General features: G+C 40.6%; 57 protein-coding genes (2 of these 57 cut by a window edge). 42 read left to right on the top strand and 15 right to left on the bottom strand.

Annotated elements, in window-relative coordinates; genetic code table 11:
* Positions 1 to 126, bottom strand: partial view of a LysE family transporter gene (locus tag AC4G3O_RS13490; protein WP_066109461.1) — the beginning only. The gene continues 498 nt to the left of window position 1, outside the view; the window shows 126 of its 624 coding nt (coding positions 1-126); its start codon is at positions 124 to 126; its stop codon lies off the left edge, out of view.
* A gap of 116 nt (positions 127 to 242) precedes the next feature.
* Complete coding sequence (locus tag AC4G3O_RS13485; RefSeq protein WP_140461909.1) at positions 243 to 1,235, bottom strand: YeiH family protein; 993 nt, start codon at positions 1,233 to 1,235, stop codon at positions 243 to 245.
* Positions 1,236 to 1,701: 466 nt separating this feature from the next.
* Here AC4G3O_RS13485 and AC4G3O_RS13480 point away from each other — a divergent pair, with 466 nt between their 5' ends.
* Positions 1,702 to 2,382, top strand: a complete 681-nt coding sequence (locus AC4G3O_RS13480; protein ID WP_491136342.1) for a DNA alkylation repair protein — start codon at positions 1,702 to 1,704, stop codon at positions 2,380 to 2,382.
* The gene (locus AC4G3O_RS13475; protein WP_491136341.1) at positions 2,379 to 3,239 is read left to right on the top strand and encodes a Cof-type HAD-IIB family hydrolase; all 861 of its coding nucleotides are present in this window, start codon (positions 2,379 to 2,381) and stop codon (positions 3,237 to 3,239) included. The genes AC4G3O_RS13480 and AC4G3O_RS13475 overlap by 4 nt, the downstream gene beginning before the upstream one ends.
* Before the next feature lie 181 nt (positions 3,240 to 3,420).
* Here the strand turns inward: AC4G3O_RS13475 and bshB2 are convergent, their stop codons facing one another.
* The 4 genes from bshB2 to AC4G3O_RS13455 form a co-directional block, all read right to left on the bottom strand.
* Entirely contained in the window at positions 3,421 to 4,098 is a 678-nt protein-coding gene (gene bshB2 / locus AC4G3O_RS13470) for a bacillithiol biosynthesis deacetylase BshB2 (RefSeq protein WP_066109449.1), read from the bottom strand.
* A 16-nt stretch (positions 4,099 to 4,114) separates the two neighbouring features.
* Positions 4,115 to 4,465 (bottom strand): YojF family protein, encoded by a 351-nt coding sequence (locus AC4G3O_RS13465; RefSeq protein ID WP_066109446.1) that lies wholly within the window; start codon positions 4,463 to 4,465, stop codon positions 4,115 to 4,117.
* Positions 4,466 to 4,616: 151 nt separating this feature from the next.
* Positions 4,617 to 5,426 carry a pyridoxine/pyridoxal/pyridoxamine kinase gene (gene pdxK, locus AC4G3O_RS13460; protein WP_066109443.1) on the bottom strand — a complete coding sequence of 270 codons (810 nt, stop codon included), beginning with the start codon at positions 5,424 to 5,426 and terminating at the stop codon, positions 4,617 to 4,619.
* A gap of 453 nt (positions 5,427 to 5,879) precedes the next feature.
* Positions 5,880 to 6,233: a YflT domain-containing protein gene (locus AC4G3O_RS13455; protein WP_066109441.1), complete on the bottom strand. Its 354-nt coding sequence runs from the start codon at positions 6,231 to 6,233 to the stop codon at positions 5,880 to 5,882.
* A gap of 168 nt (positions 6,234 to 6,401) precedes the next feature.
* Here AC4G3O_RS13455 and AC4G3O_RS13450 point away from each other — a divergent pair, with 168 nt between their 5' ends.
* The 3 genes from AC4G3O_RS13450 (at position 6,402) to AC4G3O_RS13440 (ending at position 7,824) form a co-directional block, all read left to right on the top strand.
* Positions 6,402 to 7,082 (top strand): uracil-DNA glycosylase, encoded by a 681-nt coding sequence (locus AC4G3O_RS13450; protein ID WP_066109438.1) that lies wholly within the window; start codon positions 6,402 to 6,404, stop codon positions 7,080 to 7,082.
* A 77-nt stretch (positions 7,083 to 7,159) separates the two neighbouring features.
* The gene (locus AC4G3O_RS13445; RefSeq protein ID WP_066109433.1) at positions 7,160 to 7,432 is read left to right on the top strand and encodes a DUF5327 family protein; all 273 of its coding nucleotides are present in this window, start codon (positions 7,160 to 7,162) and stop codon (positions 7,430 to 7,432) included.
* Between the two features lie 20 nt (positions 7,433 to 7,452).
* Complete coding sequence (locus AC4G3O_RS13440; protein WP_066109432.1) at positions 7,453 to 7,824, top strand: DUF423 domain-containing protein; 372 nt, start codon at positions 7,453 to 7,455, stop codon at positions 7,822 to 7,824.
* Between the two features lie 113 nt (positions 7,825 to 7,937).
* Here AC4G3O_RS13440 and gerQ read toward each other — a convergent pair whose 3' ends face one another.
* From gerQ to hemQ, 3 genes are all read right to left on the bottom strand, one after another.
* Positions 7,938 to 8,420 (bottom strand): spore coat protein GerQ, encoded by a 483-nt coding sequence (gerQ, locus tag AC4G3O_RS13435; protein WP_077248193.1) that lies wholly within the window; start codon positions 8,418 to 8,420, stop codon positions 7,938 to 7,940.
* Between the two features lie 32 nt (positions 8,421 to 8,452).
* Positions 8,453 to 8,875, bottom strand: coding sequence for a cell wall hydrolase (locus AC4G3O_RS13430; RefSeq protein WP_066109429.1), 423 nt, complete (start codon positions 8,873 to 8,875; stop codon positions 8,453 to 8,455).
* 397 nt (positions 8,876 to 9,272) lie between these two features.
* On the bottom strand, positions 9,273 to 10,040 hold the full coding sequence (gene hemQ, locus AC4G3O_RS13425; RefSeq protein ID WP_373925480.1) for a hydrogen peroxide-dependent heme synthase: 768 nt from the start codon (positions 10,038 to 10,040) through the stop codon (positions 9,273 to 9,275).
* A gap of 184 nt (positions 10,041 to 10,224) precedes the next feature.
* Between hemQ and pta the strand changes: the two genes are divergently transcribed.
* A complete protein-coding gene (gene pta / locus AC4G3O_RS13420; protein ID WP_066109419.1) occupies positions 10,225 to 11,202 on the top strand; it encodes a phosphate acetyltransferase in 978 nt (325 codons plus the stop codon).
* Between the two features lie 61 nt (positions 11,203 to 11,263).
* On the top strand, positions 11,264 to 12,091 hold the full coding sequence (gene lipL / locus AC4G3O_RS13415) for an octanoyl-[GcvH]:protein N-octanoyltransferase (RefSeq protein WP_139063884.1): 828 nt from the start codon (positions 11,264 to 11,266) through the stop codon (positions 12,089 to 12,091).
* A gap of 122 nt (positions 12,092 to 12,213) precedes the next feature.
* Here the strand turns inward: lipL and AC4G3O_RS13410 are convergent, their stop codons facing one another.
* Positions 12,214 to 12,945: an RsfA family transcriptional regulator gene (locus AC4G3O_RS13410; protein ID WP_066109416.1), complete on the bottom strand. Its 732-nt coding sequence runs from the start codon at positions 12,943 to 12,945 to the stop codon at positions 12,214 to 12,216.
* A gap of 229 nt (positions 12,946 to 13,174) precedes the next feature.
* Here AC4G3O_RS13410 and AC4G3O_RS13405 point away from each other — a divergent pair, with 229 nt between their 5' ends.
* The 4 genes from AC4G3O_RS13405 to AC4G3O_RS13390 all read left to right on the top strand — a co-directional run bounded on the left by AC4G3O_RS13405 (position 13,175) and on the right by AC4G3O_RS13390 (position 18,979).
* Positions 13,175 to 13,396 carry a YuzB family protein gene (locus AC4G3O_RS13405; protein WP_066109413.1) on the top strand — a complete coding sequence of 74 codons (222 nt, stop codon included), beginning with the start codon at positions 13,175 to 13,177 and terminating at the stop codon, positions 13,394 to 13,396.
* A gap of 117 nt (positions 13,397 to 13,513) precedes the next feature.
* Positions 13,514 to 16,981 carry a lamin tail domain-containing metallophosphoesterase family protein gene (locus tag AC4G3O_RS13400; protein ID WP_491136340.1) on the top strand — a complete coding sequence of 1,156 codons (3,468 nt, stop codon included), beginning with the start codon at positions 13,514 to 13,516 and terminating at the stop codon, positions 16,979 to 16,981.
* 138 nt (positions 16,982 to 17,119) lie between these two features.
* Positions 17,120 to 18,430 carry an HD domain-containing protein gene (locus AC4G3O_RS13395; RefSeq protein WP_175354323.1) on the top strand — a complete coding sequence of 437 codons (1,311 nt, stop codon included), beginning with the start codon at positions 17,120 to 17,122 and terminating at the stop codon, positions 18,428 to 18,430.
* Between the two features lie 24 nt (positions 18,431 to 18,454).
* Entirely contained in the window at positions 18,455 to 18,979 is a 525-nt protein-coding gene (locus AC4G3O_RS13390; RefSeq protein ID WP_066109764.1) for a YwgA family protein, read from the top strand.
* A gap of 144 nt (positions 18,980 to 19,123) precedes the next feature.
* Here the strand turns inward: AC4G3O_RS13390 and thmT are convergent, their stop codons facing one another.
* Positions 19,124 to 19,309, bottom strand: a complete 186-nt coding sequence (thmT, locus tag AC4G3O_RS13385) for a 2-hydroxymuconate tautomerase (protein ID WP_066109407.1) — start codon at positions 19,307 to 19,309, stop codon at positions 19,124 to 19,126.
* 141 nt (positions 19,310 to 19,450) lie between these two features.
* On the opposite strand from thmT, the gene AC4G3O_RS13380 reads away from it, so the two are divergent.
* Both AC4G3O_RS13380 and AC4G3O_RS13375 read left to right on the top strand, forming a co-directional pair.
* Positions 19,451 to 20,086 carry a site-2 protease family protein gene (locus AC4G3O_RS13380; protein WP_140461903.1) on the top strand — a complete coding sequence of 212 codons (636 nt, stop codon included), beginning with the start codon at positions 19,451 to 19,453 and terminating at the stop codon, positions 20,084 to 20,086.
* Between the two features lie 20 nt (positions 20,087 to 20,106).
* The gene (locus tag AC4G3O_RS13375; RefSeq protein ID WP_066109401.1) at positions 20,107 to 20,616 is read left to right on the top strand and encodes a YwhD family protein; all 510 of its coding nucleotides are present in this window, start codon (positions 20,107 to 20,109) and stop codon (positions 20,614 to 20,616) included.
* 183 nt (positions 20,617 to 20,799) lie between these two features.
* Here AC4G3O_RS13375 and AC4G3O_RS13370 read toward each other — a convergent pair whose 3' ends face one another.
* Positions 20,800 to 22,881, bottom strand: coding sequence for a transglycosylase domain-containing protein (locus tag AC4G3O_RS13370; RefSeq protein WP_139892070.1), 2,082 nt, complete (start codon positions 22,879 to 22,881; stop codon positions 20,800 to 20,802).
* Between the two features lie 212 nt (positions 22,882 to 23,093).
* On the opposite strand from AC4G3O_RS13370, the gene speE reads away from it, so the two are divergent.
* From speE to argS, 4 genes are all read left to right on the top strand, one after another.
* Positions 23,094 to 23,921 (top strand): polyamine aminopropyltransferase, encoded by an 828-nt coding sequence (gene speE / locus AC4G3O_RS13365; RefSeq protein ID WP_139892071.1) that lies wholly within the window; start codon positions 23,094 to 23,096, stop codon positions 23,919 to 23,921.
* Between the two features lie 42 nt (positions 23,922 to 23,963).
* The gene (gene speB / locus AC4G3O_RS13360) at positions 23,964 to 24,845 is read left to right on the top strand and encodes an agmatinase (RefSeq protein ID WP_140461900.1); all 882 of its coding nucleotides are present in this window, start codon (positions 23,964 to 23,966) and stop codon (positions 24,843 to 24,845) included.
* A 150-nt stretch (positions 24,846 to 24,995) separates the two neighbouring features.
* Entirely contained in the window at positions 24,996 to 25,448 is a 453-nt protein-coding gene (locus tag AC4G3O_RS13355; protein ID WP_491136339.1) for a YwiB family protein, read from the top strand.
* A complete protein-coding gene (gene argS, locus AC4G3O_RS13350; protein ID WP_491136338.1) occupies positions 25,445 to 27,115 on the top strand; it encodes an arginine--tRNA ligase in 1,671 nt (556 codons plus the stop codon). Before AC4G3O_RS13355 ends, argS begins: the two co-directional genes overlap by 4 nt.
* Before the next feature lie 79 nt (positions 27,116 to 27,194).
* On the opposite strand, the gene uvsE is transcribed toward argS, so the two are convergent.
* On the bottom strand, positions 27,195 to 28,154 hold the full coding sequence (gene uvsE / locus AC4G3O_RS13345) for a UV DNA damage repair endonuclease UvsE (RefSeq protein ID WP_139892073.1): 960 nt from the start codon (positions 28,152 to 28,154) through the stop codon (positions 27,195 to 27,197).
* A gap of 387 nt (positions 28,155 to 28,541) precedes the next feature.
* Here uvsE and AC4G3O_RS13340 point away from each other — a divergent pair, with 387 nt between their 5' ends.
* From AC4G3O_RS13340 to pyrG, 9 genes are all read left to right on the top strand, one after another.
* Positions 28,542 to 30,653, top strand: coding sequence for a (Fe-S)-binding protein (locus AC4G3O_RS13340; protein ID WP_066109762.1), 2,112 nt, complete (start codon positions 28,542 to 28,544; stop codon positions 30,651 to 30,653).
* 224 nt (positions 30,654 to 30,877) lie between these two features.
* On the top strand, positions 30,878 to 32,071 hold the full coding sequence (locus AC4G3O_RS13335; RefSeq protein WP_491136337.1) for an acetyl-CoA C-acetyltransferase: 1,194 nt from the start codon (positions 30,878 to 30,880) through the stop codon (positions 32,069 to 32,071).
* Positions 32,072 to 32,090: 19 nt separating this feature from the next.
* Entirely contained in the window at positions 32,091 to 32,942 is an 852-nt protein-coding gene (locus tag AC4G3O_RS13330) for a 3-hydroxybutyryl-CoA dehydrogenase (protein ID WP_491136336.1), read from the top strand.
* Positions 32,943 to 32,968: 26 nt separating this feature from the next.
* Positions 32,969 to 34,105, top strand: coding sequence for an acyl-CoA dehydrogenase (locus tag AC4G3O_RS13325; protein WP_066109375.1), 1,137 nt, complete (start codon positions 32,969 to 32,971; stop codon positions 34,103 to 34,105).
* A gap of 20 nt (positions 34,106 to 34,125) precedes the next feature.
* Complete coding sequence (locus tag AC4G3O_RS13320) at positions 34,126 to 35,268, top strand: acyl-CoA dehydrogenase (RefSeq protein WP_139892074.1); 1,143 nt, start codon at positions 34,126 to 34,128, stop codon at positions 35,266 to 35,268.
* 90 nt (positions 35,269 to 35,358) lie between these two features.
* On the top strand, positions 35,359 to 35,991 hold the full coding sequence (locus tag AC4G3O_RS13315) for a TetR/AcrR family transcriptional regulator (RefSeq protein ID WP_066109370.1): 633 nt from the start codon (positions 35,359 to 35,361) through the stop codon (positions 35,989 to 35,991).
* A gap of 20 nt (positions 35,992 to 36,011) precedes the next feature.
* Positions 36,012 to 39,269 carry a fused isobutyryl-CoA mutase/GTPase IcmF gene (icmF, locus tag AC4G3O_RS13310; protein WP_491136335.1) on the top strand — a complete coding sequence of 1,086 codons (3,258 nt, stop codon included), beginning with the start codon at positions 36,012 to 36,014 and terminating at the stop codon, positions 39,267 to 39,269.
* Between the two features lie 398 nt (positions 39,270 to 39,667).
* Positions 39,668 to 40,243 carry a DNA-directed RNA polymerase subunit delta gene (gene rpoE, locus AC4G3O_RS13305; protein ID WP_491136334.1) on the top strand — a complete coding sequence of 192 codons (576 nt, stop codon included), beginning with the start codon at positions 39,668 to 39,670 and terminating at the stop codon, positions 40,241 to 40,243.
* 223 nt (positions 40,244 to 40,466) lie between these two features.
* Positions 40,467 to 42,065, top strand: a complete 1,599-nt coding sequence (gene pyrG / locus AC4G3O_RS13300; protein ID WP_066109361.1) for a CTP synthase — start codon at positions 40,467 to 40,469, stop codon at positions 42,063 to 42,065.
* Between the two features lie 341 nt (positions 42,066 to 42,406).
* On the opposite strand, the gene AC4G3O_RS13295 is transcribed toward pyrG, so the two are convergent.
* Positions 42,407 to 42,952: a DUF2529 family protein gene (locus tag AC4G3O_RS13295; RefSeq protein ID WP_066109358.1), complete on the bottom strand. Its 546-nt coding sequence runs from the start codon at positions 42,950 to 42,952 to the stop codon at positions 42,407 to 42,409.
* Positions 42,953 to 43,167: 215 nt separating this feature from the next.
* Here AC4G3O_RS13295 and AC4G3O_RS13290 point away from each other — a divergent pair, with 215 nt between their 5' ends.
* The 9 genes from AC4G3O_RS13290 (at position 43,168) to prmC (ending at position 51,881) form a co-directional block, all read left to right on the top strand.
* Entirely contained in the window at positions 43,168 to 43,545 is a 378-nt protein-coding gene (locus AC4G3O_RS13290; protein WP_066109355.1) for a response regulator, read from the top strand.
* Between the two features lie 165 nt (positions 43,546 to 43,710).
* Positions 43,711 to 44,568: a class II fructose-bisphosphate aldolase gene (locus AC4G3O_RS13285; RefSeq protein ID WP_066109352.1), complete on the top strand. Its 858-nt coding sequence runs from the start codon at positions 43,711 to 43,713 to the stop codon at positions 44,566 to 44,568.
* A gap of 162 nt (positions 44,569 to 44,730) precedes the next feature.
* Entirely contained in the window at positions 44,731 to 45,381 is a 651-nt protein-coding gene (gene fsa, locus AC4G3O_RS13280) for a fructose-6-phosphate aldolase (protein ID WP_066109349.1), read from the top strand.
* Positions 45,382 to 45,523: 142 nt separating this feature from the next.
* Positions 45,524 to 46,810 carry a UDP-N-acetylglucosamine 1-carboxyvinyltransferase gene (murA, locus tag AC4G3O_RS13275; protein ID WP_066109346.1) on the top strand — a complete coding sequence of 429 codons (1,287 nt, stop codon included), beginning with the start codon at positions 45,524 to 45,526 and terminating at the stop codon, positions 46,808 to 46,810.
* Positions 46,811 to 47,196: 386 nt separating this feature from the next.
* Positions 47,197 to 48,480, top strand: a complete 1,284-nt coding sequence (gene rho / locus AC4G3O_RS13270; protein WP_066109343.1) for a transcription termination factor Rho — start codon at positions 47,197 to 47,199, stop codon at positions 48,478 to 48,480.
* A gap of 123 nt (positions 48,481 to 48,603) precedes the next feature.
* Positions 48,604 to 48,822, top strand: coding sequence for a 50S ribosomal protein L31 (gene rpmE / locus AC4G3O_RS13265; protein ID WP_066109340.1), 219 nt, complete (start codon positions 48,604 to 48,606; stop codon positions 48,820 to 48,822).
* A 283-nt stretch (positions 48,823 to 49,105) separates the two neighbouring features.
* Entirely contained in the window at positions 49,106 to 49,744 is a 639-nt protein-coding gene (locus AC4G3O_RS13260; protein ID WP_066109338.1) for a thymidine kinase, read from the top strand.
* A 200-nt stretch (positions 49,745 to 49,944) separates the two neighbouring features.
* Positions 49,945 to 51,015 carry a peptide chain release factor 1 gene (gene prfA / locus AC4G3O_RS13255; protein ID WP_066109335.1) on the top strand — a complete coding sequence of 357 codons (1,071 nt, stop codon included), beginning with the start codon at positions 49,945 to 49,947 and terminating at the stop codon, positions 51,013 to 51,015.
* A gap of 5 nt (positions 51,016 to 51,020) precedes the next feature.
* Complete coding sequence (gene prmC / locus AC4G3O_RS13250) at positions 51,021 to 51,881, top strand: peptide chain release factor N(5)-glutamine methyltransferase (RefSeq protein WP_066109759.1); 861 nt, start codon at positions 51,021 to 51,023, stop codon at positions 51,879 to 51,881.
* A gap of 474 nt (positions 51,882 to 52,355) precedes the next feature.
* On the opposite strand, the gene AC4G3O_RS13245 is transcribed toward prmC, so the two are convergent.
* Positions 52,356 to 52,727 carry a DUF2500 domain-containing protein gene (locus AC4G3O_RS13245; RefSeq protein ID WP_066109332.1) on the bottom strand — a complete coding sequence of 124 codons (372 nt, stop codon included), beginning with the start codon at positions 52,725 to 52,727 and terminating at the stop codon, positions 52,356 to 52,358.
* A gap of 136 nt (positions 52,728 to 52,863) precedes the next feature.
* Between AC4G3O_RS13245 and spoIIR the strand changes: the two genes are divergently transcribed.
* The 7 genes from spoIIR to AC4G3O_RS13210 form a co-directional block, all read left to right on the top strand.
* A complete protein-coding gene (gene spoIIR, locus AC4G3O_RS13240) occupies positions 52,864 to 53,673 on the top strand; it encodes a stage II sporulation protein R (protein WP_066109756.1) in 810 nt (269 codons plus the stop codon).
* 262 nt (positions 53,674 to 53,935) lie between these two features.
* On the top strand, positions 53,936 to 54,370 hold the full coding sequence (locus AC4G3O_RS13235) for a GNAT family N-acetyltransferase (RefSeq protein ID WP_066109331.1): 435 nt from the start codon (positions 53,936 to 53,938) through the stop codon (positions 54,368 to 54,370).
* Between the two features lie 171 nt (positions 54,371 to 54,541).
* Positions 54,542 to 55,594 (top strand): L-threonylcarbamoyladenylate synthase, encoded by a 1,053-nt coding sequence (locus tag AC4G3O_RS13230; RefSeq protein WP_066109328.1) that lies wholly within the window; start codon positions 54,542 to 54,544, stop codon positions 55,592 to 55,594.
* Between the two features lie 53 nt (positions 55,595 to 55,647).
* The gene (locus AC4G3O_RS13225) at positions 55,648 to 56,208 is read left to right on the top strand and encodes a manganese efflux pump MntP (protein WP_491136333.1); all 561 of its coding nucleotides are present in this window, start codon (positions 55,648 to 55,650) and stop codon (positions 56,206 to 56,208) included.
* Between the two features lie 78 nt (positions 56,209 to 56,286).
* Positions 56,287 to 56,730 (top strand): low molecular weight protein arginine phosphatase, encoded by a 444-nt coding sequence (locus AC4G3O_RS13220; protein ID WP_491136332.1) that lies wholly within the window; start codon positions 56,287 to 56,289, stop codon positions 56,728 to 56,730.
* A gap of 48 nt (positions 56,731 to 56,778) precedes the next feature.
* Positions 56,779 to 57,216 carry a ribose 5-phosphate isomerase B gene (gene rpiB / locus AC4G3O_RS13215; RefSeq protein WP_066109324.1) on the top strand — a complete coding sequence of 146 codons (438 nt, stop codon included), beginning with the start codon at positions 56,779 to 56,781 and terminating at the stop codon, positions 57,214 to 57,216.
* A 22-nt stretch (positions 57,217 to 57,238) separates the two neighbouring features.
* Positions 57,239 to 57,671: the 5' portion of a TIGR01440 family protein gene (locus AC4G3O_RS13210; RefSeq protein ID WP_066109323.1), read on the top strand. It continues 137 nt past the right edge of the window; only the first 433 of its 570 coding nucleotides appear in the window; it begins with the start codon at positions 57,239 to 57,241; the stop codon falls past the right edge of the window.

The raw sequence follows: 57,671 nt of genomic DNA, 5'->3' as shown, positions 1-57,671 counted from the left end.
CAGACCGAATACCCAGGCATTTAAGAATCCATGCCTTAAACCAATTTCCATTTGTGCAGCATTAATTGGTCCGATAGGAGCCGATAAGGAAATTCCTAGATAGACATATCCCAATAATCCATACATACAATTTATACCTCCATTTTAATTGCTCAAATTATCATATGCATGTATACAGGCTTGTACGACAAAAAAGAATAGTTTAAGGAAAACATAAAAAAGAGGCATAAGCCTCAAATGGCTCATGCCCAAAAATATGTCAGAATTGATAAAAGAACGGATGTAATAACCATTGTAAGCAAGGGAAGGCTGGCTCGTTTCTTAAGCTCTTTTAAATCAATCGTTAAGCCTAGCCCAGCCATAGCCATCGAAAGTAGAAAAGTGGTCAGCATGGCAATGTAATCATATAGGTATTCAGGAAACCAGGATCCAGCAAGATAAGTTCTAAAAATACTTAAGGCCAGAAATCCTAGAAGAAACCATGGAAATGGAATGGAGGATTGGCTGCCAGCGCCTTGTTTACGTTTCATCCAGAACACTAATACAAAACAGAAAGGAATCAATAAGAAAACACGACATAATTTAGCTAATAAAGCCATTGTAACAGAAGCTTCCCCAGCAGGCTCAGACGCTAAAGCTACATGAGCCAATTCATGTAAGCTAAGTCCGGACCAAATTCCATATTCAGTAGGTGTTAGGGGGAGAATCGGAATAAGCATCGTATAGGCGACTGAAAAAATAGTACCAATCAATGCAATCATCCCGACGCTCATCGCCGTGTCCTCTTCTTTTGAATCCACTATAGGTGAAACCGCTGCTATAGCCGCTGCGCCGCATATTCCTGTCCCTGCACCAAGCAGGAAAGAAATCATTGGATGAATTTTCAGCCATTTGCCAAGCAATACCATGAGGGCTACAGAGAATACGATACAAATCAGAGCTTTACCCAAAAGGCCAAGACCTTCACTAAAAATAATCTGCATATCTAATTTCAACCCATATAAAATAATGGCAGCACGTAAGAGAATTCTTGCTGAAAAATGAACGCCCGTCCGTAAATTTGTTGGATAGCTGCGAATATTACGATACAGGATGGCGAGCAAAATACTGCATGCTAATGGTCCTATGTATTCGAAAAAGGGCAATTCAGCAAGGACAAATCCAAGCAGCGCCAATAAGGCCGTAAAGCCCAGACCTCCCCAAAATGATAAAGGAGATTGAGTTTGTTTAGTCATAGTAGTCACTCCTAATTCTTTCATCACTATATTTGAAAACAGTCATTATGTATGCGTAGAATATATGTATATACATAGCCAGGTTATTATGAGTTCTGGCAATAGCTTCCATGAAGCCACTTCCCTAGTTTAATATTCTTAGACTTAATAAAAAAGAGGTAACACTCAATTAATTAATTGTATGTTTATCCAATACAGGATCTTTTATACAAAAAGCTGAGGCGACTGCCCAGCTCCGACAAGCATAAGGAGAGGCTCGAAGGGGTGTTCTACCCCGTAGAGGCTATCCTTATGACCTCGAGGAGCTAGGAGCCGAAGCTAGATTATACAAAAAGCTGAGGCGACTGCCCAACTCCGACAAACACGGAGGGAGAGCGCTTTTCCTCTACTGCAGCAGCTACACTTATGACTCGAGCGGTTAGGCCCTGAAGCTGGCTTATAAGGGAAGAATAGGTGAGGTGGAAATGTGGATTATATTAATCGTTTAAAACAGTTATTTGAGAATGAAAAGAATGAAGAACAAGCAGTAGCAATGGCGCAATATATGAAGAATCAATTTCCTTTTTACGGGATTAAAACCCCGGAAAGAAGAAAATGTATGTCTGTATTCTTTAAGGAAACAGGTATTCTTGCTATGCCGCTTTCACATGAATTTTGTTTAAAGCTTTGGAATATGCCGGAGAGAGAATGGCAAAATGCTGCGCTTGATTACCTTGCTAACTATATCGACAAACTGGAAGTAAAGGATTTACCGCTACTAAAAACATTAATTACGACAAAATCTTGGTGGGATACCGTAGATATGATTGCCTCTAAGCAGGTTGGCAATTTGGTATTAAGAAATCCTGATTTAATAGATACTATCATGAATGATTGGGTAATAGATAATAATATGTGGCTACGTAGAACAGCAATCCTCTTTCAACTTTTCTATAAAGGTCAAACAAATGAGAGAATCTTATATGACTACATATTGAAAAATGCGGATAGTAAAGAATTCTTTATTCAAAAAGCGATTGGGTGGGCACTGAGAGAATATTCAAAAACGGATCCGGAGTCTGTGAAGAACTTTATAAAAAAAACAGAGCTTGCACCTCTCAGCAGAAGAGAAGGTAGTAAGCATTTTCTAAAGGGGGAGACTGTATGAAGTGTATAGCAACCGATATGGATGGAACATTACTGAATGAGCATCAAATGGTAAGTGACGAGAACCGAAAGGCGATGGAGGCAGTAAGGGATAGCGGGAGACAAGTAATTGTTGCTACGGGCCGATCTTATAAAGAAGCAAGGTTTGCACTTGATGAGATTAACTTTCACTGTCCTATTATCAGTTTAAATGGAGCAGCTGTTTATAATCAGGAAGGCAGTTTGGTGGATTCCAATCCGATGAAGCAAGAAAGCTTAGTGGAGACAGTCAAGCTTTTGGAAGAAATGGATCTTTATTTTGAAATGTATACAAACAGGGGGACATTTTCCAAAAACCCCGAAAAGGCTATTGATTCACTTGTCGATATCTTCTTGAGTGCCAATCCTGATCAGGAAGAAGATAAAGTTCGTGAATTTGCTGAAGGCAGAATTAAAATTGGATTCTTATTTGCGACAGACGATTACTTCCAGCTAATTAATGAAGAGGATATCGAAATATACAAAATACTAGTCTTTTCCTCTGATATGAATAAACTAAAAAATACTGGCACTATTCTTGGAGAGATGGAAGGAATAACTGTCACTTCATCCGGTAAGGGGAATATTGAAATTAACCAGAGTGGTGTTTCTAAGGGAATAGCTTTGGAGAAATTGCTAGAAAAATTACGAATCCCACTTGAAGAAACAATTGCTGTGGGAGATAACTTTAATGATTTATCTATGTTCGAAAAAGCGGGGATGTCCGTTGCTATGGGTAATGCATCCGATGAGATTAAAGGGCTGTGCAAGGATGTTACCTTAACAAATGAAGAGGATGGTGTCGCCCATATCATTTATAAGTACATCGTTCAAAAATAAATTTAAAAATTAGGTATAGGTGGTCCAGAATATGGCTATCATAGTACTACAATGAAGTTTTCCAAAGTATCCCCCCCTTTTTTTTGAACCGCCTTTAGTAATGAAGGCGGTTTTTTTTATGAAATAAAGATGCCCGCAAAAAAAGCCGTCATTAGTATGACAGCTTTTATAAATCTAATTCTTATATTTTTTCAGGCCATTTATATGAATAAAATCTTTCAAAGCAAAGGCGGCTTTCAAGCTCTTTATTCTTTTGGGCGAGTAATTCAGGCCAACCAGCCATCATCGCCTCAGTTTGAGAGCGGTGGGCAGAGATTGCCTTTAGTTTAGTCTCGATTACATCCTGAATATTATTTATGATATCAGGCTCTCCAAGGACATCCTGATGGTTGTTGGAAAAGGCTACACAATGAAGCTTTGGCCTTTTTTCAGGATTGATTTCAGAGACTGCCTGTACGACAGCTCTTCCGCAAGCCTCATGATCCGGATGGACACTGAATCCCGGATAGAAAGTGATAATGAGGGAAGGATCAAGCTCATCAATAAGCTTAGTCATTTGATTAGCTAGCCACTCTTCATTTTCGAATTCAACAGTTTTATCGCGCAGTCCCATCATACGTAAATCCTTAATACCCATTATTTGTGCTGCGTCTATTAATTCTTTCTTGCGAATCTTCGGGAGACTCTCCCGTGTTGCAAAAGGAGGATTTCCAAGATTACGTCCCATTTCACCAAGCGTTAAGCATGCATAGGTAACGGGGATACCAGCTCTTGTATAAGAGGCGATTGTTCCGGAAACCCCAAATGCCTCATCATCAGGATGAGGGAATATGACTAATACATGTTTCTCTTTATCCATTTATCCCAACTCCTTGTTATTTATCAAATGGGGCGGTACTGATTTCAAAAGCGACAGCCAGTCTTCCGCTCTGGTCAAGTCCAGCCATTAAAAGGCGGCCGAATTCATCGATTTCGTAATGGGTAATCCCTTCAGCGTATACCCAGCCTTCCTTCATTCTTAATCCTACCCGATAAGGGCCATCTCCGATAATTTTACCTTCTTCAAAACAAATAGAAACATTACGGATAAACGCACCTGCTGAGAAGAATGATTCATCATTATGAGTGGCATAAGCGCCGTTTGTTGTCTCTAAATGCAAATAAACCTGTAAACCGGCATATGATTGCAGCGCTTTTTGTGAATCAAGCAGGTCAATTGGCTTCATTAAGATTACCTCCTATATAAAAAGGAACACATTAGTTTCCTATTAAATTAGTGTTGTATTAATTATGATACTAAAGTATCTGAAAAATTGCTAAAAATGGAGATGGAAAAAAGCTGTCCTAAATTTCGGACAGCCTGTAATAAAGAAGAAATTATTTATATGTACGGTAAGCACCATGCATAACTGGTCCAACAAATTCATTTAGCTTCCAGCTATGTTCAATAGCGGCTGAGATAAATTCCTTTGCAGTAGCCAAGGCTTCTTCAACTGTTTTTCCTTTAGCCAGCTCAGCAGTAATGGCTGCAGCAGTTGTACAACCGGCACCATGGGTATAAGTAGTCGCAAACTTTTCGGATTCAAGGATGGTATAGTCTGTTCCATCATAAATTAGGTCAATTGCTTTATCTTGCCCATCAAGTTTAGTGCCACCCTTGATAAGGACATATTTTGCCCCTTGATCATGGATAATCTTTGCAGCTTGTTTCATTTCATCAATAGTAGTGATGGGGCCAATCCCGGATAATTGCCAAGCCTCAAAAAGATTTGGTGTTACAACCGTAGCAAGAGGGAGAAGCAATTCTCTCATTGCCACTGTATTCTCAGGCATTAACACTTCATCTGTCCCTTTGCAAACCATTACAGGGTCTATGACGACTTTATCAAGGCCATACTCTTTAATTTTTCGTGCAGCCAATTCAATAATATCAACGGTCCCAAGCATCCCTGTTTTCATGGCATCAATTCCTGTAGAAAGGATTGTATCCAGTTGTGCCTCCACAGTTGAAACATCAATAGAAAATACATTATGAGACCAGTTATTTTTAGGGTCCATTGCAACAATTGAAGTAACAGCAGTCATTCCATAAACGCCAAGCTCCTGGAATGTTTTTAAATCTGCTTGAAGTCCTGCTCCGCCGCTGCTGTCTGATCCAGCTATAGTCAATGCTTTTTTTAGACTCATTGGCCTATCCTCCCTCATTATAAAACTTAATTTAGTTATACTTTATAATACATACCAAAACAATATGTATGGAAAAAAACTGATGCTGTTAATTGTATACATAATCCGTGAACAATAAATTCTGAATTACCATTTTGCGGTATTTTATCATAGGTATAAACCGGAAGTATACAGTAAGAGTTTATAAAGGTAAAAGCTCATATAGTAATGATACTATAAGTGAAAAATAGTGGATAACAATAACGCTTATATGATTTAAGACATAGTAAGCAGATGCTCGTGATCATGGAGACGAGAATGAACAATGATTGATTCTAATAACATCAGATTGATATATGCAAAAAAGTTTTTTCTTATGCATTGTAACTTGATCAGAGTAGTAAAAAAGCCAGTAAAAAAAAGGGCGTTAAGGAAGGGAGAACCCATCCTTAAGCCCTTTTTATGCTGTATGCGTTACATTATTTTTGTATTATCAATATCACTTGCCTGGTTCGAAGTAACAATAACAATTTTGTGGTCATCAAGATCTTTTTCATATTGTTGTGCTTCTAACTCAGATAATCCAAGTGATTGGAGCTTGCTGCGCAATTCGTCGCCACGTTTTTTGAACAGATTTCCTACACTTTCAAAGAAACCTTGCTCACCAATACCAATGTTGCCTGTATCCGTAGCATCAGTTAAATCCTTCGAAAACTCTTTATTATGGGAAAACAGATAAACATTCTCTTTTGTAAATCCCTCAGCTGCAAGTTGTTCAACTTTCTCTTTAGCTTGAACTGAATTTTCTACTACAAAAACTTGATACATCTTGCATCCTCCTCGATTTTTGGATTTTAATTTAAAATGTAGTTACAGTGTTTATATAACCTATTAAAAAATCTATAAACATAAGTTGAGCAGGGTAAAGAGAGTGTAAGCGGAAAATATTGTTCGACAAATATAATAATTTCTGAAGTATATAGAGGAGTGGATTGGATGAGTCACCAAATTTTACAGAATGACTGGCTGGAGTATTTAGTGGATGAATTTAAACAACCATATTATGCAGCCCTGTGTAATTTTATAAAAAAGGAGTATGAAAACGAGATTGTCTATCCAAAGGCTGAAGATATCTACAACGCTTTGAACTATACTGATTTTAAATCCGTAAAAGTGGTATTGCTCGGGCAGGATCCCTACCATGGCCCCAATCAGGCTCATGGATTAAGTTTCTCTGTACAGCCTGAAGTTGCTCTCCCGCCCTCGCTACGGAATATTTTCAAGGAACTAAATGATGACTTAGGAATTCCAGTCCCTAACAATGGATACTTGAAAAGTTGGGCGGATCAGGGGGTACTTTTGTTAAATACCGTTTTGACTGTCAGACAGGGAGAAGCCCATTCACATAAGGGGAGAGGATGGGAGCGATTAACAGATAAAATAATAGAGACATTGAATGAAAAATCAGAACCGGTTGTTTTCCTATTATGGGGAAAACCAGCACAATCCAAAATTCACTTAATTGATCAGAAGAAGCATCACATCATTACCTCGGTTCACCCGAGCCCGCTATCTGCTCGGCGAGGTTTCTTTGGAAGTAAGCCATTTTCTAAAACGAATGAACTTCTCCGACAAAATGGGCTGAAGGAAATCGATTGGGCCATTCCTGATTTGTGAGGTTGTGAAAAATAGATTCCTTGGCGAAGTTAGGATAGAATTGAATAAGAAGAGATGAAGGTAAGAGGTGTGAATCTGTGGAAATAACATCAGAAAAGGTATTGGACAAAATGGATGAACTGATTCATAAGGCTAAAATGGCGCCTGCTGAAAAAAGGAATGGATACCTAATTGCCGTTCAAAGCTTAATCGACTTGGTCATAAGTGATCATACGAAGGCGGAAGGACAAACTGTGAAGAAAACTGTTCCATATAATCCAATTCAGCAAACGAATCCGACTGTCTCTCTTCCTCAGGAGGAACCAGTTAAGATGGAGGACGCAAACGGGGATTCACTGCTTGATTTTTAAACGCAAAGGAGAGAATGGGGATGAAAACATTTATTATTATTGCAGCCATTAATGCGGCGATGTCCGTGGCATGCGGTGCATTCGGAGCTCATGGGCTGGAGGGGAAGATTTCTGAAAAGTCTCTGGCGGTCTGGAAAACAGCCGTTCAGTATCAGATGTTCCATGCAGGTGGATTATTGGCAATAGGATTGTTGTGGGATCGATTATCCTCACATCAATTGTTAAATTGGTCAGGTTGGCTCATGTTAGTTGGAATTATTCTCTTTTCTGGAAGCTTATATGTACTCAGTGTAGCAAGTATTGGTAAGCTTGGTATTATAACGCCGTTTGGCGGAGTTGCATTTATTGCTTCCTGGGTATTAATGATTGTGGCTGTTTATAAATATTCATAAGTTTGATATGTTCATAGAAGAACCGCTTATGTCTGACATAAGCGGTTCTTCTATGTACTATAGGAATTAGTTCGTCAAATATTTTTTTTTCTCGGTATGCTAACCATTCTCGATTAACGAGATGGAGAACCAAAAGGATAGGAGTATTCGATTTCTTCATCAAAAGTTACATAATCGAGGTAAATCAGTGGCAATAAATAGCGCATGCCTGTTTGCGGATCACTTAAGATAAGATGATCTCGGCCGGCTGCTTCAATAATTCCTTTGAATAGTCTTGTATTACCATCCTTACTTCCCTCAAAGGTCATATATACCGAAGCGAGTTTACCGCGATTTAAACGCAGAATATTTTCGATATAGGATTGTTCTACGAATTGACCCGGAGCAGGCGACGGAGAAGTTTGGAACGGTGATCCACCACCGCCTAGAGTATACGACTGCGCCGGAAAGGGCAGTTGTTGTTGCTGTTGTTGTGGCTGAAACTGTTGCTGCTGCCCCATGCCTGTTTGTCCTGCCATATAGGGATTATAAGGGACTTGATATCCGCCTCCATACGTTTGCCCCCCGCCGTATGATTGTGAACCCGGTTGTTTCATAAAATGACTCCTCCTCTATAAACAATAGTATTCTAAAAAACAGTTGGACAATCAGATTGTGTCGGTGCAAAGAAGCAGTGTGATTTGTAACGCCCAGAATTGTATTGTCCAAACCATTGTGCCGGGCAGTCCCCTTCCGGTCTGAAGAACCAAAGAGCGTTCGTGGCCGGATTAAAACGTTCCCCGTTGACGACTCTTCTTGCCAGCCTGATTTCACTCTCTCTGGCACGTTGATAAAAGTATCCTTTCTGTGTCGCTTCGAATCCACCGGGGTTTTGGAAAACCATTTGAGGAATCGATCGGATATTTACGAAATCCAAACATTCACCACGTACCCTGTTGACACCTACATTGCCAACCATTAACATGCCCAAATTTCCTTCACCCTCAGCTTCTGCTCTCATTAATCGGGCAAGAACTTTTATATCCTCCTCAGTAGCTTTTATAACTGCCATGCTTGAAGCACCTCTTTTCGATAGGTCATTTCATGATGTGTTGTAGATACGTAAAAGGTATGCTCACTATAGAAAATTATGCAGGGGGAGACCGGCTTATGATAAAAAAGGATATTACTTCATCCATTTCAAGAAGAGCAGAAGAGATTGCTTTGTTTTTGCAGGTCGCACTATTCACATAATTTTCCTGTGTGGTGGAATTTAAAAAGGTTAACAACACAGGGGAAGTCGATACTGAAGCAAATGAAGAGACAGGCGGTTATTGGGGAAATGCTTCAACCTTTATCTGAGGGGAACAGAGTATTTTGAAATAAAGGGGATCTTGGTGCTTGGACAACAAAAAAGTGCCCTATCCACCATGTATAATGGCTTTTAAAGGCACTTCCTTTTATCCTATTTAAACATGTAAAAATTCGCTGACACAGTCCGGTGTAAGGATATTTCCAACAAAGAAGGAACCGAATTCACCGTAACGGGCACTCACTTCATCGAAACGCATTTCATAAACCAATTTTTTAAATTGGAGAACATCATCTGCGAAAAGGGTAACACCCCACTCATAGTCATCGAATCCAACGGATCCAGAAATAATTTGTTTAACCTTGCCAGCATATTGTCGGCCAATCATTCCGTGAGAATACATAAGTTTTTTACGATCCTCCATCGGAAGCATATACCAGTTATCATTGCCTTGACGACGCTTGTCCATCGGATAGAAGCAAACATGCTTAGATGTCGGCAAGATCGGGTATAGTCTGGAACGAACATGAGGATTCTGATATGGATCTTCATCTGAATCAGAAGGCAGATAATTACTTAGCTCAACAACAGATACATAAGAATGTGCCGGAATTGTGAACTCTGCTAATTTAGTTTTATTAAACTCTAATTCAAGTGCATTTAATTCTTCCATTGTTGGGCGTAAAAGCATCATCATAAAGTCTGCTTTTTGTCCGACAATTGTATAAAGAGCATGACTGCCTTGGTTTTCATTCTGAGTTTTATTCCATTTTTCAACCAATCCCAGGAATTCATTGATGGCTGTGGCACGTTCGTCTTCAGGTAACATTTTCCAGGATAACCAGTCAATTGTACGGAAGTCATGTAAACAATACCAACCGTCTAATGTTTTAGCTGCTTCACTCATACTTATCATCTCCCACATAACATTTCGTTCATGCCATTTACTATATCACAATCAATGGCATATTTTCTTGAATCAAGGCTTCGATAAACTTGTCGATATTTTGACATACCGCTATAATTTTAAAAAATAAGGCAAACCTATTAAATAATTCATCATAAAGGTGTATTCTAGGTAGAGTGACATTTTGAGGAGGACATAAAAAATGAGTAATTTATTTACAACTTTAAAAGAAAAAGTTTCTGGCAATCAATTGCGAATTGTATTCCCAGAAGGAATGGATGAAAGAATTCTTGAAGCAGCAGGAAGATTGGCAGCTGAGAAAACAATCATTCCAATCTTAGTTGGAAATATTGATGAAATCACAAAAAAAGCGAAGGATATGAATATTTCTGTAGATAATATGGAAATTTACGATCCTGCTACATATATTATGATGGACGAGCTTGTGACAGCTTTCGTTGAACGTCGTAAAGGTAAAGCGACTGAAGAACAAGCACGTAAAATCTTGCTTGACGAAAACTATTTCGGAACAATGCTTGTATATCTAAATAAAGCAGATGGTTTGGTCAGCGGTGCTGCGCATTCTACAGCAGATACAGTACGTCCGGCATTGCAAATCATTAAAACAAAAGCAGGCGTTAAAAAGACGTCTGGCGTATTCATCATGGTTAAAGGTGATGAAAAATACGTATTTGCAGACTGCGCAATCAATATTGCTCCTGACAGCCAGGATCTTGCTGAAATTGCAATTGAAAGTGCTAGAACAGCGCGTATGTTTGATCTAGATCCACGTGTTGCAATGCTTAGCTTCTCCACAGTTGGTTCTGCTGTATCTGAAGAAACAACAAAAGTGGCGGATGCTGTTAAGCTTGTAACGGAGATGGACCCACAATTAATCGTAGACGGAGAAATTCAATTCGACGCAGCGATTGTTCCATCTGTTGCTGCATCTAAAGCTCCTAACTCTCCACTTCAAGGTTCTGCAAATGTATTTGTATTCCCTAGCCTTGAAGCAGGTAATATTGGATATAAAATTGCACAACGCCTAGGCGGATTTGAAGCAGTTGGACCAATCCTGCAAGGTCTAAATGCTCCTGTGAACGACCTATCCAGAGGATGTAACGCAGAGGATGTATACAACCTTGCACTGATCACAGCTTCTCAAGCTTTGGTAAAATAAGTTTATAAGTGACCTATGGCGCCCTTTGGCGCCTATTTTTTTATAGATGGAGAGAGGTAAGATGAATTTATTACAGCAGGATCGCTGGAGAATCATTGACCATAGTCAATCAGGTATGCATACACGTGCCATTCAATCATTTGCGATTGACGATACATTATGCGCTTCGGTTGGAGCTGGGAACTCACCAGTTACCGCACGGGCTTGGGTTCATCAAAAAACAGTTGTGTTGGGTATCCAGGACGGAAGGCTCCCGATGCTGAAGCAAGCTGCTGATTTCCTGCATGAGAAGGGCTATGACTGTATTGTCCGAAATTCAGGCGGATTGGCCGTTGTATTGGATGAAGGAATTTTGAACCTGACGCTTGTTTTTCCGGAAAAAGACCGGAAAATTGAGATTAATCGCGGATATGACGCTATGTGGGAACTGATCAAGTACATGTTTCGAGACTTTGATAATGAGATTAAAGCGGGTGAAATCGTAGGCTCTTATTGTCCGGGAAGCTATGATTTAAGCATTGATGGCAAAAAATTTGCCGGTATCTCTCAAAGGAGAATCCGTCATGGTGTAGCAGTACAAATCTACTTGGATATCAATGGGGATGCTGAACAAAGAGCTGCATTAGTGAGAGATTTTTATAAAATTGCTCTAAATGGGACTGAGACGAAATTTGTTTACCCTACTGTGAATCCAAAAGTTATGGCTTCCTTATCTGATTTGCTCGGTGTCGAGCTGACTGTAAATGATGTAATGCTTCGCTTAATGAAGGCATTACAGGATCATGCCGGGCAGATTGAGATGAATTCTTTGGCGGAAGCAGAAATGCCACTGTTCGAATCCTATTTAGAAAGAATGCAAGACCGCAATGCGAAATTGGAAATCGATTAATTCTTTCCATCGTTTTAGGAGGGGCTGTTAAAAGTAGTCTCTTACATGCTCGAATGAAAGTGAGAATGGTTTGATATTACAGATGAAAGCCGGCTCCTCTGAAAAGAGCCGGCTTTTTATATTTATTCTGCGATTTTTTCTAGATTTCCATTACGATCCATCTTAAATTTAGTAGCTTGTCGGTCATCTTCATCCAATAAAGCTAATTTACGGGCACGATTCATAATATTCATGAGTGTTTCGTAGTCTTCCTGAATCGTAACGGTATTTTCTTCAACATTATCAAGCTTGTGCTGCAATTCTTTATTTGTATTTTTCAGTTCCCTGATTTCAAGGCGCAATCTTTCATTTTCAGATTGTAATGCTTGCAGTTTCAGGCTGTTTGTATCATAAGATTGTAAGAATACAATAACATCGTCCATCGTCAAAGCCGGAGTCTTGTATTCTTCCAGCACTGGAAATAGGCTTGTTTGCTCAAATGTTTCAGTATCTTTTTGTTCGGTGGAAATATCCATGTCCATCAATTCATCTTCCATTGCGGTAGTTACTGTTTCAAAGTCTCGTAAAGATGGAGTCGGTGGCTGGTACAGGATTTTCTTTTTGCCGCCCTGATCCTTTCCAAGCAATCTTTGGCGTTGTTTACGCTGTTTACGGGCAAGCTGCAATGCTTTCTCATAAGTGTGTCTTACAACCGCATTCCATCTAAATCCGCAAGCAGCTGCGGTACGGTTCAATTTATCTCCAACTTCGTCAAATGCATTCAATTGGGTACTGCCTTCGCGGACGTGTCTTAAAACAGTTTCTGCTAGTAATAAATCATTTTCTTCAGTCCATGCATCTTGTCTGATTTTCATGATCTGCAACTCCCTTTTCTATAAGATTTAAAATAAATTTGCAAATTATGGTTCTAGCATGGACAAAAAGAACAAAGTTTATACAGGTTACTAGATTTTTTCATTAACCTAATAGATATTTAGCCGATTCTTGCAAATAAGGGAGCCGGAGTGATACAATACGCTTTAGTCCCAAGAGGCTCACAACTAACAAAGAGTCAAATTTTTTGGCAAGAAAGGATAGGCGGTCATGTCGAACGAATTTAGAGTATGTGACGACTGTCAGGCTACAAACCTAAAGACATTGCTACCAAAATTAAACAAGCTCGATCCCGATGCAAAAATTGAGATTGGATGCCAGTCCTACTGTGGACCTGGACGCAAAAAATCATTTGCGTTCGTCAATAATCGTCCAGTAGCTGCACCAACAGAAGATGAATTAATTGAAAAAGTAAAAGCTAAGATAAAATAAATAAAAAGTCGCTCCTCTAAAAGATCAAATTTTAGAAGAGCGACTTTTTTTCATAAAATCCTATCTAATAATCCATACTAAGGTATCAATCTTTGAATGGGGAATTGAGGATTATATATGAAAAAAATAGGTGTACTGATTCTAACTGTAGTTTGTTGTATATGGCTTAATCCCGAAATTAGCATAGCGCTTTCGAATGATCCACCAGAATTACTGATTACAGAGATTTCTCCGCAGGGGAAAACGTATGAATATATCGAAATCTATAATAATACAGACGTACCAATCGATTTACGTGATTACAATCTGCGATACCTCTCTATGAATAAATCGATGCAAGTATGGGATATAAAAGAATCAACTTTTATAGAGCCAAAATCTACGAAAATCATTTGGATTAAAAATGCTGCCAGCAAAGATGAGTTTGATTTTGAGGATTTCAAACACCACTTTCATGCCTCGGTGGATCATAAGCAACTGATTCGCCTGGAAGGTAACTTACACAATAGCAGCAAAAATACGGTCGTTCTGGCAACTGATACAGGAGCGGTTATTTCATATGTAACCTACGATAAGGGACTCATCCATTATAAGCAGGATATGGGAGCAAAAAAATTAAAACAGGATAAACAAATCAAAGAAAGTACACCAGGTCAAGTGAGTAATGAACAGGTGCCGTTAAATGCCAATAAGCAGACGGATACCAATAAGCCGATTGTTAGACCTGTGACCATGCCAAAAGAAGTACCAGAACGCTCGGATGTCTCTATCGAGATTCAAATTGAGGATGAACATCTAATTAAGCGGGCAGAAATATTTTATAAAAGAGGTCAGGATTCTGCCTTTACACAAGCAAATATGCTTATGAAAACCACGACTTCTTATCAATCAATTATATCTCGATACGATGTTTATGGTTCTGTTCCAACCTTTGAGTATTATATAGAAATATCGGATGGACAGCATGTCATTAGATACCCCGAAAAAGGGACAAAGACGATAAAAATAGGAAATCCAGATATGTACAAACCCCTAAAGCCGGGGCTTTCTATCCAAAAAAATACGATTTTAAAAGGTACAAAAAAGATACAAGTTCAAAAGGCAACAGCTGAGGAACAGATTAAGCTTACGGTTGATGGACAAAAACTGAAGACACAGAGGATCTTGAGCCGTCCTGCTGCAATTGTATTTGAAGGCCTTGGCATTGATGAAAGAAAGAAAAGTGCAGTTTACATGGGAGACCGTTTAATATCCAAATTAAAACCTACAGCAGGGTTATATCTTCCATATGAATTGTCAATTCCAATTGATGAACTCAAACCGGGTAAAAATACGATTTCCATCCACACAGGCACGAAGAAGGAAACATTTATGCCCGGAAGTGCAGTTGAAGAAAAAGATGTCGATCGCTTTTCTATCAAGAATATAAAGCTACTGATGGGTGATGGTACGATGATTCGCCCAATCAGTGTAAATTCAATCACGGCAGATGGTGATGAGAATCGAGAAGGCACTCGGGAAGCCCAGGAATGGAAGGTGGGAAATCAGGGAGTGTTAATCCTATCCTACGAATTTATCATCCCGGCAGCTATGTTCACAGCAGAGGAGGCAGAGATTGATACGATGGCTTATCAGGATGGAGTCCATAATATTCAATCTAAAGGCACATCCATTCACCAAGCAGATGTTGTTTTTGATAATACAGCACCAAAGCTCCATGTAAAAACACCGCTGAATGGCAGAACCTATAAGGGAACATTCACCATTGATGCAAACCCCGAGGATGAGGTGACTTCAATAGCCTCGATTAAAGGCTATCTGGATGGTCGGGAAATCACCCTGCCATATACGACCTCCTCCGGCAGACTGTCTAAAGGGAAACACAAGGTAACCTTCATGTCAGTAGATGCAGCTGGGAATCGCAAAAAGAAAACGATTCATTTTAAGATTGTGGATGAAGCACCTATTATTATGAATCAAGCCATACCGCTTGATAATGATAAAAAAGTATCTGTTCATCCGAAGCTAAGCGTGAAGGTAGAAGATCCAACTAATGATCAAATAATGGCTAAGTTTTTCTCAGGCAATCGCTATGATTTTACCTCCAAAGGGAGGAAACAATTAAAAGCATTTTCCAACATTGCAGATGAGGAACCGCCGCCCAATCAGACTTATCCGCGTGAAACAGGTATCTTAGCCAAGCAAATAAAGCAGATAGCCAAAGCGGATAAGACTTATTGGGTGACTGCCTCAAATAAAGGATTTCCGTATCAGCGATTCGAAATTTCACTGGATGAAACACCCGCGGAAATGAAAGAGGTTGAAGTAAAGTGGATCGGGCATTCCTTACAGGGAAGAAAGGTCACTCTATATGCCTGGAACATACAAAAATCTAGATGGGATGCATTAGCGTATGGCTACGGCAATAAGGATTTTTCGTTGAAAGCAAAGGTTGAGACAGAGGCCTATTTGAAAAATCAAAAGCTGCAGGTCCTTGTGCAGGACCAGGTTATTGGAGAAGTGAATCGTCCATTTAATTTGATCTGGATGTCAGATACCCAATATTATTCTGAATCATTCCCACATATTTTCCCAGTGATGACGAACTGGATTAGAATCCAAAATCAGCTTGGAAATGCGGAATATGTTATTCATACAGGGGATATTATTAATGTCAGATGGGATTTGGAGCAATGGGATACCGCAGATAAGAGTATGGGCATTTTGGACGAACATCATGTTCCTTATGGGGTAGTGTCCGGAAATCATGATGTGGGAAACTTGGTACTGGATTATCGCAATTATGGTAAATACTTTGGAGAAAAAAGATTTAAGCATACATCCCATTACGGAGGTGGGATGGAAAATAACACAAATCACTATGATTTAGCATCCTTTGGCGGGCACGATTTCCTCTTCCTGTATCTGGGCTGGGGTAAAGAAACCACGACTGCAACCCTGGATTGGGTTAATAAGGTATTAAACCAATACTCAGAGAGAAATGTGGTGCTTGCGGTCCATAATTATCTCGACCATCAAGGAAAACGGACGTATAACGGTAATCAGGTCTTTAAAGAAATTGTCCGGAAATACGAGAATATTAAATTGGTTCTTGCAGGGCATATTTCAGGGGCAAGCCGTAATGTAGCTACCATTCCTCTGAAGGGAAAACCGTCGAAATTCCGTAAAGTGTATGAAATGCTGGCCGATTATCAGAGTGGTCCGGAAGGCGGGGAGGGGTATATGCGGATGCTCCATTTCAATCCGGAGGCAAAGCAGTTATCAGTCAAAACGTACTCGCCTTACTTGGATGATTATAATTATTTTGAGCCGGAAGTCGATGAATTTACAATTGACCAACTGGAGCTGAACCCGATTCAGAAACAGGTGGCAACAGACTATATTGGCGTAAATGTGTACTCGAATACCTTATTGGGTGAAGATAAGGACGGAAAGAATCGGGAAAAAGTACAAATCCGCCTAAAGGATCTAAAAAACAAGCAGGATTATTTCTGGTATGTAGAAGTGAGCGACAGCTATGGAGGGCGATCACGTTCTCCGGTCTGGAAATTTACGACTAAATAAAGATAAAGTGCCCTTTGAACAGAATCGATTTCTATTCAAAGGGTTTTTGTTGTGTATTATTGTGGAAGAAGATGATTATGTTTTTTTAGATTAAACAAGCTATAATAAAACCATGACCGATTAGGAAGAGGGAATAGAATGATAGAATATTCTCTGGAAAAATTAAACGAAGAAAAAGTATTTAAGGATCCGGTGCATCGCTATGTGCATGTGAATGACCGGGTCATTTGGGATTTAATTGATACAAAGGAATTCCAGCGTTTAAGGCGAATTAAACAGCTTGGAACGACCTATTTAACATTTCATGGGGCTGAACACAGCCGTTTTAATCACTCTCTTGGAGTATATGAGATTGTGAGAAGAATTGTGGATGGGGTATTTGCTAATAGGCCGGAATGGAACCCGAAAGATCGTCTTCTTTCTTTATGTGCAGCTTTGCTCCATGACCTCGGGCATGGTCCTTTTTCACATGCCTTCGAAAAAGTCTTTGATTTGGACCATGAGGAATTCACAAGGAAGATTATTTTAGGGGATACTGAGGTTAATGCAATTTTAAAAAAGGTAGATGCCAGCTTTCCGAAAGAGGTAGCTGAAGTCATTGCCAAAACACATGCCAATAAATTGGTTGTCAGCTTAATCTCGAGTCAGCTTGATGCAGACCGGATGGACTACTTGTTACGGGATGCTTATTTTACTGGGGTGAGCTACGGCCAGTTTGATATGGAGCGGATTCTCCGAGTGATGAGACCGACGGAGGATCAGGTAGTTTTCAAGCAAAGCGGTATGCATGCTGTAGAAGATTACATTATGAGCCGCTATCAAATGTACTGGCAGGTTTATTTCCATCCAGTATCTCGAAGCGCAGAAGTGATTTTGACAAAAATCTTGCACCGCGCTAAAGATTTATATAAGAAGAATTATCAATTTAAACAGGAACCTCATCATTTTTCGTCTTTATTTACCCAGTCTGTTACCCTATATGATTATTTGAAATTAGACGATAGTATAATGCTGTACTATTTTCAGTTATGGGGAGAAGAAGAGGATAGCATACTGAGTGATTTATGCACGAGGTTCATGAACCGGAATTTGTTCCAGTATGTAGAATTCCTTCCGTCATCCAGTGCGGAAATGAAAAAAGTGATGGAGCTCACTCAATTGTTCGCAGCAGCCGGTCTCGATCCGGAGTATTATTTGGTGCTAGATTCTTCATCGGATTTACCGTATGATTTTTATCGGCCTGGAGAAGAAGGAGAAAGGGTACCGATTTATCTGTTATCCAAAACGAGAGAACTTAAAGAGCTTTCCAGACAATCGGATATCGTAGACGCGATTTCCGGTAAACGACGCACGGATCATAAACTGTACTTTCCTGCTGATATTTTAGAAGATGAAGCGAATCATAAAGAAATAAAGGAAAAAATAAAAGAATTGCTTGATTGGGATTAATTGATATTGAAGGAGTGAAGAATGGTGTTGAAGGAGCATGCCAGAATTCTTTCAGCCATAGATGCGGCCGGGCATATTGGGGGAAGAAAAAAGCTTCAAAAGATGGTGTTTATCTCAAAAAAACTCGAATATCCTTTTCAGGAGAGATTTGAATTTCATTTTTATGGACCCTATTCAGAGGAATTAACGTTAAAGATAGAAGAGCTTTGCAATTTAGGGCTTTTATCTGAAATAAAGGATAAGGAAAATGGCTATGTTCATTATGACTACTCTTTAACAGAGGCAGGCAAAGAATTTCTTTCTTTATACAGCAAAGACAATGAAAACGACGAGCTGTCTGCATGTGTGAAGGGATTGAACAATCATAATGCACGTTTTCTTGAATTGGTTTCTACGGTTTTTTATTTCGACCATTTATCCAAGGATGAGATTATTAAGAAAATCCAGGAACTAAAGGCGGAGCAACAGTATTTGCCTGAGGAAATAGAGGAAGCCTTCAATTATGCAGCACAGCTTATTAAGGAAAATAAACCAATGTACGCGAATTAGTTCTTTTTAATACTGGAGAAATAAAAAGAATGGAGCATATTTGCTCCATTCGGCTCCCACTTAAAAACGAAAGTCGGGTCCAATAATATGTAATTAGATCAATAATGTTCGGTGTGGATGAAAGACACGCAATCCGAACAAAGTTTATTGATCGCTGGCGCGTACACCGCCAACCGCATAATGAGATTTAGTCATTTCTTCAATGAACACCGTAATTCTTTCTTTTGGTGCTCCTGTTGTTTCAGAAACTGCTTCAGTGACTTTTTCACATAAGGCCTTTTTTTGTTCTTCAGTGCGGCCCTCCAACATTTTAACGGTTACATACGGCATATAATGTCCTCCTCATTTGTAAAACAAGTGATTATGTTGATAGTTTTTCATAATCGCCGGCGGAAAGCAAGTGGTGAAAAGCAGAATGGAAAGTTGAACCTAACTGAAAGGTTTTATATTAAGGAAAAAGGGGATGTTTTGATGTTTGATTTTCAAAGCATATTGGTCAATTTACCATATACACTTGTAACTCTCGCCATTGCGTTTACTGTTCATGAATATGCACATGCCTATGCGGCCTATAAATTTGGAGATATGACTGCAAAAAATCAGGGACGGCTGACATTAAATCCGCTTCGGCACATTGATCCATTAGGTGCGATATTTATTATATTGGTCGGGTTTGGCTGGGCGAAACCTGTACCGGTCAATCGCTTCTTCTTTAAAAATCCACGGATGAACAGTATTGTTGTTTCAGTGGTAGGCCCTTTGAGTAATCTTGTGCTGGCTTTTATTGGTGTCCTATTGATATATATTATAAGCATCGCAGGATTTAATTTACCTGAGTTTATCTACACGTTTTTTAATATTTTTATCCGCTTGAATGTTGTACTGTTTGTATTTAATTTATTGCCATTTCCTCCACTTGATGGGTATCGTATTATTGAGGACCTCGTTCCGGCTGATATACGTCCAAAAATGACACAGTATGAACAATATGGAGCGTTGATTTTCCTTATCCTGGTGATTACACCGCTTGGTAATTACACAATCGATCCAATCATTTATAATTTAGTACCAGCGATTGAGCGATTCTTAGTTTCAATATTTATTTAAAGGGAGGCTTGTACATATCCATGAGTCAAGAGAAGAAAAAACCAACTTTTAATATCATCAAAAACGACCCTACTGATGGCCATAAAGGCTTTGGAATGGGGGCGTTGAGCCTGGAAAATGTTTCACCTGTCATTATTGATGTGGAAGCAGGTGAAGCGTTTGTCGATATTGGTGCTATGCATGCAAGAAGTGCTATCGAAAGACGAATCAAATTTTTACCGAATAAAGATGAAGTACCAAACGGAAAGCCATACTGGCTTGTTTGGGTTACAATTGAACAGACGAAACAGGGAGCCTATTATGCTGGTGTGACGGCATGCGAAATGACGGTTGATGAAGAGATTCGCCGCGGCTATAAATCATTGCCAGAGCATGTGAATCGCATGGATAAATCATTGAAAAGACATATTATCGTTGAGCATATGGATGAACCTTCAAAAATCATCTTAGCTAACTTCCTGAAAAAACATAATGAAGAGCTTTGGAAAAACTCCCCTGATGAATTGAAGGAAAAGCTAAACGCTAACTAATATTGACAAAAACGTGAAAATTATGGATTTTTTTGTAAAGTAATTCAGCATATTACTTGTCGGTTTTCAGTAAAAAAAGTACACTAAAAACAGTGTGCAAGCACGTAGAGCTAGGACGCAAAAATCCCCAAACCGTTAATGGTTTGGGGATTTTTGTTTTCTTATGCTCATGGGTCGGATTGTTTAAAGCTTTCCAAATGGCCATACTCTCTTGTACCACGGATCATGTGACTTTTCTTTATTCTTTTCATCAGAAGGGCTTAGATCGTTTCCCTTGTTTATATGATTATGGCAATACTGTTTCGGCTCGGTTCCTTTTTTATAGTAAGTAAGGCGTTTAACCGGGCAGGCTCCGTGTGCAAGCAAGCCGCTTTCGGGGTCAATTTCTACCGCAACAATATTTTTCGGCTGTTTAAACTCTTTAACAGGCTCATCCTCTAGGGATTGCTCCATAAAGCTCGCCCAAATTTCTTTGGCTGCAATTTTATCTTGTTTAGTTTCGATTTTCTGAGAGCGATCATATCCGGTCCAAACACCTGTCGTAAGCTGAGGAGTATAGCCAATCATCCAGCTATCATACTCAGTTGAGCCTGACTTTCCAGCATAGGGCCTTGAAAGCTTAGGTGCGATTGAGGCGCCTGTCACAGATGCGTAACCATTTAGCTTTTTATCGAACACACCTGTCAGCATTTGTGTCATGACATAGGCATCCGCTTGCTTCAGTACGGCTGTCCGTTCTAATTTTTTCTGATATAAAACCTCTCCGTCACGCCCTGTAACCTTAGTGATAAAGTAAGGTTTAACCTTTTTTCCTCCGTTGGCAAATAAGTTATAGGCATTTGTCATTTCCAAAGGCTTAACTCCGGACGTTCCAAGCGCCAGTGAGGGAACCTTGGTCATAGGAGTGGTTAATCCAAATCGCTTTACAGCCTTAACCAGTTCATCCTCTCCAAGGAACAGATGTGTTTTGACGGCAAATATATTGTCTGATACAGCCAGGGCCTGAGCCAGTGTAATCGATTCATTGGCATATCGGTTATTAAAATTATGGGGTGTATATTTTTCTTTTCCTCCTTCAAATGAAAAGGTGGTCACTTCACTTCGCAAGGTCGTCGATGGTGTGAACCCTTTTTCTAAAGCTGTGTAATATAGCAGCGGCTTAATCGTGGAACCGGGCTGTCTAAGTGCCTGGGTCGCACGATTGAATGAGCTATGCTCATAATTGGTTCCGCCAATCAATGCTTTAACCATACCGTTATGGGGATTCATCGCAATTAAAGCAGCCTGAAAATCACCTTCCGGCTGCACATGCTTGGCAATAGCCTCTTCAGCAATGGCCTGCTGCTTGGAATTGAAGGTTGTATACACCTTTAATCCCCCTTGCCTGATCAGCTCCTCATTCCCCTTTAAGACCTGACGTAACTCATGATTGACTGCATCCAGAAAATAGGGTGCCTCCTGTTTTTTCTCTGTAATCAGGGAACCGTATATGGGCAAGCGGTCGGCTAATGCCAATGTTTCTTTTGCCTGTTCTGCACTCAGCTGACTGGTTTCCTTTAAAGAGTTGAGGACAATAGCCTGCCGTTCCTTTGCGTTCTTTTTCGAAACAAGTGGTGAATAAATGCCTGGTCCCTTTGGAATGCCAGCAAGCAGGCTTGCTTCAGCCAAGGATAGATCTTTGGCATCCTTATGAAAATAATAGTGGCTCGCAGCCTGTATACCATACATTCCATGCCCGTAATAAATCGTATTTAAATAACCTTCGAGAATCTCATCCTTACTGAAATGGTCTTCAATCCGAAGAGTGTAGAGAGCTTCCTTAGCCTTTCGTGACCAGGTTTTTTCTGAATCAAGGAAGAGGTTCTTGGCATACTGCTGAGTGATTGTACTGGCTCCCTGCACCTTGGCCATGGCAATCGTGTCAGATACAATTGCTCCTATAATTCTCTTTGTATCAAACCCGTTATGATGATAAAAATTTCGATCCTCAACTGCCAGAGTAGATTGTATTAAATAAGGCGATATCTCACTGAGAGGTACCCAATACCGCCTCTCGGCCCCGTGGCTTTCCGTAAATGTACTTAAATCATCAGCTAAATATTGAGTGGTTTGCGGGACGGATATGGCTGGAGGTCCGGCAAGCTTTACAATAAGTAGGACGGTAACAAACCCAATCACTCCAAATGTAGCAATCAGTGATCCGAAAAGTATAAGGGATCTCTTATAGGCAAGTAATTTCCTTCTTCTAAGTCTGCTTGGAGACACATGTCTTCCCCCTGATCTGTTGTGAAATTATTCATATTAGTAGTATGAAAATAAACCAACATTTTTAAACGTAAAACAGACATAGAAACGATAATATTGGAAATATCGGAAAATCTTTACTTTTTTATAAGAATGCACTATACTCTTCTAAGTTTAATAGATAGTGAATGATAATTGGGCCGCTGAAACTGAAACAAGAAAAGAGGTTCATCATGGGTATTTGGTTCACGGAGAAGCAAACAAATCATTTTGGAATCACCATGAAGATAAGTCGTACCTTGCATACGGAACAAACAGACTTTCAAAAACTGGATATTGTAGAGACAGTAGAGTGGGGTAAGATGCTGCTGCTGGATGATATGGTGATGACATCTGTGAAGGATGAATTTGTCTATCATGAGATGGTAGCCCACGTTCCCCTACATACGCACCCTTGTCCAGAGCATGTCCTCGTTGTAGGAGGCGGGGATGGTGGCGTAATCCGTGAAGTGCTTAAGCATGAGAATGTAAAAAAAGCTACTTTGGTAGAGATTGATGGCAGAGTCATTGAGTACTCAAAACAGTTTTTACCAGAAGTTGCAGGAAGCCTGACTGACCATCGGGTTGAAGTACTGGTTGATGACGGATTTATGCATATTGCCAAAAGCGAAAATAAATATGATGTAATTATCGTAGATTCTACAGAGCCGGTTGGACCGGCCGTAAATTTGTTTACGAAGGGCTTCTATGCAGGAATCTATCAGGCATTAAAGGAAGAGGGCATCTTTGTTGCACAAACGGATAACCCTTGGTTTAAAGCGGATTTAATTCAATCGGTCTTTAAAGATGTAAAAGAGATTTTTCCGATTACCGGCCTATATACGGCTAATATCCCAACCTATCCGAGCGGTTTATGGACCTTTACAATTGGTTCAAAAAAACACCATCCTTTAGAGATTTGTGATGATAGATTCATTGAAATGGAAACAAAGTATTATACAAAGGAGCTTCATAAGGCTGCCTTTGTGCTGCCTAAATTTGTAGCTGATCTTTTAAAATAAACAGAAATGAACATATAGATGAGGATTAAAGGAGTGCAGATTATGAGATTTGATGAAGCCTATTCCGGTAATGTTTTTATAGGAAGTCATCCCAATTTTAAAGATTCAGAGGCGGTTCTCTACGGAATGCCAATGGATTGGACAGTTAGCTTTCGTCCTGGATCCAGGTTTGGCCCAGCGCGTATACGAGAAGTATCCCTTGGTTTGGAAGAATACAGCCCTTATATCGATCGACATTTAGAGGTTGTTAAATTTTTTGATGCGGGCGATATTCCGCTCCCTTTTGGAAATCCGCAAAGAAGCATTGATATGATAGAGGCGTACATTGAAACCCTTTTGGCAGAAGGGAAATTCCCGCTTGGTATGGGCGGCGAGCATCTCGTTACATGGCCGATTATAAAAGCAATTCATAAGAAGTATGAGGATTTGGCTATTATCCATTTTGATGCTCATGCAGATTTGAGAGAAGAATATGAAGGCGAGCCGCTTTCCCATTCAACTCCGATTCGGAAGATTTGTAATTTGATTGGTGCAGAGAATGTCTATTCTTTCGGCATTCGTTCAGGTATGAGGGAAGAGTTTCAATTTGCCAAGGATTCCGGAATGCATATGTATAAATTTGATGTGGCGGAGCCATTAAAAAAAGTACTGCCCACCCTTGCCGGCCGAAATGTGTATGTCACCATTGATATTGATGTACTTGACCCAGCACATGCACCGGGTACGGGAACTGCTGAAGCAGGCGGTATTACATCTAAAGAAATGCTTGAGGCTATAACTGCTATATCAAACTCTGGCGTAAATGTGGTGGGAGCAGATCTTGTAGAAGTTGCTCCTGCTTATGATTCCTCTGAACAAACACAAATTGCTGCAGCTAAATTTATTCGCGAAATTCTTTTAGGTTGGGTAAATAAACGCCTGTAATTGAATAAGACTAGCAATCCCCTGTCTATGATAGTAGAGCAAGGGGATTTTTTTTAGAAAAAAAGATTCGGACAAGTTGCCAGAGAGTTTTTCTTTACCTTATACTTGTATGATTGAGTAAAATAATCAATTCCAGGGGGAATTCATTAAATGACCGAGGAAAAAAGCAACGCACCCATAGAGGTCATGGTACGGCTAAAGACGCATATCCAATATGTTGACGATGATGAGAACATCGAGCTAATTACATTTGGCACGTTGCATCACATGCCAAATGCCACATATATCCGCTATATTGAGCACGTTGAAAACAATGGGAAAATCAATACAACTGTTAAATATGACGGGGATGAAATGCTAATTATTAGAAGCGGCGCGGTTAAAATGAGACAGCTTTACAAAATTGGCACAGAAACCAGCGGCTCTTATGAAAGCATTCATGGTACACTGGATTTAACGACACGTACAAATAAGCTGGAGCATACCGTCCATCCGGAAACGAAGGAAGAGATTTTCCATGTTTCCTACAACCTATTTTTACAACAAGAGAATGTGGGCAACTACTCACTTACATTGACGGTCAAGGAGGAAAAGACAAGATGAACATCGTAACAGAGATTCAGGATCAGATTAAAGAAGAGATTAAGCAGGCAGTAATTAAGGCTGGATTAGCGGAAGAAGCAGTGATTCCAAGTGTAATTCTTGAATTGCCAAAGGATAAAACACATGGAGATTATTCTACTAATATGGCTATGCAGCTTGCCCGTATTGCTAAGAAGGCACCTCGGACAATAGCAGAGGAAATCATTAATCATTTTGATACTTCAAAGGCATCAATTGAAAAAATTGAAATTGCCGGACCGGGATTTATCAATTTTTATTTAAACAATGGATACTTAACAAATCTGATTCCCGCTATTTTGGAGTCAGGGGAAGCTTATGGTGAATCTAATGTAGGCGGAGGAGAAAAAATTCAGGTTGAGTTTGTTTCTGCGAATCCAACAGGAGATCTTCACTTGGGTCATGCCCGCGGTGCGGCAGTTGGGGATTCTTTATCCAATATCCTGGCTAAAGCTGGCTGGGATGTATCTCGTGAATACTATATTAATGATGCGGGTAACCAAATCAATAATCTGGCATATTCCGTTGAAGCTCGCTATTTACAGGCGCTTGGAATGGAGAAAGAAATGCCTGCAGATGGCTATCATGGAGAAGACATTATCAATATCGGTAAACGTATGGCTGAAGAATTTGGCGATAAATATGTAAATGCCGATGAAGAAGAGCGCTTTAAATTTTTCCGTGAGTACGGGTTAAAATATGAAATGGAAAAATTGAAAAAAGACCTTGAGAGCTTCCGTGTCCCATTTGATGTATGGTTCTCTGAAACATCTCTTTATGAGGATGGCAAAATTATGCCTGCATTGGAGCTGTTAAGAGAAAAAGGATATATCTATGAGATGGATGGAGCTACCTGGTTCAAATCTACTGATTTTGGCGATGATAAAGACCGTGTATTAATTAAGAATGATGGTTCATACACTTATCTCCTACCAGACATCGCATACCATAAAAATAAGCTGGAACGCGGATTTGAAAAATTAATCAACATTTGGGGAGCAGACCATCATGGGTATATTCCTCGTATGCAAGCTGCGATTCAGGCGATGGGTTACGGAAAAGACACGTTGGAGGTAGAAATCATTCAGCTTGTTCACCTGTTTAAAAATGGTGAGAAAATGAAAATGTCCAAGCGTACAGGAAAAGCTGTCACAATGAGAGACTTGATGGAGGAAGTTGGTTTAGATGCCGTGCGTTATTTCTTTGCGATGAGAAGTGCGGACACGCATATGGACTTTGACCTTGATCTTGCTGTATCCGAATCCAATGATAATCCAGTGTACTACGCTCAATATGCACATGCTCGTATTTGCAGTATCCTTCGTCAGGGAGCTGAAGTGGGTATTATATTGGAAGGGGACGCAGAGCTTAGCCGATTAGGTTCTGAAAAAGAAATTGACCTTCTGAAGAAACTTGGTGAATTCCCACAAGCGGTTGCAGAAGCGGCTCAAAAACGTATGCCGCACAGAATCACGAATTATATCTTTGATCTGGCTTCCACATTCCATAGCTTCTATAATGCTGATAAAGTATTAGATCAGGAAGAGCCTGAAAGAAGTAAAGCTAGACTTGCTCTTGTTCAGGCAACAAAAATTACACTGGCAAATGCATTAAAACTAATTGGTGTATCTGCTCCAGAAAAAATGTAATCTCATATTAATAAAATGCCCACACCTTAAGAGAGGTGTGGGTTGTTTTTTTAAGCTAGTAACAGAATGCTATCAAATATTATCTAATCCTGATGCTTCCGCCGCTTATTCGATTGATTCCTCTTAATGAAGCCAAATCCTCAATCAGCTTCATCATCGCAATATCCTTATTTTTTGCCTCGATTATGAAATCAATTTCAGGAATCCCTATTTGTTTCAGCATTTGGATAAATGGCATGATAAAGTCAACGTCGACGTTGGCTGCGTGTGCGCGAATTTCATTTTCCGAACGGGGAGAAGATATATGGATTTTAGGCTTCCAGCCTCTCAATTCCCATGTCAGAAGAATACGGGGCAACAATTTTTCCAATGGAGTCATAGAAGGATTTGCCACGTGATGATGGTAATCAAATAAAAGCGGGATATCCTCATGCTCACAAACCTGCAGAGTCTCTTCAGTTGTATAAGTCTTATCATCATTTTCGAGTGTCATGAGCTGCTTAATGGATTCAGGGATTTTTTGGCTATTGGCATAAAACCGTTGAATAGCCGTTTGTTTATTTCCATATGATCCGCCGACATGGATATTAATGAGTGCTTGGTCTGGCATTCCCATAGCCTCCAGCATTTTATAATGGTAAACCATATCTTCAACCGCTTTATCTGTCACATCATGATTAGGAGAGGTAAAAAGTGTAAAGGCATTCGGGTGGAAGCTGACACGAAGCTTGTGTTTCCGTACCAGTTTGCCAATTTCAGCCCAATCTTTTTTGAAAGGTGTAATAAAATCCCACTTAACATCAGGGTGAGTTGCAAGCGGTACAATCGAGCTTGAGAAACGATAGATCGGTATTTCATGTGCAATATTATAATGGAGAATTCGTTTGGTGGTTTCGATATTTTGTTTAGTAATTGCGAGTAATCGTTCGATTTGCTCTTCTTGAGATAGTCCGCTCCATCGTGTATAGGTGATGGTTTTGGAGGGGGTTGAATTCCAAAGATTTAAAGCAGTGGATACATATCCAAATCGAATATCCATAAATAAAGGCCTCTCCTTTCCATGTTTTTAAGTAGTAGCCGTTTATTAAGCTATGCGGCAGGGTATTGGTATTAAACTGTAAAATACTTCCTGGATATGGATTGAAACTGAATCAATGTATACCTCAAAGTAGTTCCTCTAACCAATATCTACTCATCTTAGTATGACTAAAAATATAAAAATAAATCTCAAATGATCTATTCGACAAACTAGATTATATTTACCATGTTTTAATAATTAATCTAAAATATGTAAGTTATTGATTGACTGAATGCTCATTCATTATATAAAATATAGTTATACTATATTGGGTTTAGTGTCGTTTTATGTTGTAGGTAACTTTTAAATCATGCTTTCGGTAGCAAAAGGGGGAAGACGGGGATGGAGATGAATGGTCTTCTATGGATCAACTTAGTTGCAGCTGTTCTTGTAACCGCTTACGCAGTTTGGCTGTTCACGTATCTGATCAGAACAAGGATTGCCTATATTAAACTTGGCAAGAAAACTGAGTTTGATAATGACGTAAAGAAGAGGCTGGAAAAGATTTGGGTATTTGTATTTGGGCAGAAAAAATTACTGAAGGATAAGAAAAGCGGAACGATGCATGTGCTCTTCTTTTACGGGTTTATCCTTGTCCAATTTGGAGCGATTGATCTAATTTGGAAAGGGATTAAACCGGGATCTCATTTGCCATTGGGACCTATATATCCGATTTTTACTTTTTTCCAGGAGATAGTTGTACTCCTGGTACTGGTGGCTGTTGTTTGGGCATTCTATCGCCGTTATATTGAGAAGCTTGTTCGGCTAAAGAGGGGATTTAAAGCCGGTCTAGTTCTGATCTTTATCGGAGGATTAATGCTAGCAACGCTTGTAGCGAACGGGGCTGCTATTGTATGGCATGGCGGTGAGCTTCATTGGTCAGAGCCTGTTGCTTCTACGATTGCGATGGCGCTTGGCTGGATGAATGAGACAGCTGCCATAGCTGTATTCTATGTGGCCTGGTGGATACATTTACTATTCATTTTGACGTTCTTGGTATATATTCCGCAATCGAAGCACGCACATTTAATTGCCGGACCAGCCAATGTTTATTTGCACAGATTAACTCCGCCAAAATTAAAGAAAATTGATTTTGAGGATGAAACACAGGAAACGTATGGAGCAGGTAAGATTCAGGACTTTACGGATCTGCAGCTCGTCGATTTATACGCATGCGTGGAGTGCGGCCGTTGCACCAATATGTGTCCGGCAACCGGGACAGGAAAAATGCTGTCACCAATGGACGTTCTAATTAAAATGCGTGACCATTTAACGTTTACGGGAGCTGCAGTTACAAGGAAAGAGCCATGGGTTCCGGGATTTGTATTCAGTAATACGAAAGGCAATCAAATCGCGGTGGCTGCACAGGGTGCGGGTGCTGCGGAGTCTGCGGCAGCAGCTGAATTGTACAATCCAGCTTTGGTGGGTGAGGTTATTACAGAGGAAGAGCTTTGGGCATGTACTACATGCCGCAACTGTGAGGATCAGTGTCCGGTTATGAATGAGCATGTTGGAACCATTATTGATATGCGTCGCTTTCTTGTATTAACGGAAGGTAAAGTACCTGCTGATGCTCAGCGTGCGATGCAAAATATCGAACGTCAGGGAAACCCTTGGGGATTAAACCGTAAAGAGCGTGAAGATTGGCGTGAAGCTCGTGAGGATGTAGTTGTACCGACTGTGAAGGAAATGAAGAAGTCTGGTGAAGAGTTTGAATACTTATTCTGGGTCGGCTCAATGGGATCCTATGACAACCGTTCACAAAAAATTGCTTTATCATTTGCGAAACTTTTAAATGAAGCCGGCGTTAAATTTGCGATTCTCGGTAATAAGGAGAAAAACTCCGGAGATACACCGCGACGTCTTGGGAACGAATTCCTGTTCCAGGAGCTGGCTACAAAGAATATTGAAGAGTTCGAAAAAAATGAGGTCAAAAAGATTGTTACAATCGATCCGCATGCTTTCAATATCTTCAAAAATGAATATCCGGACTTCGGCTTACAGGCAGAGGTTTATCACCATACACAGGTGCTGGCTGATCTAGTGAAGGAAGGCAGATTAAAACCAACTTATGCCGTTAATGAAAAAATTACGTTCCATGATTCTTGTTACTTGGGAAGGTACAACGATGTCTATGATGCACCGAGGGATATTTTAAAAGCAATTCCGGGAGCCTCATTTGTAGAAATAGAAAGAAATCGCGAAAATGGAATGTGCTGTGGAGCGGGTGGGGGCTTGATGTGGATGGAAGAGGAAACAGGCCACCGTATCAATGTTGCCCGTACGGAACAAGCTCTTGAGGTCAATCCGACAGTTATCAGCTCAGGCTGTCCATATTGCTTAACTATGTTAAGTGACGGCACAAAGGCGAAGGAAGTTGAAGAAGAAGTTAAAACATACGATGTGGCAGAACTGCTTGAAAAAGCGGTATTTGGGGAACATAGGGAGCTTGCATCTTAATTTTCACCGATATATGAAGGGGTTCATATAGTAATAGATGAGACAGAAACGGAAATTTACACAACTATTTGTTTTCGAAATATTGTGTAAATATTTCCGTTTCTTTCTTATTTACAGTAAAATACAAATATACCAAATTAAAGCGCTTACATATTTTCTGCCAACGACGAGCGAGCGTTCAGTCAATTAAACAAAGTATGAAATTTGAAAGCGGAGGGATAACGATGGGGAAAACCGTAATTATTGATGGAGCTAGGACGCCTTTTGGAAAATTTGGAGGAGCATTAAGCAGTTTAACAGCTTCGGAGTTAGGCGGAATAGCAATCAAAGAGGCTATAGAACGTGCAGGTGTAAATGCGGCAGATGTGAATGAAGTCATTATGGGATGTGTATTACAGGGTGGCCAAGGGCAAATCGTTTCTCGTCAGGCCTCAAGACATGCAGGGCTTCCATGGTCAGTAAAGACAGAGACGATTAATAAAGTATGTGCATCGGGTTTACGAAGCGTCACGCTCGGAGACCAGATCATTCGGCTTGGTGAAGAAGAAGTTATCGTGGCCGGCGGGATGGAATCAATGAGCAATGCTCCATATATTCTTCCGAAAGCAAGGTGGGGAGCTCGTATGGGAGATACGCCGCTGGTCGATATGATGGTCCATGATGGTTTGACATGCAGCTTTACCGGTGTACATATGGGGTCTTACGGTAACAGCACATCTGAGGACCTGGAATTATCAAGAAGTGATCAGGATAACTGGGCTTATCAGAGCCATCAAAAGGCAATTCGAGCAATTGAATCCGGCCTTCTGCAGGAAGAAATCGTTCCAGTATCGGTCAAACAGCGTAAAGGTGAGCCGGTTGTTGTGGAAATCGATGAAGCGCCGCGAAAAGATACGACAGTGGAGAAGCTGAGTTCCTTGAAACCGGCATTTGACCGGGATGGAACAATAACGGCTGGAAACGCACCGGGGATTAATGACGGGGCTGGAGCACTTGTTTTAATGAGTGAGGATAAAGCAATTGATGAAGGATACAAGATTGGTGCAAGAATTATCGGCCATGCCGAAATTGCTGTGGAAGCAAAGGATTTCCCAAAAACTCCCGGCTTAGTCATTAATGAGCTGCTTAAGAAAACAGAAAAATCACTGGATGATATTGATTTATTTGAAGTGAATGAGGCATTTGCAGCGGTTGCCCTTGCGAGTGGCAAGCTTGCCAATCTTGATGCTGAAAAAGTGAATGTAAATGGTGGAGCGGTTGCCCTTGGCCATCCAATCGGAGCTAGTGGGGCACGAATCATTCTCACCCTCATGTATGAACTGAAGAGACGTGGCGGCGGCATAGGGATCGCGTCTATCTGCAGCGGCGGCGGACAGGGAGATGCCATTATGATCGAAGTGCCAAGGGCAAAAGAATAAAAAAACGGGGTGAAGTGGGATGGAGATTAAAAAAATAATGGTCATCGGTGCAGGGCAAATGGGGTCTGGAATTGCACAGGTTTGTGCGGTATCAGGGTTCGAGGTGTTTCTGCACGATTTAACTGAAGAGTTTGTAAAAAAGGGTCTGGTTACCATCGAAAATAATTTGTTAAGGCAAGTGGAGAAGGGGCGTTTAAGTGAACAGGAAAAAGTAGAGATCCTGGAAAGATTAACACCCTCAACTGAAATGAAAAATGCAGGTCATGTCGACCTCATAATTGAAGCAGCTACAGAAAATATGGATATCAAAAAGAAAATATTTAAAGAGCTTGATGAGGTTGCGTCGGTTCACACAATTCTCGCTACGAATACCTCTTCCTTACCAATTACGGAAATTGCAGCAGCAACAAAACGTCCGGAGCAGGTAATCGGTATGCATTTTATGAATCCTGTGCCTGTCATGAAGCTTGTGGAGATCATTCGCGGTCTCGCAACTTCTGAAGAAGTATATAAAAAAATTGAAGAGACCGCTAAAGAGCTCGGAAAGATTCCGGTAGAAGTAAATGATTTTCCTGGCTTTGTTTCAAACCGCATACTCATGCCGATGATCAACGAAGCCATATTCACCCTATATGAAGGGGTTGCTTCCAAGGAAGCCATTGATGAAGTGATGAAGCTGGGGATGAATCATCCAATGGGTCCGCTGCAGCTCGCTGATTTTATTGGGCTTGATACATGTTTGTACATTATGGAAACCTTGCATGAAGGTCTTGGAGATGACAAATATCGGCCATGTCCGCTGCTACGTAAATATGTAAGTGCCGGTTGGCTCGGCAAGAAATCCTGCAGAGGATTTTACCAATACAACTAAGTTTGTCAAAAAGGAGGCTGGCTGCAATGGAATTCACGTTTACGGATGAGCAGCAAATGATGAGAAAAATGGTTCGTGAATTTGCCGTCAAGGAAATCGAGCCATTTGTACCAAAGATGGAAGCTGGATTGTTTCCGAGGGAGATTGTATCCAAAATGGCGGAGCTTGGACTGATGGGGATTCCGATACCGGAGTCATATGGCGGGGCCGGAATGGATTATATCTCCTACATTACAGCGATACATGAAATATCGAAAATAAGTCCGACAGTCGGCGTGATTTTATCCGTCCATACATCTGTTGGAACCTACCCGATTTTGAATTTTGGTAATGAAGAACAAAAAAAGGCGTATATACCGAAGCTTGCAAGTGGCGAATATCTGGGTGCTTTCTGTCTAACTGAACCAAGTGCCGGATCAGATGCAGGCTCCCTGAAATCAAGAGCTGTAAGAAAAAATGGGGAGTATATCGTCAATGGTTCAAAAATATTTATCACGAATGGCGGTGAGGCAGATGTCTATATTGTTTTTGCCTCTACGGATCCTTCTAAGAGAAATAAGGGAATCAGCGCTTTTATTGTAGACAAAGACACGCCCGGACTTACCATCGGCAAGGATGAAAATAAAATGGGCTTGCATGGATCAAGAACAGTTCAGCTCATCTTTGAGGATATGAGAGTACCGGCCGAGAATCTGCTAGGGGAAGAAGGACAGGGAATGTCCATCGCGCTGAATAACCTGAATACAGGGCGGATTGGGATTGCAGCACAGGCACTTGGGATAGCGGAAGGGGCTTTTCAGCATGCTGTCCAATATGCAAAGAATCGCAGCCAATTTGGGAAACCAATCTCTGCTCAGCAGGGAATAGGCTTTAAGCTCGCCGATATGGGGACAATGGTTGAGGCTTCAAAATTACTGGTTTATCAGGCAGCTGCTTTAAAAAGTTCGAATCAGCCTTGTACAAAGGAGGCATCCATGGCAAAGCTGTTTGCCTCGCGTACGGCAGTTGAAGTGGCGACCGAAGCAATCCAGGTTTTTGGAGGCTATGGCTATACCGAGGAATACCCAGTAGAACGTTATTTCAGGGATGCAAAGGTGACAGAAATATACGAAGGTACAAGCGAAATCCAACGAATAGTAATCAGTAAGCATTTGATGGGCTAATAGAACAGGGGGAAATAGGAATGAATTTTAAATTATCAGAGGAACATGAAATGATTCGCAAAATGGTTAGGGACTTTGCCCGGAATGAAGTCGCACCGACTGCGGCCGAACGGGATGAGGAAGAGCGTTTTGACAGGGAAATCTTTAACAAAATGGCGGAGCTCGGGCTTACAGGTATTCCTTGGCCAGAGGAGTATGGTGGAATCGGCAGTGATTATGTAGCCTATTGCATTGCCATTGAAGAACTTTCGCGTGTCTGTGCTTCAACAGGTGTTACGCTATCTGCTCATACATCATTGGCTGGCTGGCCAATTTATAAATTTGGCAATGAAGAACAAAAGCAAAAATATTTAAGACCTATGGCGCAGGGAGAGAAAATTGGAGCGTATGGGCTGACGGAGCCGGGATCGGGCTCGGATTCGGGAGCTATGAAAACAACTGCCCGTCTGGAAGAAGATCATTATGTTTTAAATGGCTCTAAAATATTCATTACAAATGGGGGCGTGGCGGATACATATGTGGTCTTTGCATTGACAGATCCGTCCTCTAAACATAAAGGTACAAGCGCATTCATTGTGGAGAAAGATTTCCCTGGCTTTAGTGTTGGAAAAAAGGAAAAGAAACTCGGGATTCGTTCATCTCCAACAACAGAGATTATTTTTGAAGAGTGTAAAGTACCGAAGGAGAATCTATTAGGTACAGAGGGAGAAGGATTTAAAATCGCCATGATGACCCTTGATGGAGGAAGAAATGGCATTGCTGCGCAGGCTGTTGGAATCGCTCAGGGAGCGCTCGACGCTGCAGTGGATTATGCGAGGGAGCGAGTTCAGTTCGGCAAACCAATTTCTGCCCAGCAGGGAGTTGGCTTTAAGCTTGCAGATATGGCAACCAGTATAGAGGCTTCAAGACTTTTAACCTATCAGGCTGCTTGGCTGGAATCCGAGGGACTTCCATATGGAAAAGAGTCGGCTATGTCCAAATTATTTGCCGGCGATACAGCAATGAAGGTCACAACAGAAGCGGTACAGGTATTTGGCGGGTATGGATATACAAAGGATTATCCGGTTGAGCGCTATATGCGCGATGCGAAAATAACACAGATTTATGAAGGAACACAGGAAATCCAAAGACTTGTTATCTCAAGAATGCTCACCAAAAACTAATTTCAAATTTTTATAGGGTTCTTCCCGGCTATCTTTATCCGGGGAGAATTGATTTTTAAAAGAAATACTTGTAGGTAGGTGGGTGAAAGGGTGAAGAGAATCGTAGTCCATGCCTCGGTAAAGGATGAGAGGCTTGTGAAAAAACGCCGGGACGAGATGATTAAAGGGGCGGTCTCTTTATTCATAGAGAAGGGCTACCACCGAACAACAACAAGGGAAATAGCAAAGGCAGCAGGATTCAGTATTGGAACGCTCTATGAATATATCAGATCAAAGGATGATATTTTATATCTGGTTTGTGACAATATTTACGATGAGGTGAAGGACCGGCTTCAAAAGGCGCTTGAAGAAAGCGAGGGAACATTTGCCGGGCTGCGCTTAGGTATCGCCTATTATTTTAAAATTTGTGATGAAATGCAGGATGAAGTATTGGTGATGTACCAGGAAGCAAAATCATTGAGCAGGGCAGCATTGCCATATGTATTAAATAAAGAAAATGAAATGACGAAAATGTTTGAGGAACTTATTCAGACATGTGTACAGCATGAGGAAATTGATTTAAGCCCGATACAAATTCACCTGCTTGCACATAACATTATTGTTCATGGACAAATGTGGGCATTCAGGAGATGGGGACTTAGAAAAAGCTATACAATCGATCAATATATTGAAATGCAATCGCATCTTCTTTTAAGCGGTTTAGCCAATGGGGAAAACAGATAAGCAAAGGGGAATGAAAAAAGATGAATAAAGGATATAAACCGAAACACCCTATTCGTTTTGTGACGGCTTCGAGTTTATTTGATGGGCACGATGTCAGTGTCAATATTATGAGAAGAATTCTTCAGGCAAAAGGAGCGGAGGTGATTCACCTCGGTCATAATCGTTCTGTTGAGGAAATTGTTAATGCAGCTATTCAGGAGGATGTTCAGGGGATTGCTGTTTCTTCCTATCAGGGTGGTCACGTAGAATTTTTTAAGTATATGTACGATTTGCTCAAGGAAAGAGGAGCCGGCCATATTCGTATTTATGGGGGCGGCGGAGGAGTCATCATACCAAGGGAGATTAAAGAGCTGCATGAATATGGGATTGCAAAGATTTTTTCACCGGATGATGGAAGAGATATGGGCCTTGAGGGCATGATGGAATTGCTAATACGTGAATGTGATTATCCACTGCCCCCGCTTGAAGAGTTGAATGAGGGGAATCTATCCGTATCGGCCCCATTAACTGTAGCACGCGCGATTACGATGGTGGAAAATCGCTTGCTGGCTGGGCAGGAAGCCGTTGCTTTGTCAGATGAACTGCAAAAAATAGATGATAAACAGGTTAATCATATTCCGGTAATTGGGATAACCGGTACTGGGGGAGCGGGAAAGAGCTCGCTTACAGATGAATTAATAAGGCGATTCATTAATGAAATCCCTGAACAAAACATAGCAATTCTTTCGATTGACCCAACGAAGCAGAAAACAGGCGGAGCGTTGCTTGGAGACAGAATACGAATGAATGCCATTTTTCATCCGCGTGTGTATATGAGGAGCTTGGCGACGCGGAACTCACACTCTGAGCTTTCCAATTCGATAAAAGATGCAATAGCTGTCGTAAAAGCAGCCGGATTTGATGCTGTAATTATTGAAACAAGCGGAATTGGCCAGGGAGATGCGGCAATAACGGAAGTATGTGATATATCCATGTATGTCATGACAAGTGAGTTTGGAGCCCCTTCACAGCTTGAGAAAATAGATATGATTGATTTTGCTGATTTAATTGTTATTAATAAATTTGAAAGAAAAGGATCAGAGGATGCATTGCGCCAGGTTCAAAAACAATACCAGCGCAGCCGCAATCTATTTGATAAGGATCTGGCTGAAATGCCGGTGTACGGAACGATTGCGAGCCAGTTTAATGATGTGGGTACAAACGCACTTTTTGCTGCGTTGCTTGAAGTCATTGAGAAGAAAACAGGTCAGGAATACAAAAGCCGTTTTAATACATCTGTGCGTTCAGAAAAGCAAAATGTCATCATCCCTCCCGACCGTCAATATTACTTGCGGGAAATCGCTGAAACAGTAAAGCAATATCATACCGCCTCACTTGAGCAACAACAGATTGCCAGGCGATTATTTCAAATAGAAGGTACCATACAGGCGTTAGAGGAAGAGGGATATTCAGCGGATGGAACAGAGCCGCTGAGCGAGCTTCAAAAGGGATACAGGCAAAATCTAACCAATGAGTCAAAAGCCATTCTTGATGGCTGGAATAATCAGAAGGAATTATATTCAAAAACAGAACTGATTACGAAAGTACGAAATAAGGAAATTAAGACAGAATTGAGGACTAGTACATTAAGTGGTCTGACCATACCGAAAGTAGCTTTACCTAAGTTTCAGGATTATGGAGAAATCCTGCGCTGGGTACAGAAAGAGAATGTTCCCGGGAAATTTCCGTTCACTGCAGGTGTGTTTCCGTTTAAAAGACAGGAAGAGGATCCGAAGCGGCAATTTGCCGGAGAAGGATCACCGGAGAGAACGAACCGCCGTTTTCATTATTTATCAAAGGATGATACGGCCAAACGGCTGAGCACGGCTTTTGATTCGGTCACACTATATGGCGAGGATCCGCATATACGCCCAGATATTTATGGGAAGGTTGGGGAAAGCGGTGTAAGTGTCTGTACCCTTGAGGATATGAAAAAACTCTATGATGGGTTTGATTTATGTTCACCAAGTACTTCCGTTTCTATGACAATCAATGGCCCTGCTCCCATCATTCTTGCTATGTTTATGAATACCGCCATTGATCAACAAATAGAGAAAAAGCAAGCAGAGCTTAAAAGAACTCTTACTTCTGAGGAAAAGGAAACTGTAAAAAAAGAGACCCTGGAGATTGTCAGAGGAACCGTTCAGGCAGATATTTTAAAGGAAGATCAGGGACAGAATACATGTATCTTTTCTACTGAGTTCGCATTAAAACTGATGGGCGATATCCAGGAGTACTTCGTAAAAAATCGGGTGAGAAATTATTATTCTGTCTCCATATCCGGTTATCACATCGCTGAGGCAGGAGCAAATCCCATTTCACAATTAGCATTTACACTGTCGAATGGCTTTACGTATGTAGAATATTATTTAAGCCGAGGTATGGACATTGATTCGTTTGCACCGAATCTCTCGTTCTTTTTCTCAAATGGACTGGACCCAGAATATACTGTTCTCGGACGTGTGGCAAGGCGAATATGGGCAATTGTTATGAGAGATAAATACGGTGCGAATGAACGAAGCCAAAAGCTGAAATATCATATCCAAACCTCGGGACGTTCCCTGCATGCTCAGGAAATTGATTTTAATGATATCCGTACGACTCTGCAGGCTTTGCTTGCTTTGCAGGATAATTGTAACTCCCTGCATACCAATGCCTATGACGAAGCAATCACTACACCAACGGAGGAATCCGTACGAAGGGCCATGGCCATTCAGATGATTGTTACGAAAGAATTTGGCTGGATGAAGAATGAAAATTCTCTTCAGGGTTCCTTCATTGTTGAGGAATTAACGGATTTAGTAGAAGAAGCGGTTCTCCGCGAATTTGAACGAATCAACGACAGAGGTGGAGTCCTTGGAGCAATGGAAATGCAGTATCAACGTGGCAAAATTCAGGATGAATCTCTTGTTTATGAAATGAAAAAGCATTCGGGTGAGCTTCCGATTATTGGTGTGAACACCTATTTAAATCCTAATCCGCCGAGTGAAGATGAAGTAAACAATATGGAATTGGCCCGTGCCACAAAGGATGAAAAGGATTTACAAATTGCTAATCTAGATAAATTTAAGGAGATTCATGGAATGGCTGCAGAAAATGCTCTAACTCAACTCAAAGAGGCTGCCATTAATGGAGAGAACATATTTGAACAGCTGATGGAAACTGTTAAAACAGCCAGTCTTGGCCAAATCACCCATGCATTATATGAAGTTGGAGGGCAATATCGCAGAAATATGTAAGTTTCTGTGCTACCAGAGTACAGACTAATTAATGTCTGTACTCTGATTTTTTAGGATGACATTCAAAGGATTGATCATTTGCTCAATATTTGTGTATGGGATTGAACATTAATAGCTGGTTGTATGGTAGGATAAAAAAGTAGAAGCTTTTTATTATAAGATACATAAAAGCAGGTTATAATGGAGAAACGAGAGGATACTGGAAACGGGTTGAACAAAGACCGATCAGTGCCCCTTTAAGTCCTTGTGATGGCTTTTTATTTATATTCTTATAAAGCCGCAAGAGGAAAAAGGATAGAACGGATAAAATAAAGTGGCAAAAAGATGAATCGTTTGGTTATAATGGGATATGCATAATTGGGCATTCATGTTGATTTGATAGAAAGGAAGTGCGAACAATGAAACTAGCCAACCTGTCTAAGGAAGAAGTAAGTGAAATGGCTTACATTGAAATTGCGAACGTGTTACTTATAGAAAAGAAAGAAGCAATAGATTTTAAGGTAATGATGGATAAAATCCAAAAATTACTTGGTTTGACAGATGAAGAAGTTAGTGCAAAAATGGGCCAATTCTATACAGATCTAAATGTAGACGGCCGTTTTATCAGCATTGGAGACAATCGCTGGGGACTAAAAGGATGGTACCCTGTTGAACAAGTTGAAGAAGAAACAGTTCCAGCTTCTAAAGTGAAGAAGAAGAAAAAAGGTAAAAAAGCACTCGTTGATGACTTTGATGATGAGGATGAAGTTCTTGATTTTGATGATCTTGATGACTTCGATGACGACGATGATGAGGATGATTCTTTAATTGATGATTTCGACGATATCGATGACATCGATGATGATGATGATGATGATGACGAGGATCTAATCGAGGACGAAGTTATCGTTGAGGATGATTATGATCTTGACGACGAAGAAGAAGAGGAAGAAGATCTTGTGATTGACGAAGAAGAAGAGGACGACAATCGCTAAATCCTTTAACCTTGACTTAAAGTGTCAATCTTTGTAGAATATTCATTGGGCTCCTTTAAAATAAAGGAAACACTATTAAGCGATTTTAAGCTCCCTTGCTTGCAAGGGGGCTTTTTTATTTTTTTTAGGGGATAGGCCCGATGAAAAAACAAAAACTAATCACTATTAATAGATTTGTGCTTACCAAATGAAATCAATACGATCTTTTAGGAGGTTTTTATAGATGACAAAATATATTTTTGTTACAGGCGGAGTTGTATCTTCTTTAGGAAAAGGGATTACAGCTGCTTCACTTGGCCGCTTATTGAAAAACAGAGGCTTGAAAGTGACAATCCAAAAATTTGACCCATACATCAATGTGGACCCGGGAACGATGAGTCCTTATCAACATGGTGAAGTTTTCGTAACAGATGATGGTGCAGAAACAGATTTAGACTTAGGCCATTATGAGCGTTTTATTGATATCAATTTATCTAAGCTTTCCAATGTAACAACAGGTAAAGTTTACTCTCACGTGTTAAAGAAAGAGCGCCGCGGAGACTATTTAGGCGGAACGGTGCAAGTAATCCCGCATATTACGAATGAGATTAAAGAGCGGATTTTGAAAGCTGGCCATGATACAAATGCGGATGTCGTTATTACCGAAATTGGCGGAACAGTAGGGGATATTGAATCCTTGCCATTCCTGGAAGCGATTCGTCAAATTAAGAGTGATATTGGCAGCGATAACGTTCTATACATTCACTGTACATTGATTCCTTACCTTAAAGCTGCTGGTGAAATGAAAACAAAGCCTACACAGCACAGTGTTAAAGAATTGCGCAGCTTAGGTATTCAGCCAAATATTATCGTCGTGCGTACAGAATTACCAATCTCTCAGGATATGAAAGACAAACTTGCTCTGTTCTGTGACATTGATAAAAATTCTGTCATCGAGTGCCGTGATGCAGAAACTTTATATTCCATTCCATTGGATCTTCAGGCACAAGGAATGGACGAAATTGTTTGTAACCATTTGAAATTGCAAACAAACGATGCAGATATGACAGAATGGAAAGAGTTGCTACATAAAGTAACGAATCTGACCAAAGAAGTGAAAATCGGTCTTGTTGGAAAATATGTAGAGCTTCAAGATGCCTATATTTCTGTAGTAGAAGCATTAAAACATGCCGGCTATGCATTTGATGCAGATGTGAAGATTAAATGGATTAACGCAGAGCATGTAAATAAAGAGAATGTAAATGAAATGCTTGATGATGTGGATGGTATTTTGGTGCCGGGCGGATTTGGAGACCGTGGTGTTGAAGGAAAAATCCTGGCAACCGAATATGCCCGCACTAACAAAAAGCCGTTCTTTGGAATCTGTCTTGGTATGCAGTTAGCATCCATTGAATTTGCACGTAACGTTCTTGGGTTAAAAGATGCTCATTCTTCTGAGCTTAATCCGGAAACGACAAACCCAATCATTGACTTACTTCCTGAACAAATTGATATCGAGGACCTTGGCGGGACTCTTAGACTTGGTTTATATCCATGTAAAATTGTTCCTGGAACGAAAACATTTGAAGCTTATCAAGATGAAGTGGTATATGAGCGCCACCGCCATCGTTATGAGTTCAACAACCATTACCGCGAAGATATGGAGAAACAAGGCTTTATCTTCTCAGGTACCAGCCCGGATGGACGTCTGGTAGAAATTATTGAATTGAAGGATCATCCTTGGTTCATTGCTTCTCAATTCCATCCAGAATTCAAATCAAGACCACAGCGTCCGCAGCCATTGTTCCGTGAATTCATTCATGCATCACTAGGCGAAAAATAATAAAAATAAAGGTGTACAGAAAATCAGTTACTACTGATAGCTCTGTACACCTTTTTTATTTTCGAGTGATTTTTTACTCAAAAGTGATATTTGTACTCATAAGGGCGATTAAATATACAATTCGTCCTATAAAGGTTCAATAAATTGGAAAACGCTCATCTGAAAAGGCTATTCAATTAGTTGAAATTATAAAATTTCAACTAACCTCAATCGTCCAAACTTACAACTTTATATAGTAAACGAAATCATTATCAGAAAACTTTTATCAAACAAAAACAGACAAGAAACTTGCTGGTATGCGCTTACGTAATGTAAAGTTATTTTTTGGCCAAGCAGGATAATTATTCTTCTTCATATTCCTTAATGATTTCATCGATTGACAGAGTGATTCCCTGATAAACGAAGAGGGCGGCTGCAAGGGTGGGAATCCCGCTTCTTGTTCCATCCTCATTTGGAATAAGACCTCGTGTTGCTTTTAAATCAATATGGATATCTGCCAGATTGGCAAGGTTCGGCGTATTGATATCATCTGCAGCAGGAGCCAGGGAAACGGCAACAAAAGGGATACGCTGTCCGTTTAAGGATTCAGCTAAAGCAACTGCTTCCGGTTCGGTTGCAGTTCGTGCAAAAATGATGGCGCGGTCTCGTTGCTCGATTTGAGCCATATATTGGCCGTTATACAATCGCTTCACGCCTTTGATCGGTTCAGGTCCATCGATTGCCTGGCTGATAATCCCATCCATTTCTTTAAAACCATGAAGATAAACAATACCATGGCTGACTAAAGCCTGAGCTAATAATCTCGCTGCGTCCTCCATATTTTCCTGTTCATCTTGTTCAATTTTTTTATAAATACCAGTTAATTGAGTTAAATATATTTTCAGCATTTGGGTCAACTCCTGATTTTAATAGTAATAGATGCTTTCATTTTTACTGTTTTTACAGCATTAAAATGATAAGTTCCTGTCAAAGTATAAATGCTTGAACGTAAATTGTCGAAAGACAATTTCGTTTGAATAAAGGTATTATTTACCTATTAGTAGAACTTATAGATTTAAGTGTCTTATTTATACAGGCTAACGGAAAGAAGGAGCTGTGTAAAATGAATGAAAAAATTTTAATTGTTGATGATCAATTTGGCATCCGTATTTTGCTGAATGAAGTACTGCAGCAGGAAGGATATCAAACATTTCTGGCGGCAAATGGAGAGCAGGCATTGGCGCTCCAGAAAAGTGAATCACCAGATTTAGTGTTGCTGGATATGAAAATTCCCGGTATGGACGGAATTGAGATTTTAAAAAGAATGAAAGAAGAAGATCAGGGCATTCGTGTATTAATTATGACAGCGTATGGAGAATTAGATATGATTCAGGAAGCGATGAACCTGGGAGCCTTGACTCATTTTGCAAAACCATTTGATATTGATGATATTAGGAAAGCGGTAAAGGATCATTTACCGGTTGCTAAAATTGACAGTTAAATGTACATTTTGCACACTTGTTGATAGTTTGAGGACAAGTTGATATGCTAGAGATAACTTCCCTCTGACGCTTTTTGCAGAAGGGGGAATACATATCGATCCATTAGGGAAAATGATAAGGGAAGCCGTTTGGCTCGAGCTTATTATTAACAAGGAGGAAGAAAAATGCCTTTAGTATCAATGACTGAAATGCTGAACAAAGCAAAAGAAGAAGGATATGCAGTTGGACAATTTAATATCAATAATCTAGAGTATACCCAAGCTATTCTTCAAGCTGCTGAGGAAGAAAAATCTCCAGTAATCTTAGGGGTTTCTGAAGGGGCAGCTCGTTACATGGGCGGTTTTAAAGTGTGTGTAGCAATGACAAAAGCCTTAATGGAAGAATACAAGACAACAGTTCCAGTTGCTATTCACTTAGACCACGGTTCCAGCTTTGAAAAATGTAAAGAAGCTGTTGATGCAGGATTCACTTCCGTTATGATTGATGCTTCTCATCACCCATACGAAGAGAATATTGAAATTACTTCTAAAGTGGTTGAATATGCTCATGCAAATGGTGTTTCTGTTGAAGCAGAACTTGGAACAGTTGGCGGACAAGAAGATGACGTAGTAGCTGATGGCGTTATCTATGCTGACGTTGAAGAGTGTAAAGATCTTGTAAAACGTACAAATATCGACTGTCTTGCTCCAGCGTTAGGCTCTGTTCACGGACCTTACAAAGGTGAACCGAAATTAGGTTTCAAAGAGATGGAAGAAATTGGAAAAGAAACTGGTATGCCATTAGTACTTCACGGTGGATCCGGTATTCCTTTACACGATATCCAAAAAGCTATTTCTCTTGGAACAGCTAAAATTAATGTAAATACTGAAAACCAAATCACTTCTGCTAAAGCGGTACGTGAAGTATTGGCTGCGGACAAAGAAGTATACGATCCACGTAAATACCTTGGACCAGCTCGTGAAGCAATTAAAGAAACGGTTATCGGTAAAATTCGTGAATTCGGTTCTAATAACAAAGCATAAAAGATATCTTTACGAGAGGATGCCACTCATCATGGGATCCTCTTTTTTACTATACATAATTTTGGTTAAATCATACGTTTTTAAAGGTGAAATTATTTGCTCAAAATGGAGAACAATGACACAATATAAAAGACATAGAAATTCATTCAAGGAGGAATTTAAATGAAGTTTTTTATAGATACAGCAAACTTAAATGAAATTAAAGAGGCCCATGCACTTGGTATTTTGGCAGGTGTAACAACGAACCCATCATTAGTTGCGAAGGAAAAAGATGTTTCTTTCCATGATCGTCTGCGTGAAATAACAGCGTTGGTACCTGGTTCTGTAAGTGCAGAGGTTATTGCACTGGATGCGGAAGGTATGATTCGTGAGGGTAAAGAATTAGCTGAGATTGCTCCGAACATCACAGTAAAAGTACCAATGACTCCAGACGGATTAAAAGCAGTTCATGCATTGACTGAAGCAGGAATCAAAACAAACGTAACTTTAATTTTTAATGCCAATCAGGCTTTATTAGCTGCTAGAGCAGGTGCAACATATGTTTCTCCTTTTATCGGAAGATTAGATGATATTGGACAAAATGGACTTGATTTAATAGCTGAAATTGCAGAAATCTTTGCAATCCATGATATCGATTCAGAGATTATTGCAGCAAGTATCCGTCATCCACAGCATGTGACGCAAGCAGCACTTCGCGGCGCACATATTGCAACGGTTCCTTATAACGTAATTCTTCAAATTTGTAAGCATCCGCTAACAGACAAAGGAATTGAAGCATTCCTTAAGGATTGGGAAACAAGAACAGAAAAATAATCGTGGTAAAATATGTATGAATGATCCGAGCTTGTGAAACAATTTGACAGACTAGCTTTAATTCAGGTGATTTTTGTGGTAATATTTACCTTATTCTCGCCGGACGGATAAAATCACATCAAGGGCGCAGAAGGGAGTTATTATGGAAAAGCTTAAAATAGCGGGTGGGTATCCGCTAAAAGGGGAAGTTCGCATAAGTGGTGCAAAGAATAGTGCAGTTGCTTTAATACCAGCAACTATTCTTGCTGACTCATCTGTAACAATTGAGGGGCTTCCAAATATCTCTGACGTAGAAATGCTTAAAGGATTACTTGAAGAAATCGGCGGTCAGGTAACACTTGACTCAACTGAAATGACTGTTGATCCGAGTAAGATGATATCAATGCCTCTTCCAAACGGAAGGGTCAAACAATTACGTGCCTCCTATTATTTAATGGGAGCGATGCTCGGTAAATTTAAGAAAGCAGTTATTGGCTTGCCGGGGGGATGCTATTTGGGACCTCGCCCAATTGATCAGCATATCAAAGGATTTGAAGCTCTCGGTGCTCAGGTAACAAATGAGCAGGGGGCAATCTATTTGCGTGCTGAAGAATTACGTGGAGCCCGAATCTACCTGGATGTTGTCAGCGTAGGAGCAACGATTAATATCATGCTCGCAGCTGTATTAGCTAAAGGCAAAACCATTATTGAAAATGCTGCGAAAGAGCCGGAAATTATCGATGTTGCAACATTGTTAACGAATATGGGAGCCCGTATCAAAGGTGCAGGTACGGATGTCATTCGTATCGAGGGTGTCGAAAAACTTCATGGTTGCAGACATACCATTATTCCTGACCGTATCGAGGCAGGAACCTATATGATTGTTGCCGCAGCAGTTGGAGAAGGTATATTGATTGATAATGTAATACCGCAGCATCTTGAATCCCTGATTGCAAAGCTAAGAGAAATGGGAATTGATATTGAAGAGCGGGACGACCAGATTTATATACCGAAGGCTGAAAAATTAAAAGCAGTAGATATAAAAACCCTTGTATATCCTGGTTTCCCTACGGATTTACAGCAGCCCTTAACAGCATTATTGACGAAGGCTACTGGATCTTCCGTTGTTACGGATACCATATATGGATCTCGATTTAAACATATAGATGAATTAAGCAGGATGAACGCCGATATTAAGGTAGAAGGCCGTTCTGCAATTATTAATGGACCTGTTCAGCTTAATGGAGCAAAAGTGAAGGCAAGTGATTTGCGCGCCGGAGCTGCTTTAATTATTGCTGGTCTATTAGCAGAGGGAGTTACCGAAATAACCGGTGTCGAGCATATCGATCGGGGATACAGCTTTATAGTGGACAAGCTTTCAGGACTGGGAGCGACCATATGGAGAGAACAATTATCGCCGAGAGAGATTGAGCAGCTTAAGAATTCTTAATGTAACAATCTAAATAAGAAACCAAATTTGGTTATGAAAACGTAATTTAGATAAAAATAGTAGTTCCTCCAGGTGAAAATCTGGAGGACTTTATTATAAAAATTATGAAATTGTGATATATTGAGAATGTTGCAATAGTTTTAAAAACCTCTATGTGATGTTAATAGTTGAAGTCTGAATCAAAAGCGAGTAAAATGGATTTGTTTTTGAGAAAAAAATAGAATAGAATATAATTGCTAATGAAAGCAACAAATGGTTTACGTGGATTTAAACCGCAACTCATCCTTTTACCTTCCTAAATATTTTCTTCTTGATAACCCTATCCATGTAGTAATAAACAAATCACTAAAATCAATCTAATTAATTTACTGAAGTGTGGTGTCATAATGGAATTAACAATTTCCGATTTAGAGAATTTAAAGCTAAAAGAGCTTTATGAACAAGCTAAAAAGTATAAAGTGTCCTATTATAGTAAGCTGACAAAGAAAGAATTGATCTTTGCCATCTTAAAAGCTCAGGCGGAGCGAGATGGGTACCTATTCATGGAAGGTGTTTTAGAAATCATTCCATCTGAAGGGTTTGGATTCCTAAGACCGATCAATTACTCACCAAGTTCAGAGGATATCTATATTTCGGCATCTCAGATTCGCCGATTTGATCTAAGAAACGGTGATAAAGTATCCGGTAAGGTACGTCCTCCAAAAGAAAATGAACGGTATTATGGATTATTGCATGTTGAAGCAGTGAATGGGGATAATCCTGAATCAGCTAAGGAGAGGGTGCATTTCCCTGCATTAACTCCGCTGTATCCTGATCGTCAGGTTGTACTTGAAACAACTCCCCGCAATGTATCTACACGTGTAATGGATATCGTAGCACCTGTTGGTTTTGGGCAACGTGGATTGATTGTCGCACCTCCAAAGGCTGGTAAAACGATGCTTCTTAAAGAAATCGCCAATGCCATTACAACGAATCACCCGGATGCGGAATTAATCGTCCTTTTAATTGACGAGCGTCCTGAGGAAGTAACAGATATCGAGCGATCTGTACAGGCAGATGTAGTCAGCTCAACATTTGATGAGGTTCCTGAAAACCATATCAAAGTAGCAGAGCTTGTATTAGAGCGTGCTATGCGTCTGGTTGAGCATAAACGAGATGTTATTATTTTAATGGATAGTATAACAAGATTGGCACGTGCTTATAACCTAGTAATCCCTCCAAGCGGCAGAACATTGTCAGGTGGGATAGACCCGGCGGCATTTCACCGTCCGAAGCGTTTCTTTGGAGCTGCACGTAATATTGAAGAAGGCGGTAGCTTAACCATTTTAGCAACAGCTCTTGTGGATACAGGTTCAAGAATGGATGACGTTATTTACGAAGAATTTAAAGGAACGGGTAATATGGAGCTTCACCTGGATCGCTCACTAGCAGAAAGAAGAATATTCCCTGCTATTGATATTCGCCGATCTGGGACAAGGAAAGAGGAGCTTATTATTCCGAAAGACCATTTGGAAAAATTATGGGCTATTCGCAAAACGATGTCAGATATGCCTGATTTTGCTGAGCGTCTGTTACGAAAACTTAAACAAACTAAAACCAACCAAGAATTCTTTCAATACCTCGATGACGAGATGAAAAAGTCAACGGGCGGATCGAAAAGAATCTTGTAATAGTAGCAGTAGCTGTTGATTTAAAATAACACGTCTGTTATAATATCTTGAGTGTGCTTATACTAAAAAGAGCACGCTTGATAACTCTGTTTCGAAAGACTCAGGGCGGAAGGAGTGGAAAAGATGAAAACAGGAATTCACCCTAATTACAAAACAGCAACTGTTAAATGTGCTTGTGGTAATGAATTTGTAACTGGCTCTGTTAAAGAAGAGGTGCGCGTAGAGGTTTGCAATGAATGCCACCCATTCTACACTGGACGTCAAAAGTTTGCTTCTGCTGATGGACGTGTTGAGCGTTTCAACAAGAAGTATGGTTTCAAATCCCAACAACAAGAACAATAATTTTGATTTTCGGAAACAGGCAGCGGGTAAGCCGCTTGCCTGTTTTTTTGCTTTAAGGCAGACACAGGCTAATGTACTGAGAAAAACATGTTGGTCTGTGTTTGTATGTTTTTAGAGGAGTTATATCAATTTTTTAACAACAAAGGTCTCTATTAACAAATGATAAAAAATCTTTTCTTGAGCAGTTTATGATGTATAATTATCTATTGGTATAGTAAATGCAGGAATGTTACAAGCAAAATCCTAATGAACCTAGTAAAGACAGGAAGGGAGACCCCAACACATGTACGAAACGAAACAATTTGGCTGGATAGAATTAATTTGTGGCAGCATGTTTTCCGGAAAATCTGAAGAACTGATTCGCAGGGTAAGGAGAGCGGTCTTTGCTAAGCAATCCATTGCTGTTTTCAAACCGGCTATTGATAATCGATACAGTGAGGAAGCGGTGGTTTCCCACAATGGAACTTCTGTTATTGCCAAAGGCATTACGCATTCATCCCATATCTTCGATCATATAGATTTAGATACAGATTTAATTGCCATTGATGAAGTGCAGTTTTTTGACGAAGAAATTGTACAGGTTGCTCAGCATTTGGCAGACAGCGGCTATCGAGTAATCCTGGCTGGCCTTGATCAGGATTTTAGAGGAGAGCCATTCGGGCCGATGCCGGAGTTAATGTGCCTGGCAGAACAGGTAACAAAACTACAGGCAGTTTGTTCCGTATGCGGATCCCCTGCAAGCCGGACGCAGCGTTTGATTGATAAGAAGCCTGCAGGCTATGAGGACCCTGTTATTTTAGTGGGTGCATCGGAATCCTATGAGCCAAGATGCCGTCATCATCATGAAGTACCAGGCAAACAAGAAACGGTACATACACCGATTAACGGTGGTATCGAAAACATAAAAACAAACAGGCTTTAAAAGGAATGAACACCTCCGGAGGAATAAGTGGAATTTGGGGGTGTTTTTGTATGTCAGAAATAAAAGGGTATGGCAGATTAAAGGATGTATGTTCATCTTTGCCGTCTCTTTTTTTCGTTTCCGTCTGATTGTGGTACAATAAACAAATCAAATACTGAGGTAAAAACCTCTTTTAAAAACCTGTTAATGAGGTGAAGAAATTGATCGATCGTTTACAAGCGGTAGAAGACCGATATGACAAATTAAATGAGCTTTTGAGTGACCCGGAAATCGTAAATGACACTAAGAAGCTTCGCGAATATTCCAAGGAACAATCAGATATTCAGGAGACTGTCTTTGCGTATCGAGAATATAAAGATGTACGTTCCCAATTTGTTGATGCGAAAGCAATGCTTGAAGAGAAGCTGGATGCTGAAATGCGTGAAATGGTGAAGGAAGAAGTAGATGAACTTTCCGGACAAATGAAAGAGTTGGAAGAAAAGCTTAAAGTATTGCTAATTCCCAAAGATCCTAATGATGATAAAAACGTTATTATGGAAATTCGCGGAGCAGCCGGCGGTGATGAAGCGGCCCTATTCGCAGGAAGTCTTTATAGAATGTACAGCCGTTATGCTGAGGCACAAGGATGGAAGATTGATGTAATGGATTCAAATCCAACGGGGCTTGGCGGTTATAAAGAAATCATCTTTATGATTAATGGAAATGGCGCATACTCCAAGATGAAATTCGAAAACGGTGCCCATCGTGTACAACGTGTCCCTGAAACAGAATCAGGCGGTCGTATTCACACATCAACAGCGACTGTGGCTTGCTTACCGGAGGCAGAAGAGGTTGAGGTTGAAGTTCATGACAAAGATATCCGTGTAGATACGTTTGCATCCAGCGGACCGGGCGGACAAAGTGTTAACACTACCATGTCAGCTGTACGTCTTACTCACGTTCCTACGGGGATTGTTGTATCCTGCCAGGATGAAAAATCCCAGATTAAAAACAAAGAGAAAGCAATGAAAGTATTGCGTGCTCGTATTTATGATAAATTCCAGCAGGAAGCACAGGCTGAGTATGACAGTGCTCGTAAATCTGCAGTCGGAACAGGGGATCGCTCAGAACGTATCCGTACGTATAATTATCCGCAAAACCGTGTTACAGATCACCGCATTGGATTAACCATTCAAAAGCTGGATCAAATCATGGAAGGCAAATTGGATGAAGTGATTGATGCATTGATTGTTGAGGACCAGGCTAGCCGTCTTCAAAATGCGGAGGATTAAGAATGATGAAAGTGTATGAAGCTCTTCGATGGGCTTCTTCTTTTTTAAGGGAGAATGGCCGTGATGAAAATGCTGGAGAATGGCTGTTGATGAATCAGCTGGGTCTATCCCGTGCTCAAATGCTTGCGAATATGCATGATGAGTTAACGGAAGAGGAAGAAGCTATCTTTATAAAGGATGTAAAAAAGCATGGAATCGAAGCAGTACCTGTGCAGCATATAATTGGCAGCGAGGAGTTTTATGGCAGGACATTTCTGGTGAATGGAGATGTATTGATTCCGCGTCCTGAAACGGAAGAGCTGATATTTCATGCCTTAGCTAAACTAAAAAAGCTTTTCAATCCTGAAGAGAAGCTGGACATGGCTGATATTGGGACAGGCAGCGGGATTATTGCGATTACGATGGCCTTGGAATGCCCAGGTATGAAAGTGACGGCTGTCGATTTGTCAGAGAAAGCATTGAAACAGGCAGCTGAAAATGCTCAACGCCTTCAGGCTGAGGTGGCGTTCTTGCAGGGGGATTTGCTCAAACCATTAATAGATGCTGGTAAAAGGGTGAATGTTCTTCTTTCTAATCCTCCTTATATTCCTGAATCAGATCATGCAATCCTTTCGGATGTGGTTAAAAACCATGAACCTCATCTCGCCTTGTTTGCTGGAAATGATGGCTTGGATTGTTATCGCCAAATTACATCAGATCTGCCAAGTGTACTTGCAGACAAAGCATTGGTTGGATTTGAAGTAGGCGCCGGTCAGGGAGAGCAAGTAGCAGAACTAATGCAAGCTGTTTACCCTGAAGCCCATGTAGAAGTCCTGTTCGATATCAACGGAAAAGATCGAATGGTCTTTGGCGAAATAAAAAGCTGAAACGGCTTGATCAGAAGCGAGGAGCATAAGACAGGGGCTCGGAGGGAGGTGCTCTTCCCTCCCGCAGAGGTCATGCTTATGTCCTGAGCTTCTAGCCGTTGAAGCTAGATTACATAAAAAGCTGAAGAGCCTGTATCGATGAACGAAGACTAAGAACGCCACGTCCTGTGGCAATGTCTTCATGACCAACATCCTGTAGGCCCGCGACGAGCATAAGATGAATACTCGGAGGGAGGCGTTCTTCCCTCCTGTAGAGTATTTGCTTATGACTCGAGCTCCTAGGCCCAGAAGCTGGATTACATAAAAAGCTGAGGCGACTGCCCAGCTCCGACAAGCATAAGGAGAGGCATGAAGGGAGGCTATTAAGGAACAAAGACTAAGAACGCCACATCGTGTGGCAACGTCTTTGTGATCAACTTCCTGTTGACCTCCGTAGTGGCTATCCTTATGACCTCGAGGAGCTAGGAGTCGAAGCTAGATTCTCAAAAATCCGAGATACCGTGTGCCCTGAAAAGATAGATTCCCAATATCTCCTTCTGCTAACATCCCGTAGTCTTTTCCACTTAAAGTCAATTCCATTCGGTCGCCGCTTTCCATCTCAAACGTCGCATAATACCAGGTACTGGACGAATTGTCACTTCCTCTGCTCTCTGATCGTTTGGTGACAACCTTAGCAACTACATTCAGCCTGGGCTGTTTATTATTATGACTCCATTTAGATAGGCTTTTGATGATAATAAATAGAAAAGTGCCAATGACTAAAATAAAAATAATACCAAAGATGATTGGAAATCCAGTTAAAAAAATGCCAAAGAACCCACCATCATCCATCAAAAAATTATCCATTTTTATACTCTCCCTTCCCTTAATTTCAAGAATGCGGTAAATAAAACGCAGTAGAAATAAAATTCAGATAATTATAGTTTAAGATAGAAAAAAACTGTCCACACTGTTTGTAAGTGAAGGGACGGTGTTTACGATGATGGCAAAAAAATATTTGCCTTTAATATATATTGTATTACTTTGTGCGGCAACAATGACTGGAATGATTACACCGAAAAACAGTTCTTCTGCGACAGAAACAGAGGTTCAAGTAATCCCGAATGAAGCGATCCGCTTACGGATCTTAGCAAACAGTAATAAAGAAGCTGACCAGGAATTGAAACGATCCATCAGGGATGAGGTCAATAAAGAAATTAACAAATGGGTAGCAGAATTAACTTCAATTGAGGAAGCCAGAAAAGTGATTGGTTCCCGTTTGTCTGATATAGAAGCTATAGCTGAAGATGTTATGGTCAAAGAAGGTAATGTACAAAAGATACAGGTTGATTTTGGTGAAACTGTTTTTCCAACTAAGCTATATGGACAATATTTATATCCGGCAGGCAAGTATGAAGCTATTAAAATCACATTGGGTGAGGGTCAAGGTGAGAACTGGTGGTGCGTCCTTTTCCCGCCGCTATGCTTTCTGGATTTCAACAGCGGAACAGCTGTAGCAAATGATTCAGCGTATGAAGAGTCAGCTGAAGAAGTTGAGCCAGTTAATAATAGTATGAACGAGGAAACTGCAGAACAAACGCAAACGGATGATCAAAAAATACAACCGATTAAGACTGCCGCCCAAACGGATAAATCGATTGAAAAGGCAGAAGATCAAGAAACGCAAATGGATTACGAGAACCAGTCTGAAGAAGCCGGACAAGATATCGCCCCTCCTGTTTATGAAAATCAGGATGAAGAGCCGGTTAAGGTGAAATTCTTTTTAAAAGAGATCTTGAAGGATTTGTTTTGAGAAACAGAATAGTACTCGGAGCAAATCAAGTTAAAAGTACAAATAGGAAGTGTTGTGCTGGAGCCGAAGTGGTTTCAGAATAGAGCGGGAAACTGGGAAATACCAGCCGAAGTTGAACAGAATTCAGCCGAACTGGCATAGAATTCAGCTGAATTTGCCAAAATAGCAGCCAACCGGATAATCAGCCTGATCCGGTTCTATTTTCCCTATTAATTCATATCCATATAGTAGTTGTGATTTGATAGTGAAGGGAGAATAGAAGGTGTATTATTTATCTATATCAAAAAGTACCGATATTGAAGGAATTGAGCGGTTTGCGGCACCTCAAGGAGTTGAGCTGCATCATGAAGACATTAGTTCAGGAAAATTTGTTTTATTAAAAGAAGAAGGCTCTATTAAAGGAATGATTGGTCTGGAGCCATGTGGAGATTATGGGGTGCTTAGGTCTTTTCTGTTTAAAGAGGAGGCTCAGGTGCAAGTACCTGCCCTGTTTGAAACGATCTTGGCTTTAGCAAAGGAAAAAGGGTTGAAAAAGATATTTCTGATATCGAATAAACTGCAAGCGTTAGGATTTTTTGAGGCTCTTCAATTTGAAAGAGTGAAAAACGGGGAGATTCCTAAAGACGTAAGAGATTCCTCGGTTGTGGAAAAGGTGTGGACAATAAACGAAACATATATCATGGAAAGAGCCCTATAAGGATGAAATTATCCACGATTTTATTGGCTTTATTCACAGACTGTGGATAAAGCTTGTTTTATTGTATAAATTCTTTTATACTTGCAAGGTGATTTTGTGAAAAATGTCGAGGAATCCTTATTTAATAAGTAATTTATAGAGAATGTTGTAGATTGGTGGCAGGTGATAATAGTGGAAACAAAAATGTGGACAGTGGATAAAATTGTGGATAAAGAAGAGGGTTATCCACAATTGATGGATGCGGCCCAAAAATTGAAAGCCGGAGAGCTGATTGCTTTTCCGACTGAAACGGTTTATGGACTTGGAGCAAATGCTTTACTTGGAGGGTCTGTAGCAGCTATTTATGAGGCGAAGGGAAGACCGAGTGATAATCCTTTAATCGTCCATATTGGAGAAAAGGAACAGGTTCATGGATTGGTGGGAGAAATTCCTGCAGTCGCAGATAAACTAATGGAACAATTTTGGCCAGGTCCGTTGACGCTAATTTTCCAAAAGAAAGAGGGCGTGTTCCCGGATGTTGTAACAGCAGGTCTTTCATCAGTAGCGATCCGAATGCCGGATCATCCGGTGGCATTGGATTTACTGAAAAAGGCGGGCTGTCCCACAGCCGCGCCAAGTGCAAATCTGTCTGGTAAACCAAGTCCGACAACAGCAGAGCATGTTCGCGAGGATTTAGATGGTAAAATTGCTGGGATCGTGGATGGAGGTCCAACTGGGGTTGGCTTGGAATCAACAGTACTTGATGTGACTGGCAGTATTCCGCAAATACTTAGACCTGGTGGTATTACGCGTGAACAACTGGAGAAGGTAGTCGGTGAAGTGTCTGTGGACCCTGGCTTGGTGAAGGACAGTGATGCACCGAAAGCTCCCGGTATGAAATATACACATTACGCACCGAAAGCCCCATTGACCTTGGTTGAGGGTACCCCTCAGTTTATCCAAACATTAATAAATGAAGAGCGGGACTTAGGTAAGCGAGTGGGTGTGTACACGGTTGACGAACATGCCCATTTGTATGAAGCTGATGTTATTATTACTGGCGGAAGCCGTGAGCAGCTGGACACTGTGGCTGAAAAAATGTATGGAGTGCTGCGCCAATTTGATAAAGAGCAGCCAGATCTAATTTTCGGAGAAGTGTATCCGGAGGATGGGATTGGGATTGCAATCATGAATCGCTTGAAGAAAGCGGCAGGAGGAAGAATCATCACACAAGACAAGTTCTAATTGATCCGGGACAGGCATATGTTTATTTAGGCTGGTCCCGGGAGGTTACTTGGATGGAACAAACGATGGTTGAATTTTTTGGCCTGCTTTTTATGGCTTTCGCACTCGGAATGGATGCCTTCTCAATTGGATTGGGAATGGGATCGTACAAGCTGAGGCTTAAGCAAGTACTCATCATTGGTTTTACTGTTGGTATTTTTCATGTGTGGATGCCGCTCTTGGGTATCTTTTCAGGAAAGTTATTATCCGCTCAGTTTGGATTGTTTGCCTCATACGCCGGTGCTGGTTTATTACTATTTCTTGGCTTGCAAATGCTGCTCACTGGAATTCTGGGTAAAGGTGAAACGGTTGTGGCTCCAGTTGGAACAGGATTGATTCTATTTGCGATAAGTGTCAGTTTGGATAGTTTCTCAGTTGGACTGAGCCTCGGAATGCTGGGATCCCGAGCGCTGATGACCATCCTGTGCTTTGGCTTTGCCGCCTTTTTCTTGACGGTGTCAGGGTTGTTGTTAGGGAGAAGAGTACATACATATCTCGGCAAATACAGCCTTGTTTTTGGGGGGAGCATCATGTTTGCGGTTGGGTTAAAGATCATCCTGCACCTGCATGGATAAAGATGTGTATCAGATTAATCTGATACATTTTTTTATTGTCCGTAAATATTCTATAATGGGGACAGGAGGGAAAATACGTTGAAGAATATTTTATTCGTTTGTACAGGAAATACATGTCGAAGTCCTATGGCAGAAGCTATTTTGCGAAATTATAATCTGTCTGATATAGAAGTAAAATCAGCAGGGGTTTATGCCTATGGGGGTCAAACGGCATCTGAGTATACGGTTACGGTACTTGATAAACACAAAATTGCGCAGGACCATGCCTCATCTCCATTAAAAGGAGAAGGCATCGAGTGGGCAACCTATGTATTAACGATGACAGAAGGCCATAAGCAGTTAATTGCTTCGCATTACCCTCAGGCGATTGAAAAGACGTTTACATTAAAGGAATTTGTAAGTGACGATCCTGGGAACAGAGATATTTCAGATCCATTCGGGGGTAATGAACAAGTATATGAGCAAACTTTCCATGAATTATCTAAATGGATTAAAAAGCTTGTGGAAAAATTAAAAGACTAGATTTAGGATAGAAACTGTGCAGTTCAAATTGAAGGGAGCCATGTTACCATGAAAGTTATCATTGCATCAGATCACGGTGGAATAAATATAAGAAAAGAAATTATGAACCTAATGGAAGAGCTTGAGATTCAATATGAGGATTTTGGATGCGATTGTGAAACATCTGTTGATTATCCGGATTATGCGTTGCCTGTTGCTGAAAGAGTGGCAAAAGGAGAATTTGACAGAGGGATTTTGATCTGCGGTACTGGAATCGGAATGAGCATCGCGGCGAATAAAGTAAAAGGAATTCGTGCAGCATTGGTACATGATATGTTTAGTGCCCAAGCTACAAGAGCTCATAATAACAGTAACGTACTAACAATGGGAGAGCGTGTAATTGGTCCTGGTTTAGCCAGAGAAATTGCCCGCGTTTGGCTGACAACGGAATTTGAAGGCGGCCGCCATGAAACACGGATTGGAAAAATAGCTGAGGCAGAAAAATAAATCTTAGAAGGGCAGTAGAAGAATGAGTGAGATTAATTTAAAAGAAATAAAAACTCAGGTGACTGCCATTCTCGAAGATTTGGAAGCTCATTTTCCGATGAATGGCCGTTTGTTGGTAATTGGCTGCAGTACAAGTGAAGTAATCGGAAAGCGAATTGGTACAAGCGGGACGATGGAAGTGGCACAAGCAATCTTTGAGGCCATATATGATTTTTCTAAACAAAAGGGAGTCTACTTGGCTTTTCAGGGTTGTGAACATATTAATAGGGCTCTGATTATTGAACGAAAGACAGCTATTCAATATAATCTGGATGAAGTATCAGTTGTGCCTGCCCGGAATGCGGGTGGAGCATTGGCCGCTTGTGCATTTGCTAATTTCGAGAATGCAGTTGTGGTTGAGCATATTTGTGCTGATGCAGGCATCGATATTGGGGATACAATGATTGGAATGCATC

The sequence above is a fragment of the Bacillus sp. z14 (2026) genome (assembly GCF_058313575.1).
This window is presented reverse-complemented; position numbering and strand designations above follow the sequence as displayed.

Coding starts and splice junctions, on each gene's coding strand:
- bshB2 (WP_066109449.1), bottom strand. CDS start 4,098: ATGGATAAAGAGAAACATGTATTAGTCATATTCCCTCATCCTGATGAT.
- AC4G3O_RS13430 (WP_066109429.1), bottom strand. CDS start 8,875: ATGGCAGTTATAAAAGCTACTGAGGAGGATATAAAAGTTCTTGCCCGA.
- icmF (WP_491136335.1), top strand. CDS start 36,012: ATGAATAAAGGATATAAACCGAAACACCCTATTCGTTTTGTGACGGCT.
- AC4G3O_RS13475 (WP_491136341.1), top strand. CDS start 2,379: ATGAAGTGTATAGCAACCGATATGGATGGAACATTACTGAATGAGCAT.
- uvsE (WP_139892073.1), bottom strand. CDS start 28,154: ATGGATATTCGATTTGGATATGTATCCACTGCTTTAAATCTTTGGAAT.
- AC4G3O_RS13485 (WP_140461909.1), bottom strand. CDS start 1,235: ATGACTAAACAAACTCAATCTCCTTTATCATTTTGGGGAGGTCTGGGC.
- pyrG (WP_066109361.1), top strand. CDS start 40,467: ATGACAAAATATATTTTTGTTACAGGCGGAGTTGTATCTTCTTTAGGA.
- lipL (WP_139063884.1), top strand. CDS start 11,264: ATGAATTTATTACAGCAGGATCGCTGGAGAATCATTGACCATAGTCAA.
- rpoE (WP_491136334.1), top strand. CDS start 39,668: ATGAAACTAGCCAACCTGTCTAAGGAAGAAGTAAGTGAAATGGCTTAC.
- AC4G3O_RS13400 (WP_491136340.1), top strand. CDS start 13,514: ATGAAAAAAATAGGTGTACTGATTCTAACTGTAGTTTGTTGTATATGG.
- AC4G3O_RS13295 (WP_066109358.1), bottom strand. CDS start 42,952: ATGCTGAAAATATATTTAACTCAATTAACTGGTATTTATAAAAAAATT.
- AC4G3O_RS13395 (WP_175354323.1), top strand. CDS start 17,120: ATGATAGAATATTCTCTGGAAAAATTAAACGAAGAAAAAGTATTTAAG.
- AC4G3O_RS13340 (WP_066109762.1), top strand. CDS start 28,542: ATGAATGGTCTTCTATGGATCAACTTAGTTGCAGCTGTTCTTGTAACC.
- AC4G3O_RS13335 (WP_491136337.1), top strand. CDS start 30,878: ATGGGGAAAACCGTAATTATTGATGGAGCTAGGACGCCTTTTGGAAAA.
- pdxK (WP_066109443.1), bottom strand. CDS start 5,426: ATGAGTCTAAAAAAAGCATTGACTATAGCTGGATCAGACAGCAGCGGC.
- pta (WP_066109419.1), top strand. CDS start 10,225: ATGAGTAATTTATTTACAACTTTAAAAGAAAAAGTTTCTGGCAATCAA.
- AC4G3O_RS13260 (WP_066109338.1), top strand. CDS start 49,106: ATGTACGAAACGAAACAATTTGGCTGGATAGAATTAATTTGTGGCAGC.
- gerQ (WP_077248193.1), bottom strand. CDS start 8,420: ATGAAACAACCGGGTTCACAATCATACGGCGGGGGGCAAACGTATGGA.
- AC4G3O_RS13440 (WP_066109432.1), top strand. CDS start 7,453: ATGAAAACATTTATTATTATTGCAGCCATTAATGCGGCGATGTCCGTG.
- AC4G3O_RS13450 (WP_066109438.1), top strand. CDS start 6,402: ATGAGTCACCAAATTTTACAGAATGACTGGCTGGAGTATTTAGTGGAT.
- AC4G3O_RS13320 (WP_139892074.1), top strand. CDS start 34,126: ATGAATTTTAAATTATCAGAGGAACATGAAATGATTCGCAAAATGGTT.
- AC4G3O_RS13455 (WP_066109441.1), bottom strand. CDS start 6,233: ATGTATCAAGTTTTTGTAGTAGAAAATTCAGTTCAAGCTAAAGAGAAA.
- AC4G3O_RS13225 (WP_491136333.1), top strand. CDS start 55,648: ATGGAACAAACGATGGTTGAATTTTTTGGCCTGCTTTTTATGGCTTTC.
- rho (WP_066109343.1), top strand. CDS start 47,197: ATGGAATTAACAATTTCCGATTTAGAGAATTTAAAGCTAAAAGAGCTT.
- AC4G3O_RS13245 (WP_066109332.1), bottom strand. CDS start 52,727: ATGGATAATTTTTTGATGGATGATGGTGGGTTCTTTGGCATTTTTTTA.
- rpiB (WP_066109324.1), top strand. CDS start 56,779: ATGAAAGTTATCATTGCATCAGATCACGGTGGAATAAATATAAGAAAA.
- rpmE (WP_066109340.1), top strand. CDS start 48,604: ATGAAAACAGGAATTCACCCTAATTACAAAACAGCAACTGTTAAATGT.
- AC4G3O_RS13290 (WP_066109355.1), top strand. CDS start 43,168: ATGAATGAAAAAATTTTAATTGTTGATGATCAATTTGGCATCCGTATT.
- hemQ (WP_373925480.1), bottom strand. CDS start 10,040: ATGTGGGAGATGATAAGTATGAGTGAAGCAGCTAAAACATTAGACGGT.
- AC4G3O_RS13355 (WP_491136339.1), top strand. CDS start 24,996: ATGACCGAGGAAAAAAGCAACGCACCCATAGAGGTCATGGTACGGCTA.
- thmT (WP_066109407.1), bottom strand. CDS start 19,309: ATGCCGTATGTAACCGTTAAAATGTTGGAGGGCCGCACTGAAGAACAA.
- AC4G3O_RS13465 (WP_066109446.1), bottom strand. CDS start 4,465: ATGAAGCCAATTGACCTGCTTGATTCACAAAAAGCGCTGCAATCATAT.
- AC4G3O_RS13330 (WP_491136336.1), top strand. CDS start 32,091: ATGGAGATTAAAAAAATAATGGTCATCGGTGCAGGGCAAATGGGGTCT.
- fsa (WP_066109349.1), top strand. CDS start 44,731: ATGAAGTTTTTTATAGATACAGCAAACTTAAATGAAATTAAAGAGGCC.
- AC4G3O_RS13325 (WP_066109375.1), top strand. CDS start 32,969: ATGGAATTCACGTTTACGGATGAGCAGCAAATGATGAGAAAAATGGTT.
- AC4G3O_RS13380 (WP_140461903.1), top strand. CDS start 19,451: ATGTTTGATTTTCAAAGCATATTGGTCAATTTACCATATACACTTGTA.
- murA (WP_066109346.1), top strand. CDS start 45,524: ATGGAAAAGCTTAAAATAGCGGGTGGGTATCCGCTAAAAGGGGAAGTT.
- AC4G3O_RS13410 (WP_066109416.1), bottom strand. CDS start 12,945: ATGAAAATCAGACAAGATGCATGGACTGAAGAAAATGATTTATTACTA.
- speB (WP_140461900.1), top strand. CDS start 23,964: ATGAGATTTGATGAAGCCTATTCCGGTAATGTTTTTATAGGAAGTCAT.
- AC4G3O_RS13375 (WP_066109401.1), top strand. CDS start 20,107: ATGAGTCAAGAGAAGAAAAAACCAACTTTTAATATCATCAAAAACGAC.
- spoIIR (WP_066109756.1), top strand. CDS start 52,864: ATGGCAAAAAAATATTTGCCTTTAATATATATTGTATTACTTTGTGCG.
- AC4G3O_RS13285 (WP_066109352.1), top strand. CDS start 43,711: ATGCCTTTAGTATCAATGACTGAAATGCTGAACAAAGCAAAAGAAGAA.
- prmC (WP_066109759.1), top strand. CDS start 51,021: ATGAAAGTGTATGAAGCTCTTCGATGGGCTTCTTCTTTTTTAAGGGAG.
- speE (WP_139892071.1), top strand. CDS start 23,094: ATGGGTATTTGGTTCACGGAGAAGCAAACAAATCATTTTGGAATCACC.
- AC4G3O_RS13405 (WP_066109413.1), top strand. CDS start 13,175: ATGTCGAACGAATTTAGAGTATGTGACGACTGTCAGGCTACAAACCTA.
- argS (WP_491136338.1), top strand. CDS start 25,445: ATGAACATCGTAACAGAGATTCAGGATCAGATTAAAGAAGAGATTAAG.